The 53,651-nt window shown below is 70.9% G+C and carries 51 protein-coding genes; 23 read left to right on the top strand and 28 right to left on the bottom strand.

The genetic code is table 11. The features are described 5' to 3' along the window. The first annotated feature begins 404 nt into the window (after window positions 1-404). Window positions 405-851: an Lrp/AsnC family transcriptional regulator gene (locus tag AB0M02_RS39145; protein WP_364236729.1), complete on the top strand. Its 447-nt coding sequence runs from the start codon at window positions 405-407 to the stop codon at window positions 849-851. A 131-nt stretch (window positions 852-982) separates the two neighbouring features. Here the strand turns inward: AB0M02_RS39145 and AB0M02_RS39140 are convergent, their stop codons facing one another. Genes AB0M02_RS39140 through ppk2 form a run of 3 tightly spaced genes read right to left on the bottom strand, consistent with a single transcriptional unit; the run spans window position 983 to window position 3,001 of the window. Next, window positions 983-1,366, bottom strand: coding sequence for a TIGR03668 family PPOX class F420-dependent oxidoreductase (locus tag AB0M02_RS39140; RefSeq protein WP_364236727.1), 384 nt, complete (start codon window positions 1,364-1,366; stop codon window positions 983-985). Next, the gene (locus AB0M02_RS39135; RefSeq protein ID WP_364236724.1) at window positions 1,363-2,190 is read right to left on the bottom strand and encodes an LLM class F420-dependent oxidoreductase; all 828 of its coding nucleotides are present in this window, start codon (window positions 2,188-2,190) and stop codon (window positions 1,363-1,365) included. Before AB0M02_RS39135 ends, AB0M02_RS39140 begins: the two co-directional genes overlap by 4 nt. A 10-nt stretch (window positions 2,191-2,200) precedes the next feature. After that, the gene (gene ppk2, locus AB0M02_RS39130; protein ID WP_364236721.1) at window positions 2,201-3,001 is read right to left on the bottom strand and encodes a polyphosphate kinase 2; all 801 of its coding nucleotides are present in this window, start codon (window positions 2,999-3,001) and stop codon (window positions 2,201-2,203) included. Window positions 3,002-3,078: 77 nt separating this feature from the next. Between ppk2 and AB0M02_RS39125 the strand changes: the two genes are divergently transcribed. Both AB0M02_RS39125 and AB0M02_RS39120 read left to right on the top strand, forming a co-directional pair. Next, window positions 3,079-3,648, top strand: a complete 570-nt coding sequence (locus AB0M02_RS39125) for a hypothetical protein (protein ID WP_364236718.1) — start codon at window positions 3,079-3,081, stop codon at window positions 3,646-3,648. Between the two features lie 6 nt (window positions 3,649-3,654). Next, window positions 3,655-4,116 (top strand): nitroreductase family deazaflavin-dependent oxidoreductase, encoded by a 462-nt coding sequence (locus AB0M02_RS39120; protein ID WP_364236716.1) that lies wholly within the window; start codon window positions 3,655-3,657, stop codon window positions 4,114-4,116. Here the strand turns inward: AB0M02_RS39120 and AB0M02_RS39115 are convergent. Continuing rightward, window positions 4,100-4,237 (bottom strand): hypothetical protein, encoded by a 138-nt coding sequence (locus AB0M02_RS39115; RefSeq protein WP_364236713.1) that lies wholly within the window; start codon window positions 4,235-4,237, stop codon window positions 4,100-4,102. The genes AB0M02_RS39120 and AB0M02_RS39115 overlap by 17 nt on opposite strands. Before the next feature lie 169 nt (window positions 4,238-4,406). Between AB0M02_RS39115 and AB0M02_RS39110 the strand changes: the two genes are divergently transcribed. Next, window positions 4,407-6,227 (top strand): ABC transporter ATP-binding protein, encoded by a 1,821-nt coding sequence (locus AB0M02_RS39110; protein ID WP_364236745.1) that lies wholly within the window; start codon window positions 4,407-4,409, stop codon window positions 6,225-6,227. Here the strand turns inward: AB0M02_RS39110 and AB0M02_RS39105 are convergent. From AB0M02_RS39105 to mmsA, 6 genes are all read right to left on the bottom strand, one after another. Beyond that, the gene (locus tag AB0M02_RS39105) at window positions 6,193-7,035 is read right to left on the bottom strand and encodes an alpha/beta hydrolase (RefSeq protein WP_364236712.1); all 843 of its coding nucleotides are present in this window, start codon (window positions 7,033-7,035) and stop codon (window positions 6,193-6,195) included. The two genes, AB0M02_RS39110 and AB0M02_RS39105, sit on opposite strands and share 35 nt — an antisense overlap. Window positions 7,036-7,059: 24 nt before the next feature. Next, window positions 7,060-8,013, bottom strand: coding sequence for an endonuclease/exonuclease/phosphatase family protein (locus tag AB0M02_RS39100; RefSeq protein WP_364236709.1), 954 nt, complete (start codon window positions 8,011-8,013; stop codon window positions 7,060-7,062). A gap of 35 nt (window positions 8,014-8,048) precedes the next feature. After that, on the bottom strand, window positions 8,049-9,155 hold the full coding sequence (locus AB0M02_RS39095) for an ROK family transcriptional regulator (protein ID WP_364236708.1): 1,107 nt from the start codon (window positions 9,153-9,155) through the stop codon (window positions 8,049-8,051). Window positions 9,156-9,222: 67 nt separating this feature from the next. Continuing rightward, complete coding sequence (locus AB0M02_RS39090) at window positions 9,223-10,341, bottom strand: sugar-binding protein (protein ID WP_364236707.1); 1,119 nt, start codon at window positions 10,339-10,341, stop codon at window positions 9,223-9,225. Between the two features lie 53 nt (window positions 10,342-10,394). Continuing rightward, window positions 10,395-11,696 (bottom strand): multiple monosaccharide ABC transporter permease, encoded by a 1,302-nt coding sequence (gene mmsB / locus AB0M02_RS39085; protein WP_364236705.1) that lies wholly within the window; start codon window positions 11,694-11,696, stop codon window positions 10,395-10,397. Next, entirely contained in the window at window positions 11,693-13,240 is a 1,548-nt protein-coding gene (mmsA, locus tag AB0M02_RS39080) for a multiple monosaccharide ABC transporter ATP-binding protein (RefSeq protein ID WP_364236703.1), read from the bottom strand. The genes mmsB and mmsA overlap by 4 nt, the downstream gene beginning before the upstream one ends. Before the next feature lie 159 nt (window positions 13,241-13,399). Between mmsA and AB0M02_RS39075 the strand changes: the two genes are divergently transcribed. Together AB0M02_RS39075 and AB0M02_RS39070 are read left to right on the top strand one after the other, a co-directional pair. Then, window positions 13,400-14,632, top strand: coding sequence for an ROK family transcriptional regulator (locus tag AB0M02_RS39075; protein WP_364236701.1), 1,233 nt, complete (start codon window positions 13,400-13,402; stop codon window positions 14,630-14,632). A gap of 130 nt (window positions 14,633-14,762) precedes the next feature. Beyond that, window positions 14,763-18,740 (top strand): NACHT domain-containing protein, encoded by a 3,978-nt coding sequence (locus AB0M02_RS39070; protein ID WP_364236698.1) that lies wholly within the window; start codon window positions 14,763-14,765, stop codon window positions 18,738-18,740. A gap of 1 nt (window position 18,741) precedes the next feature. Here AB0M02_RS39070 and AB0M02_RS39065 read toward each other — a convergent pair whose 3' ends face one another. Next, window positions 18,742-19,605 carry a helix-turn-helix transcriptional regulator gene (locus tag AB0M02_RS39065; RefSeq protein ID WP_364236695.1) on the bottom strand — a complete coding sequence of 288 codons (864 nt, stop codon included), beginning with the start codon at window positions 19,603-19,605 and terminating at the stop codon, window positions 18,742-18,744. 123 nt (window positions 19,606-19,728) lie between these two features. Between AB0M02_RS39065 and AB0M02_RS39060 the strand changes: the two genes are divergently transcribed. Then, entirely contained in the window at window positions 19,729-20,751 is a 1,023-nt protein-coding gene (locus AB0M02_RS39060; RefSeq protein WP_364236693.1) for a zinc-dependent alcohol dehydrogenase family protein, read from the top strand. Here the strand turns inward: AB0M02_RS39060 and AB0M02_RS39055 are convergent. Beyond that, entirely contained in the window at window positions 20,729-22,159 is a 1,431-nt protein-coding gene (locus tag AB0M02_RS39055) for an FAD-dependent monooxygenase (RefSeq protein ID WP_364236691.1), read from the bottom strand. The two genes, AB0M02_RS39060 and AB0M02_RS39055, sit on opposite strands and share 23 nt — an antisense overlap. A gap of 64 nt (window positions 22,160-22,223) precedes the next feature. Between AB0M02_RS39055 and AB0M02_RS39050 the strand changes: the two genes are divergently transcribed. The 3 genes from AB0M02_RS39050 to AB0M02_RS39040 are packed head-to-tail and all read left to right on the top strand — an operon-like array spanning window position 22,224 to window position 26,727. Continuing rightward, window positions 22,224-24,956, top strand: a complete 2,733-nt coding sequence (locus tag AB0M02_RS39050; protein WP_364236688.1) for an AAA family ATPase — start codon at window positions 22,224-22,226, stop codon at window positions 24,954-24,956. Continuing rightward, the gene (locus tag AB0M02_RS39045; protein ID WP_364236685.1) at window positions 24,953-26,059 is read left to right on the top strand and encodes a hypothetical protein; all 1,107 of its coding nucleotides are present in this window, start codon (window positions 24,953-24,955) and stop codon (window positions 26,057-26,059) included. Before AB0M02_RS39050 ends, AB0M02_RS39045 begins: the two co-directional genes overlap by 4 nt. A 23-nt stretch (window positions 26,060-26,082) precedes the next feature. Next, window positions 26,083-26,727 carry a hypothetical protein gene (locus tag AB0M02_RS39040; protein ID WP_364236682.1) on the top strand — a complete coding sequence of 215 codons (645 nt, stop codon included), beginning with the start codon at window positions 26,083-26,085 and terminating at the stop codon, window positions 26,725-26,727. Here the strand turns inward: AB0M02_RS39040 and AB0M02_RS39035 are convergent. The 4 genes from AB0M02_RS39035 to AB0M02_RS39020 form a co-directional block, all read right to left on the bottom strand. Beyond that, on the bottom strand, window positions 26,714-27,361 hold the full coding sequence (locus tag AB0M02_RS39035; protein ID WP_364236679.1) for a response regulator transcription factor: 648 nt from the start codon (window positions 27,359-27,361) through the stop codon (window positions 26,714-26,716). The genes AB0M02_RS39040 and AB0M02_RS39035 overlap by 14 nt on opposite strands. Continuing rightward, complete coding sequence (locus AB0M02_RS39030) at window positions 27,325-29,202, bottom strand: histidine kinase (RefSeq protein ID WP_364236677.1); 1,878 nt, start codon at window positions 29,200-29,202, stop codon at window positions 27,325-27,327. Before AB0M02_RS39030 ends, AB0M02_RS39035 begins: the two co-directional genes overlap by 37 nt. A 76-nt stretch (window positions 29,203-29,278) precedes the next feature. Continuing rightward, window positions 29,279-29,935 (bottom strand): response regulator transcription factor, encoded by a 657-nt coding sequence (locus AB0M02_RS39025; RefSeq protein ID WP_364236675.1) that lies wholly within the window; start codon window positions 29,933-29,935, stop codon window positions 29,279-29,281. 40 nt (window positions 29,936-29,975) lie between these two features. Then, window positions 29,976-31,094, bottom strand: coding sequence for a sensor histidine kinase (locus AB0M02_RS39020; protein WP_364236673.1), 1,119 nt, complete (start codon window positions 31,092-31,094; stop codon window positions 29,976-29,978). Between the two features lie 107 nt (window positions 31,095-31,201). Between AB0M02_RS39020 and AB0M02_RS39015 the strand changes: the two genes are divergently transcribed. The 3 genes from AB0M02_RS39015 (at window position 31,202) to AB0M02_RS39005 (ending at window position 32,858) form a co-directional block, all read left to right on the top strand. Then, window positions 31,202-31,519 carry a DUF6223 family protein gene (locus AB0M02_RS39015; RefSeq protein ID WP_364236670.1) on the top strand — a complete coding sequence of 106 codons (318 nt, stop codon included), beginning with the start codon at window positions 31,202-31,204 and terminating at the stop codon, window positions 31,517-31,519. Between the two features lie 21 nt (window positions 31,520-31,540). Next, window positions 31,541-32,527 (top strand): magnesium transporter CorA family protein, encoded by a 987-nt coding sequence (locus tag AB0M02_RS39010; protein WP_364236667.1) that lies wholly within the window; start codon window positions 31,541-31,543, stop codon window positions 32,525-32,527. A gap of 157 nt (window positions 32,528-32,684) precedes the next feature. Further along, the gene (locus AB0M02_RS39005; protein WP_364236665.1) at window positions 32,685-32,858 is read left to right on the top strand and encodes a hypothetical protein; all 174 of its coding nucleotides are present in this window, start codon (window positions 32,685-32,687) and stop codon (window positions 32,856-32,858) included. Here the strand turns inward: AB0M02_RS39005 and AB0M02_RS39000 are convergent. From AB0M02_RS39000 to pdhA, 3 genes are read right to left on the bottom strand one after another with little or no spacing between them, the layout of a single operon-like run. After that, window positions 32,853-34,208, bottom strand: a complete 1,356-nt coding sequence (locus AB0M02_RS39000) for a dihydrolipoamide acetyltransferase family protein (RefSeq protein WP_364236662.1) — start codon at window positions 34,206-34,208, stop codon at window positions 32,853-32,855. The two genes, AB0M02_RS39005 and AB0M02_RS39000, sit on opposite strands and share 6 nt — an antisense overlap. Beyond that, window positions 34,205-35,191, bottom strand: a complete 987-nt coding sequence (locus AB0M02_RS38995; RefSeq protein WP_364236659.1) for an alpha-ketoacid dehydrogenase subunit beta — start codon at window positions 35,189-35,191, stop codon at window positions 34,205-34,207. Before AB0M02_RS38995 ends, AB0M02_RS39000 begins: the two co-directional genes overlap by 4 nt. Continuing rightward, the gene (gene pdhA, locus AB0M02_RS38990) at window positions 35,191-36,273 is read right to left on the bottom strand and encodes a pyruvate dehydrogenase (acetyl-transferring) E1 component subunit alpha (RefSeq protein WP_364236657.1); all 1,083 of its coding nucleotides are present in this window, start codon (window positions 36,271-36,273) and stop codon (window positions 35,191-35,193) included. Before pdhA ends, AB0M02_RS38995 begins: the two co-directional genes overlap by 1 nt. A 140-nt stretch (window positions 36,274-36,413) precedes the next feature. Here pdhA and AB0M02_RS38985 point away from each other — a divergent pair, with 140 nt between their 5' ends. After that, entirely contained in the window at window positions 36,414-36,863 is a 450-nt protein-coding gene (locus AB0M02_RS38985) for an Lrp/AsnC family transcriptional regulator (RefSeq protein WP_364236654.1), read from the top strand. A 4-nt stretch (window positions 36,864-36,867) separates the two neighbouring features. Next, the gene (locus tag AB0M02_RS38980) at window positions 36,868-37,188 is read left to right on the top strand and encodes a hypothetical protein (RefSeq protein ID WP_364236652.1); all 321 of its coding nucleotides are present in this window, start codon (window positions 36,868-36,870) and stop codon (window positions 37,186-37,188) included. 15 nt (window positions 37,189-37,203) lie between these two features. Here the strand turns inward: AB0M02_RS38980 and AB0M02_RS38975 are convergent, their stop codons facing one another. Together AB0M02_RS38975 and AB0M02_RS38970 are read right to left on the bottom strand one after the other, a co-directional pair. Further along, window positions 37,204-38,343, bottom strand: coding sequence for a site-2 protease family protein (locus AB0M02_RS38975; RefSeq protein ID WP_364236743.1), 1,140 nt, complete (start codon window positions 38,341-38,343; stop codon window positions 37,204-37,206). A 16-nt stretch (window positions 38,344-38,359) separates the two neighbouring features. Next, window positions 38,360-38,968 carry a helix-turn-helix domain-containing protein gene (locus AB0M02_RS38970; RefSeq protein ID WP_364236651.1) on the bottom strand — a complete coding sequence of 203 codons (609 nt, stop codon included), beginning with the start codon at window positions 38,966-38,968 and terminating at the stop codon, window positions 38,360-38,362. Between the two features lie 38 nt (window positions 38,969-39,006). Between AB0M02_RS38970 and AB0M02_RS38965 the strand changes: the two genes are divergently transcribed. From AB0M02_RS38965 to AB0M02_RS38945, 5 genes are all read left to right on the top strand, one after another. Continuing rightward, the gene (locus AB0M02_RS38965) at window positions 39,007-39,636 is read left to right on the top strand and encodes a hypothetical protein (RefSeq protein ID WP_364236649.1); all 630 of its coding nucleotides are present in this window, start codon (window positions 39,007-39,009) and stop codon (window positions 39,634-39,636) included. Next, window positions 39,633-40,508 carry an endonuclease/exonuclease/phosphatase family protein gene (locus AB0M02_RS38960; protein WP_364236647.1) on the top strand — a complete coding sequence of 292 codons (876 nt, stop codon included), beginning with the start codon at window positions 39,633-39,635 and terminating at the stop codon, window positions 40,506-40,508. Before AB0M02_RS38965 ends, AB0M02_RS38960 begins: the two co-directional genes overlap by 4 nt. A 33-nt stretch (window positions 40,509-40,541) precedes the next feature. Continuing rightward, a complete protein-coding gene (locus tag AB0M02_RS38955) occupies window positions 40,542-40,931 on the top strand; it encodes a hypothetical protein (RefSeq protein WP_364236644.1) in 390 nt (129 codons plus the stop codon). Between the two features lie 41 nt (window positions 40,932-40,972). Beyond that, window positions 40,973-41,254, top strand: a complete 282-nt coding sequence (locus AB0M02_RS38950) for a hypothetical protein (protein WP_364236642.1) — start codon at window positions 40,973-40,975, stop codon at window positions 41,252-41,254. 65 nt (window positions 41,255-41,319) lie between these two features. Then, a complete protein-coding gene (locus AB0M02_RS38945; RefSeq protein ID WP_364236640.1) occupies window positions 41,320-42,180 on the top strand; it encodes a helix-turn-helix transcriptional regulator in 861 nt (286 codons plus the stop codon). Here AB0M02_RS38945 and AB0M02_RS38940 read toward each other — a convergent pair. The 4 genes from AB0M02_RS38940 to AB0M02_RS38925 all read right to left on the bottom strand — a co-directional run bounded on the left by AB0M02_RS38940 (window position 42,169) and on the right by AB0M02_RS38925 (window position 45,375). Then, on the bottom strand, window positions 42,169-42,882 hold the full coding sequence (locus tag AB0M02_RS38940) for a DUF6069 family protein (protein WP_364236637.1): 714 nt from the start codon (window positions 42,880-42,882) through the stop codon (window positions 42,169-42,171). The two genes, AB0M02_RS38945 and AB0M02_RS38940, sit on opposite strands and share 12 nt — an antisense overlap. Before the next feature lie 5 nt (window positions 42,883-42,887). After that, window positions 42,888-43,847, bottom strand: coding sequence for an RNA polymerase subunit sigma-70 (locus AB0M02_RS38935; RefSeq protein ID WP_364236635.1), 960 nt, complete (start codon window positions 43,845-43,847; stop codon window positions 42,888-42,890). Window positions 43,848-43,912: 65 nt separating this feature from the next. Beyond that, a complete protein-coding gene (locus tag AB0M02_RS38930) occupies window positions 43,913-45,025 on the bottom strand; it encodes a GGDEF domain-containing protein (protein WP_364236632.1) in 1,113 nt (370 codons plus the stop codon). A 56-nt stretch (window positions 45,026-45,081) separates the two neighbouring features. Further along, on the bottom strand, window positions 45,082-45,375 hold the full coding sequence (locus AB0M02_RS38925) for a hypothetical protein (protein WP_364236630.1): 294 nt from the start codon (window positions 45,373-45,375) through the stop codon (window positions 45,082-45,084). A 129-nt stretch (window positions 45,376-45,504) separates the two neighbouring features. On the opposite strand from AB0M02_RS38925, the gene AB0M02_RS38920 reads away from it, so the two are divergent. After that, a complete protein-coding gene (locus AB0M02_RS38920; RefSeq protein WP_364236627.1) occupies window positions 45,505-46,149 on the top strand; it encodes a sensor domain-containing protein in 645 nt (214 codons plus the stop codon). 11 nt (window positions 46,150-46,160) lie between these two features. Here the strand turns inward: AB0M02_RS38920 and AB0M02_RS38915 are convergent, their stop codons facing one another. From AB0M02_RS38915 to AB0M02_RS38905, 3 genes are all read right to left on the bottom strand, one after another. Beyond that, window positions 46,161-46,382, bottom strand: coding sequence for a hypothetical protein (locus AB0M02_RS38915; RefSeq protein WP_364236624.1), 222 nt, complete (start codon window positions 46,380-46,382; stop codon window positions 46,161-46,163). A 66-nt stretch (window positions 46,383-46,448) separates the two neighbouring features. Continuing rightward, entirely contained in the window at window positions 46,449-47,105 is a 657-nt protein-coding gene (locus AB0M02_RS38910) for a pentapeptide repeat-containing protein (protein ID WP_364236622.1), read from the bottom strand. Between the two features lie 9 nt (window positions 47,106-47,114). Beyond that, window positions 47,115-50,666, bottom strand: a complete 3,552-nt coding sequence (locus tag AB0M02_RS38905) for a PAS domain S-box protein (protein ID WP_364236619.1) — start codon at window positions 50,664-50,666, stop codon at window positions 47,115-47,117. Window positions 50,667-50,728: 62 nt separating this feature from the next. Here AB0M02_RS38905 and AB0M02_RS38900 point away from each other — a divergent pair, with 62 nt between their 5' ends. Then, window positions 50,729-51,457, top strand: coding sequence for a HAMP domain-containing sensor histidine kinase (locus AB0M02_RS38900; RefSeq protein ID WP_364236616.1), 729 nt, complete (start codon window positions 50,729-50,731; stop codon window positions 51,455-51,457). Then, on the top strand, window positions 51,435-53,420 hold the full coding sequence (locus AB0M02_RS38895) for a response regulator (RefSeq protein WP_364236614.1): 1,986 nt from the start codon (window positions 51,435-51,437) through the stop codon (window positions 53,418-53,420). The genes AB0M02_RS38900 and AB0M02_RS38895 overlap by 23 nt, the downstream gene beginning before the upstream one ends. Window positions 53,421-53,651: the final 231 nt, after the last annotated feature.

Below are 53,651 nucleotides of genomic sequence, written 5' to 3'. Positions count from 1 at the left end.
GCCGCTCCGGTTTCCGTGCCGCTCCGGTTTCCGTGCCGCTCCGGTTTCCGTGCCGCTCCGGTTTCCGTGCCGCTCCGGTTTCCGTGCCGCTCCGGTTTCCGTGCCGCTCCGGTTCCCGCGCCGCTCCGGTTCCCGCGCCGTCCCGCGATCTTGGGCGTCGCGCCCGGCGTGGGGCTGCGCTAACGCCCGCGTGCCCGCGCCTTCCCGCGCTGTCCCGCGATCTTGGGCGTCACGCCCGGCGTGGGGCGGCGCTAATGCCCGCGTTCCCGCGCGGCCCCGCGATCTTGGGTGTTGCGACCGGGCGTGGGCGGCTTGGGGGTTCACGATCGCTTGCGGGGTGTGGGCTGCGGGGGCTGGTGACGCCGCCGCGAGGGGGAAGGGTGTGGGGAAGTAATGTGACGCGCGTGGAAGAGATCGACCGGGCGATTGTTTCGGCGCTTACCGGGGATGGGCGGTTGTCGTACACCGATCTCGCTGATCGGGTCGGGTTGAGTGTTTCCGCTGTTCATCAGCGGGTTCGGCGGCTTGAGCAGCGTGGGGTCATCGCGGGGTACACGGCTAAGGTGTCCTACGAGGCGTTGGATCTGCCGTTGACTGCGTTTGTGGCGATTCGGCCGTTTGATCCGTCGCAGCCTGATGACGCGCCGGACCGGTTGGCTCATCTTGCCGAGATCGACTCGTGCTACTCGGTGGCGGGCGAGGACTTCTACATGCTTCTCGTGCGGGTGAAGAGCCCGGCTGACCTGGAACGTCTTCTCCAAGACATCCGCACGGCAGCGAACGTCACGACTCGCACGACGGTCGTCCTCTCCACGCCGTATGAGAACCGCCCGCCTCGCATCGCCGACTGACCGCTTCGTCCCGTCGCGCGTCCATCATCCCGTCGCGCCCAGAACGTCACGTTGCGCGCAGGTCATCCCGTCAGGGGCTGATCGTGCTGATCATCCCGTACCGCTGGTCACGTTCTTTTTGTCGGAAACCCTCATGACGCTGACCACGCGGTCCACTTCGCGACCCGGATGCGCAGGAACGGGCCCGGGGGCGGCGCCGTCTCATACTGCGGATACCGCGCGACCAACTCCGGCGAAGGCGCATCCGTCACCGAGGCCACCCCGTCCGCCCGGACCCACCACAGCGACGACCAGTCCTCGTCGTAACAGTCGGCGAGCACGCTCACGCGCGGCTCATGCGCGATGTTCACCAGACGTTGAAGGCCGCGATGACGCTTCGGCTTCCCGTCCACAGCCGTGACGATCACGTCGTCCACCAGTGCGAACACGATCGGCACCAGATGCGGCGCGCCCGACGGTGTCACCGTGGCGAGGTGGGCCACCCGGGACGCCGCGAAGCGTTCACGGGGAGTCATCGGCCGAGGAACGCGCCGATGGCCTGCTCCCACCGGGTGAGCTTCGCCTCGATCACGCTCCACGGGCCCGACGGCACCCACGCCGACGCCCGGTGCACGCCCGCGGACGCGAGTCGTTCCAGCACCGCCGGGTCCGACGGCGCGCTCAGCACCTGCACCTGGATGTCCCGGGTGGCGCGCGAGCGCAGGGAAGCGATCCGTGGGAACACCGATTCGCTGTAGTTCGGGAACCAGCCGTCCCCGTAGGCCAGCACCCGGTCCAGCACCGTCGGCCCGTCCCCGCCCACCAGCACCGGCGGCCACGGCTTCTGGGCCGGCTTGGGCCACGACCAGATCCGCTCGAACTTCACGAACTCCGAGTCGAACGACGCCTCATCCTGGGTCCACACGGCCTGCATGGCGCGCACCCGGTCACCCATGAGGCGCATCCGGGTACGCGGATCCGTACCGTGATTCGCCATCTCCTCCCGGTTCCACCCCGCGCCGATCCCGAACTCGAACCGCCCGCCGCTGAGGTGGTCGACCGACGCGACCTCCTTGGCCGTGATGATCGGATCCCTTTCGGTCACCAAACAGATGCCGCTGCCGACGCGGAGTCGGGTCGTGGACGCCGCCGCGTCGGTCAGCGCGACGAACAGGTCGTAGGTGTGCCAGTACTTGCGGGGCAGTTCGCCACCACCGGCGTACGGCGTCTCGCGCGCCGCCGGTATGTGCGTGTGCTCGGCGAAGAACAGCGCGTCCTGCCCGCGCTCCTCGATCCTGCGGGCGAGTGAACCCGGCCGCATCGCGTCATGGGTGGGGAAGTAGCCGACTCCGAACTCCACCCGGGGGAGTCTATTCGCCGTACGGCGTAGGGATGAGCCGCAACGGCAGGCCCGGTTCCGAGTAGCCGTTCGCACCCTGGCGTTTCGGCAGCTTGATATCGCGGTGGGGGAGTTTCTCGTACGGGACCTGGCTCAGCAGATGCGTGATGATGTTGAGACGGGCGCGCTTCTTGTCGTCCGAGTGCGCCACGTACCAGGGCGCCCACGCCGTGTCCGTGGTGGCCATCATGGCGTCGCGGGCCCGCGAGTAGTCGTACCAGCGGCTGTACGACTTCAGGTCCATGTCCGTCAGCTTCCAGATCTTGCGCGGGTCCTGGATGCGGCTCTGGAGGCGACGGGTCTGCTCGTCCGGGCTGACCTCCAGCCAGTACTTCAGCAGCAGGATGCCGGAATCGGTCATCGCCTTCTCCCACGACGGGACGATCTGCAGGAAGCGGTCGGACTCCTCCGGCGAGCAGAAGCCCATGACGCGCTCGACGCCGGCCCGGTTGTACCAGGACCGGTCGAAGATGACGACCTCACCGGCGGCCGGGAAGTGAGCCATGTAGCGCTGCGCGTACATCTGGCTCTTCTCCCTCTCCGTAGGAGTGGGCAAGGCGACCACCCGGAACACCCTCGGGCTGACCCGCTCGGTGATCCGCTTGATCGTGCCGCCCTTGCCGGCGGTGTCGCGGCCCTCGAAAACCACGCAGATCTTGGCGCCGGAGGCCTTGACCCACTCCTGCATGGCGACGAGCTCGCCATGCAGAACCCGCATCTCGTTCTCGTATTCGACACGGCCCAGCTTCTTGTGCTTCTTCTCCTTCGCCATGGCCGAGAGTGTGTGCGGGTCGCCGGACAAGCGCGTCATCCGCGCGGGATGAACGCCGCACTGCCATGCTGTCCGGGATGAATGCCGACGACGTGCAAGCCGCGAGGAACGCGATGCTGGCGACGCTCACCCCGGTTGCCGCGGCACCCGGCTGGGAGGGCGACGCCGGTGGTCTGGCTTGGAGCTGCAAGGAGACCTTGGCGCACATCGCGCACGATCTTTTTGCGTACGCGGGACAGCTCACGACCTCCGCCGAGGACGCCTACCTCCCGGTCGACCTGGTCGCCCGGCCCGAGGCGACACCGGCGCAGCTGATCGGCATCACCGCCGGCTGCGCCGACCTGCTCGCCACCGTCCTGCGCACCACCGACTCCACCGCGCGCGCCTGGCACTGGGGCCCGACCGACCCGTCGGGTTTCGCCGCGCTCGGCGTCAACGAGATCCTGCTGCACACCTGGGACATCGCCACCGGTCTCGGGGTCGGCTTCACGATGCCCGCGCCGCTCTGCGCGGCCGTCCTCGCCCGGCTGTTCCCGAACTCGCCCGGCGGCGACCCCGCGGAGGCGCTGCTCTGGTGCACCGGCCGGATCGCCCTGCCGCATCGCCCCCGTCTCGAGTCGTGGACGTTGCGGGCAGCCGTAAGCTGATCTTCCATGTGGAGGAAACTGTGGCGGACCGTCGGCGCGTGGCCGGGCTTCACCCCGATCGCGCGCAGCCTGGTCACCGTCGACCGGTGGCTCGGCCGGGTGACGCGCGGGCGGGTCGTCGCGCTGGGCATGGCGCCGTCGCTGATCCTCACCACGACCGGGCGCAAGTCCGGGTTGCCGCGCAGCCAGCCGCTGCAGTACGTGCGGGACGGGGACGACTTCGTGATCATCGCCTCGAACTGGGGCGGGGAGAAGCATCCGGCTTGGTCGTACAACCTGCGGTCGAACCCGGACGCGCGGATCACGCTCGGCGGGCGTGAGATCCCGGTGACCGCCCGCGAGGCACAGGGCGACGATCGCGACCGGTTGTGGCAGCTCGTCGTCGACCAGTGGCCGGGCTATGCCGCGTACCGTGTCCGCGCCTCGCACCGTGAGATCCGGCTCTTCCGTCTCACACCCGCTGGCTGACCTGGATCTCGAACCGCCCCGTCGCCGAGGCGAACGCCAGCGCGGCGACCAGCAGTGCCAGCCCGATGATCAGCAGAACGATGAGGAACCCGCAGCCGCCGAGAGGCGACCGCCCGCTCACCGCTGACCCTCCTCGATCGTCATGCGTCCAAGGTTGGCACCGATTCGACCGATATGCAGCCCCGGTCGCCTGGTACGGCTGAAGCGTGACGTCAAGCGAAACCGAGGTTCGCCAGATCTCCACTCCGGACGATCTTCCCGAATTCCGTGAGAGCTGGTGGGAGACGGGCATGCGCGCCCGGGTCCGCACCGGCATCGTCGGCGTGTTCACCGAGCTGCCCAGCCTGATCCGCAAGGCGGTACGGGTGGCCTGGCGCGCCGACCCGATGCGTACCACGCTCGTCGGGGTGACCACTGTGGGCGCCGGCGCGCTCGCTGCCTTCGGGCTGCTGGCCACCCAGCAGATCCTGATCGAGCTGTTCGCCGGCGGTCCCACGGCCGACCGGGTCCGCGCGGCCCTGCCCGCCCTGATCTGGCTGGCCCTGGCGACCGCGATCCGGGGCGCCCTCGGCATGGTCGTCGGGTACGCGCTGAACGGCCTGACCCCGCGCGTGCATCTGGCCGTCGAGCGGGAACTGTTCGAGCACACCACCTCGGTCGAACTGCGCGCCTTCGACGACGACAAGTTCGCCGAGGGCATGGAACGCGCGACCCGGGGCGCCGAGGCAGCGATCGACCTGGTGCAGACCACGATGAACCTGTTCGCCGGTGTCGTCAGCCTGCTCGCCGTCACGTTCGCCGTGGTGACCATCAACCCGCTGCTGCTGCTCGCGCTCCTGGTCGCCACCGTCCCGACCGGCTTCGCCGCGCTGCGTGCCGGGCACGTCAAGTTCCAGAGCTATCTCGCCAGCTCGACCCGCCGCCGGCGGCAGTGGGTGCTGCAGCGACTGATGGCCGAGCGCACCTCCGCCGCCGAGCTCCGCTCGTACGGGCTGCGGGGTTTCCTCCTTCGGCTCTACGACCAGGTGATGGGCGTGCAGATCCGGGAGGAGCTGCGGGTCGCCCAGAAGGTCACCGCCACCACGAGCATCGGCGCCGCGGTCGGCGGCGTCGCGCTGGCCGGCGTCTACACCCTGCTCGGCCTGCTCCTGCTCGACGGCCAGATCCCGATCGCCGCCGCGGCCACCTGCGTGATCGCGCTGCAGGCCGCCCAGCGGGCGCTCGCGCTGGTCACGTTCCAGGTCGACCACGTGTACGCCTCGGGTCAGTTCTTCAACGAGTACGTCCGGTTCCTCGTCACCGCCGGCCAATACCTGCCTTCTCCCCGGTCCGGCCGCCCGGCACCCGCCACACTGGACTCGCTCACGGTCGAGGGCGTCACCCTGCAATACCCCGACCGGGACCGGCCCGCCGTCGACGACGTCACGCTCACGATCCGGGCCGGCGAGACGATCGCCCTGGTCGGCGAGAACGGCTCCGGCAAGTCCACCCTGGCCGCGATGATCGCCGCACTGCGGAGTCCCAGCGCGGGCCGGCTGATCTGGAACGGCCGCCCCTATGAGGAGTGGGATGTGGACGCGCTTCGTCACCAGATCGCGGTCGCGCTGCAGGATCACCACAAGTGGCCGTTCAGCGCGGCCACCAACATCGCGATGGGCGACATCGACGAGCCCGCCGACCCGGACCGGATCGAGACGGCCGCGCGCCTGGCCGCCGCCCACGACATGATCGGCGACCTGCCGCACGGCTACGAGACGCTGCTGGACCGTACGTTCAAACAGGGCCAGGATCTGTCCGGCGGCCAGTGGCAGCGCATCGGGGCGGCCCGCGCCTTCCTGCGTGACGCACCGCTGCTCATCATGGACGAACCGTCGTCGGCGCTGGACCCGCGGGCGGAGGACGCGCTGTTCCAGGCGTTGCGCGGGCGTCAGGGGAGGCGCACCACGATCCTGATCACGCATCGGCTGGCCAACATCACGCACGCCAACCGGATCTTCGTGCTGGAGCAGGGCAGTCTCATCGAGTCGGGGACCCACCGGGAGCTGATGGCGCTGGGCGGGGTGTACTCCCAGCTGTTCACCCTGCAGGCGTCGGGCTATCGGGACGCCTGATCAGGTCGGCGAGGAGTTCGGGCAGGCCGGGGGAGAAGTAGACGTGGCCCATGCCCGGGACGACGTGCAGCCGGGCGTCCGGGATGGCCGCCACCAGGGCCTCAGCCTTGGCCACGGTGAAGATCGGGTCCTGGTCGCCGTGCACGACCAGCGTCGGGGCGGTGATCGCCGACAGGGGAGCGAGCAGGTTCGGGTCCTCGCGCCAGGCGGCCGGGCCGTGATGGGCGGCGGCGGCCGGGTCGAGCGCTCGCGCCCAGCAGCGTTCGAGCACCGCCCGGGCGGCCGGTTCGTCGAAGGGGCGCACGTCGCCGTTCATGACCCGGAAGAGCGCGATGTCGGACTCCACACCGTGCGGTGTGCCGGCCGCGCCGGCCAGGTGCTGCAGGAATCGGGGCGACGGCGGGCCGGGGTCCTCGCCCATGGGAGTTGTGGAGAGCAGGGTCAGCGAGCTCACGCGTGCCGGCCGGTGCACGCCCAGCCACTGTGCGAGCACCCCGCCCAGCGACGCTCCGACGATGTGAGCGGACGGCAGCCGATAGGCATCCAGAATCGCCACGACATCTTCCGACATTTCCGAAATGTCGTAGGGATTGGTGTCGAAGTCGACGGTGCTCGACAGGCCGGTGTCACGGTGGTCGAACCGGATCACCTGGGCGCCGCTCGCGACGAGACGGCCGACCAGCGCGTCCGGCCAGCAGTACCCCTGTGCCGCCTGCCCCGCGATCAGCAGGACGGCCGGATGATCGGGGTCGCCGATCCGTTCCGTCCACAGGCGCAGGCTGCCGGAGGTCACGAACGTCTCGGTCATGATCCCTGACAGTAGGCGACCCGATCACGGCAGGTGGATGCGGGCCTGAATCGGGAGGTGGTCGCTGGGCCACTGGCCGCCGTGACGGTAGATGTTCATCAGCGCGCCCGACGTGGTGACGCCCGGGGAGGTGAGGATCCAGTCGACGCGCTTGCCGCCGGGGACCAGGGGGCGGTAGTTGTGGATCGTGGCGTAGTCCGGACCGCGGCGCGGCGCGCTGGTCCACGTGTCCGTCAGGCGCGCGTTGTCGAGCAGGAACCGGTAGACCTGGCTGCCGGAACCCGCCGGGCTGTTGAAGTCGCCGGTCAGCACGATCGGCAGCGTCTCGAACCTCGCCAGTCTCGCCGTGATCAGTCGGGCCGCCTGCCTGCGCGCGTACTCGCTCTCGTTGTCCAGGTGGGTGTTGACCGCGTAGAACCGCCGGCCAGTCGCCAGGTCCGAGAACAACACCCAGGTCACCATGCGTACGCGAAACGATCCCCAGCTGATCGATCCGGGAACCTCCGGCGTCTCTGACAACCAGAAATTTCCCGACTTCTCCGGTCGGAGCCGTGTCCGGTCGAAGAAGACTGCCATGTGCTCGCCGTGGTCGGCTCCCTCGCGGCCGAGCCCGATACGGTCGTAGTCCGAGCCGAGATCGTTCTCGATGTCGTCGAGCTGAGGTGCGAGGCCCTCCTGGGTGCCGATGAGATCCGGCCTCTCCGCCGCCAGCAACTCACGCAGCACCGGGCGCCGCTGCACCCACGAGTTGGGCGGGCTGCTACCGGCGTAGCGCAGGTTGAACGTCATCACGTCCAGATCCCCGGCCACCGCCGCCCCGGCAAGCCGATCCATCACGGACAGTGGTGTTGCGGAGGGTGACGGGCTGACCGCGATTGCCGGTGCCGGACGCGAACCGGGCTGCCGGACGACCGCGCCACCGACAGTCATCACGGAGACAACGACGAGTGCCGCGAGGACCAATCGGCGAATCGGCACGCCCCGACGATAACAAAGTGGCTGGTCACGAAGATTCAGACGCCGTTCAGAGGGTCGTTCAGCAGGCTCTCGAAGGCCAGCTCCGCTGCCCCGATCAGCGGCGCGTCCTCGCCGAGCAGGGGCACTCCCAGCCGCACCCCCTCGCGGAACGCCGGCAGGACCATCCCGGACACCCGCGCCCGCACCTCGTCGGCCGCCGCGAGGTAGACCTCCCGCAGGACGCCACCGAACAGGACGACCTCCGGGTCCAGGATGTTGACCAGGTTGGCGACGCCGTGGCCCAGCCAGCGCGCGACATCGCGTACGCTCGCTCTTGAAGCGTCATCGCCTGCTCGCGCCGCCGCAAGCACCGTGAGTGCGTCTCCGCTCGCGGACCGGCGCAGCAGGGCCGGCTCGCCCGCCTCGGTCTCCCAGCAGCCGCGTGAGCCGCAGCGGCAGCGATGCCCGACCGGATCGACCACCATGTGACCGACCTGGCCGCCGAAGCCGCCGTGGCCGGTGACCGCCTGGCCGCCGGTGAGAATGCCCGCGCTGATCCCCGCGTCGCCGTGCAGGTAAACGATGTTCGAGAGGCCGCGTGCCGCGCCGCGGGCGTGTTCCGCGCGGGCGGCGAGGTCGGCCGGTGTGCCGATCAGGAGGGGACGGTCGTGGGGGAGCGCCGCGGCGAGTTCGGTGGCGGAGGGCCCGTCGGCGCTGACCGCGACGGCGTATCCGAGGAGGGCGCCGCCCGGCGGCGCCTGCGCCTGCAGACGGCCGAGGAGGCGAGCCAGGATGGCGACGGTCTCGGTGCGGCCGGTTCCGGGGGAGAGGCGGGCGGTGAAACTGTCGAGGATCCGGCCGCCGAGACCCACGCATGCGGCGCGGAGGTGGTCACGCTGCACAGTCAATGCGTACGCATAACAGCTGGCGGAGTTCGTGCGCACCACCGGTGACGGCCGTCCGGCCCGCCCGCTTGCCGGTGGGATCTCCTCGCGGACCAGGCCCGCGGCGGCGAGTTCGGTGGCGAGTGCCCGGATGGTGCTGCGGTTGAGGCCGAGGCCCGCAGTCAGTTCGGCGCGGGAGGTGGCGCCGCGAAGGTGTACGTAGCGTAGAAGTGCGCCAAGGTTCTGCCGGCGAATGGTCTCCTGCGGGGAGATTGCCACGCCATGGTCCTCCGAGAAGCCGCGGCGAGCGGGTGCCCGAGTCGCGGGCACCCGCTCGCCGCCTGGATCACTTGGTGAGCGGGGCCAGCTTCGGGTCGTTCGCGTACGCCTCGGCCGCGTTGGCCTTGGTCACGATGACCGGCTCCAGCAGGTAGGCCGGGACGACCTTGACACCGTTGTTGTACGACTTGGTGTCGTTGACCTGCGGGTCGCTGCCGCCCTGGAGCGTCTTGACCATGTTGATGGTCTCGGCGACCAGCTTGCGCGTGTCCTTGTTGATGGTGGAGTACTGCTCACCGGCAACGATGGACTTGACCGACTCGACCTCGGAGTCCTGGCCGGTGACGACCGGGACGGGCTTGCCGGCACCCTTGATCGAGGTGATGATCGCGCGGGCCAGGGTGTCGTTCGGCGACAGGACGCCGTCCGGAACCTTGTCACCGGTGTAGGTGGAGTTCAGCAGCGAGTCCATCCGGCTCTGCGCGTTCTCCGCCTTCCAGCCCTGGGTGGCGGTCTGCTTGATGTCGGTCTGCTTCGAGCCGACGACGACCTCGCCCTTGTCGATCAGCGGCTTGAGGACGTCCATCGCGCCGTTGAAGAACACGCCCGAGTTGTTGTCGTCCGGCGAGCCGGAGAACAGCTCGATGGTCCACGGGCCGGTGGCCTTCTTGGCCTTCATGCCGTCCAGCAGGGCCTGGCCCTGCAGCTGGCCGACCTTGAAGTTGTCGAACGCGATGTAGTAGTCCACGTCCGGGGTGTTGGTGATCAGCCGGTCGTACGCGATGACGACGGCGCCGGACTCCTTGGCCTGCTTCACCTGGGTGGAGAGCTGGGCGGCGTCGGTCGCGCCGATCACGATGACCTTGGCACCCTTGGTCACCATGGCGGTGATCTGGGCCTGCTGGTCGGCGACCGTGGTGGAGGCGCCCGCGTACTGCACGTCCGACTGGAAGCCGGCGTCCTTGAGCCCGTTGGTGAACAGGTCACCGGCGAGAACCCAGTTCTCCGAGGTCTTGGACGGCAGCGCGACGCCGATCAGGGCGTCCTTCGCGAAGCCCTTGGCACCGGCCTCGGTGCCGGCCTCGGTGCCGGAACCCTCACGCTCGGAGCCGCCGCAGGCGGCGACGCTGAGCGCGAGGAACGCCGCTGCGCTGACCGCGAGGCCCTTGGTAACGAAACTGCGCATGGTGAATAGCACCCTTCTTCTTTGTCTGGGTGTGGTGTGCGAGGGGATATCGGTCAGCGCGAGGCCGGAGTCTTCTCCTGCTCCGTGCCGGCCGGTGCGGTGACGGCGGGGTCGGCCGCCGCTTCCCGCTGGAAGGGGCGCATCAGCGATCCGATGATCGAGAAGCGTCCCTGCTTCTTGTTGTAGACATCGAGGGCGACCGCTCCGAGCAGGAATAGGCCCTTGATGATCTGAACCATGTCGGACCCGGTGCCGGTCAGCTGCAGGCCGTTGTTGAGCACGGCCATGACCAGACCACCGACGATGGCGCCACTGATGGTGCCGAGACCACCGGAGACCGCCGCGCCGCCGATGAAGACGGCCGCGATCGCGTCGAGTTCCCAGCTGAGGCCGTCCTGCGGGCCGGAGGCCGCGGACCGCGCCACGAAGATCATGCCGGCCAGCGCGGAGAGCACCGACATGTTCATCATGACCAGGAAGTTGACCCGGCGGAGCTTGACGCCGGAGAGTTCCGCGGCGCGTGAGTTGCCGCCGACCGCGTAGATGTGCCGGCCGCCGGCGGTATTGCGGGTGTAGAACGAGTAAGCCACGACCAGGACGGCCAGGATGATGCCGGAGATCGGGAAGCTGGTGCCGACCCGGCCGCCGGCGAACCGCAGCGTGGCGAAGACGATCACGCCGACCATCACGGCCATGCGCAGCAGCGCGATCCACAGCGGTGCCGGCTCGGCGCCCTCCATCTGCGTCCGGACCTGGCGGGCCCGCAGCTCGCGCCAGATCACGGCGAGGCTGACGACCAGGCCGAGCAGCAGCGTCGCGTTGTTGTAACCGGTGTTCGGCCCGAACTCGGGCAGGTAACCGGCGCCGATCTCGCGGAAGCCCTCCGGCACCGGGACCGTGTCGGCGTTGCCGATGTACTGGTTGCCGCCGCGGAACAGCAGCATGCCGGCGAGCGTCACGATGAACGCCGGGATGCCGATGTACGCCACCCAGAAGCCCTGCCAGGCGCCGATCGCCGCGCCCACGGCCAGGCCGATCAGGATGCCCAGCGGCCACGGCACGCCGTGTTCGCTGATCGCCTTGGCCACCACGATGCCGACGAACGCGGCGACCGAGCCGACCGAGAGGTCGATGTGGCCGGCCACGATCACCATCAGCATGCCGATGGACAGGATCGAGATGTATGCGTACTGCTGGGTCAGGGCGATCAGGTTGCCGGACGTGAGCGTGAGCCCGTCCGTCCTGATCTGGAAGAACACGATGATCGCCACGAGTGTGAAGATCATCCCGAACTGGCGTGCGTTGGAGGTGGACCCTCCGAACAGGTTCTTCTGGAGGTCTCTGAATCGGCTCATCGCACCGGCGTCTTCTTGGTCGAGGTCATCTGCTTCATGAGGAGTTCCGGGTCGGCGTCGGCACGGGCGATCTCGCCGGTGATGGCGCCTTCGAACACGGTGTAGATGCGGTCGCAGAGGCCGATCAGCTCGGGCAGCTCCGAGGAGATGACGATGACGCCCTTCCCCTCGTCGGCCAGCTTCTGGATGATCCCGTAGATCTCGAACTTGGCGCCCACGTCGATGCCCCGGGTGGGCTCGTCGAGGATCAGCAGATCCGGGTCGGTGAACATCCACTTGGCCAGCACGACCTTCTGCTGGTTGCCGCCGGAGAGCTTGGTGACGCCCTCGTCCACGGTGGGCGTCTTGATCCGCAGGCTCTTCCGGTAGGCCTCCGCCTCGTGGTACTCGGCGGCCTCGTCGACCACACCGCGACGGGTGATCTTGGAGAGCTTCGCCGCGACCACCGAGGTCTTGATGTCGTCGAGCAGGTTCAGGCCGATCGCCTTGCGGTCCTCGCTGACGTACGCCAGGCCGTGCCGGATGGCGTCCGCGACCGACTTGAGCTCGATCTCCCGGCCGTCCTTGAAGATCTTCCCGTCCAGGTAGACCCCGTAGGACCGGCCGAACAGGCTCATCGCCAGCTCGGTGCGCCCGGCGCCCATCAGGCCCGCGAACCCGACGATCTCGCCGCGCCGCACGGTGAAGCTGGAGTTCTTGCAGACCAGGCGCTCCGCCGAGATCGGGTGGCGCACCGTCCAGTCCCGTACCTCGAAGAAGACCTCACCGATGTTCGGCGTGTGGTCCGGGAACCGGCTCTCCAGATCCCGGCCGACCATGCCGCGCACGATGCGGTCCTCGTCGGCGCCCTCGGCCCGCACGTCGATCGTCTCGATCGACCTGCCGTCACGCAGAATGGTGATCGAGTCGGCGATGGCCTCGATCTCGTTCAGCTTGTGCGAGATCATGATCGATGTGATCCCGCGTTCCTTGAACCCGCGCAGCAGGTCGAGCAGGTGCCGCGAGTCCGTCTCGTTGAGCGCGGCCGTCGGCTCGTCCAGGATCAGCAGCTTGACGTCCTTGGCGAACGCCTTGGCGATCTCGACGAGCTGCTGCTTGCCGACGCCGATGTCCTTGATCAGGGTGTCCGGGTCCTCGCTGAGCCCGACCATCGCCATCAACTCGAGGGCCCGGTGGTTCGCGGCCTTCCAGTCGATGCTCCCGCGCCGGCGCGGCTCGTTGCCGAGGAAGATGTTCTCCGTGATCGACATGCCCGGGATGAGGGCCAGCTCCTGATGGATGATCACGATGCCGGCGTTCTCGCTGGCACGGATGTCCGAGAACCTGGCCTCGGCACCCTGGTAGACGATCGAGCCGGTGTACGTCCCAAACGGGTACACACCACTCAGGACCTTCATCAGCGTCGACTTGCCGGCGCCGTTCTCGCCGCAGATCGCGTGGATCTCGCCGGGCCGCACCCTGAGGTTGACGTCGGAGAGCGCCCGGACGCCGGGGAACTCCTTGGTGATTGCTCGCATCTCGAGCAGGGGTGAAGCTCCGTCCATGCCCATCTCCGTCTGGCTCTCCAACTGGCTCTCCAGCTGGCTTCCCAACTGGAAGGAGACTTTGTAACTCTTGCGTTTCTGGACTGTAAATCCAATTGTTTTAATAAGTCAACGGGACCTTAGGCCTCGGTATGGTCACAGCTCGATGGAGGTTCAGCGGTGGGGCGAACAGGTACGAACCTGCCCAAGGTCGGCCAGTACAACCGGGCGGTGGTGCTCGACCAGATCCAGCTGGCCGACGGCATCAGCCGTGTCGAGATCGCCGCGCACACCGGCCTCACCCCGCAGACCGTCTCCGGCATCGTCCGGCGGCTGATCGTCGAGGGCATCGTCCGCGAGGACGGCCTGCAGACCTCCAACGGCGGCCGGTCCCGGACGTTACTGCGCGTGAACGCCGACGCGGGCTACGCGGTCGGCGTCCACTTCGACCCCGCCGAGCTGTCCTGCGTGGTGGTCGACCTGCTCGGGCGCCCGCTGGTGACCATGCAGCGGCCCACCCCGCCCGGTGCTGGGCCACAGAGAGTGACTGCTGCGGTGGCTGAACTCGTGGACGAGGTTCTGCTGACCTCGGGCGTCGAGCGCGGCCGCGTGCACGGCCTCGGCCTCGCCGCACCCGGGCCGATCGACCAGGCTCCCGGCGAGATCGTCGGCCCTCCGCAACTCTCCGGATGGGAACGTGTACCGATCAAACAAATGGTCGCCGCCGCCACCGGCCTCCCGGTCACCCTCGACAACGACGCCACCGCGGCCGCCATCGGCGAACGCTGGGCCGGCGCGGGCCGCGGCGTGGCTGATTTCGCCTACTTCTTCTTCGGTGCGGGCATCGGTGGTGGCCTCGTCCTGGGCCACCAGATACACCGAGGCGGCTCGATGAACGCCGCCGAGTTCGGCCACACGTCGGTGCGCCCGGACGGCCCGCCCTGCTACTGCGGCAACACCGGCTGCCTGGAGAGCCTGATCAGCCCGGCCGCGCTCGTCGCCGAGGCCCGCCGCCGGCTGGCTGCCGGCGAGGGTGCGGACTCCGACCTGGCCCGGCTGGATCCCGCTTCGACCGATTTCGATTCCGTACGCCTGGCGGCCGCCTCCGGTGATCCCCTCGCGGTCGAGGTCGTCGACACCGCGGCGGCCTGGCTGGCCACCGCCGTCGTCACGGTCGCGAACATCCTCGACATCGACCTCGTGGTCCTGGGCGGCCACGGCCTGCGCCACATCGAGGACCGGTACCGCCGCGCCGTCGAGGAGGCCCTGGCCACCCGCACCATGGCCCGCCGCATCCGAACCGTCCGCGTCGAGCTGTCCCCTTTGGGCCCCGACGCGGCAGTTGTCGGCGCCGCCGCGCTGGTCCTGCACGCCACGTACTCGCCCCAGGTATCGGAGCTGCTCTCTCTGTAGGCAATTTGTTTAGTGGTTCACCAAATCCCGGATCCGGCCTCTCAGCCCCCTGCCCGGACGGCCGAGAGGAACCCTGCCCGATCGGATGCATCTTCACCGCCGTCGATCTCGGTGCCATAGCGTGGCCTCCATGAAGCGGCGCTCGTTGCGCGTCTGGGCCATGGTCGCGTTCCTGATCTGCACCGTGGCCAGCGGCGCCTGGGTCCTTTTCGAGGTCCTGCGCGGCGAGGTGGACTGGGGCGAGGTGGCCGCACTGGTGGTGGCCGCGTCCGCGCTCGCCTTCCAGGTCGTCTCGGTGTTCCAGGACGCCGCCGCCAACCAGCCCTCCTTCGACGACCAGGTCGAGGAACTGGCGTCGGCGGTCGGCCGCGAGTGGTACGACGAGGCCGAGGCACGCCGCCTCCGTGGACCCCAGGTGCTCTCGCTGAGCTGGGAGGAGACCGCGCGGCCGGTGGGCGGGCCGCCCCGCCCGGCCGAGATCGGCGAGGAGGGCCTGAAGCAGCGTCCCGCGCTGCGCGGCCGTCTGGAGGGCGACTTCGACGCGGTCGTGGACGACCTGGCCGCCCGCTTCCGCCGCCTCGACGACAGCAGCATCGTCGTGCTCGGCCAGCCGGGCGCCGGCAAAAGCGTGCTCGCCCTGCTGCTGACACTGGCCCTGATCCGCAGCCGCGATCCGGGCGATCCGGTCCCCGTGCTGGTGCCGGCGTCGTCCTGGGACCCGCTCTCCGAGGAGTTCGTTCCCTGGCTCACCAGGACCCTCGCGGAGGCCTACTACAACGGCGACGAGACCATCACCAGCCAGCTGCTGAACCGGCACGTCGAACGGGTCCAGCAGCGCAAACCCCAGATCCTCATGCCCATCATCGACGGCCTCGACGAGATCGCCGAGTCGGGCCGCAGGCAGGCCGCGACCTACCTCAACCGAGCCGTCCGCGACGGCTGGCAGGTCGTCGTCACCTGCCGCGCCGTCGAGTACCAGGAAATGATCACCGGCGGCGCCCCGAAACTCACCGCCGTCCCGGTCGTCGAGGTCCGCCCGGTCACCCCGGCCGACGTCCGCGCCTACCTGGGCAAGCTGCCCTGGCCGGACGGCACCTCCTGGAGCCGCGTCCTCGACGAGATGGACAAGCGCCCCGAGGGCCCGGTCGCGGCGGCCCTGTCCACCCCGCTCATGGTCTCCTTCGCCAGGCTCGTCTACCAGCGCCTGGGCGGCGACCCGTCCGAGCTGCTGGGCGCGAACGGCGCGCTGCCCCGGTTCGAGGTCGAGGACCGCCTGACGTCCCGGGTGGTGGAGGCCGCTTACACCGCCGAGCCGCTGGTGGGTGAGGCGGACGCGGAGGGCCGGCGATGGCCGCGCGCCGACGCCCGGCGATGGCTGACGTTCATCGCCCACTACCTGCACCGCACCGGTCAGCGAGACGTCGTCTGGTGGCGCCTCAGCGCCCACCTGCTGCCGGCCTGGTTCGGCCCGATGATCGGCCTGGTCATCGGCGCACCGTTCATGGTGGCCGTCGCGGTCGTCGCCGCCGGCTCCGGCACGCTCGTCAGTGGCCTGACGGTCGGTGCGATCACCGGTAGCGTCGTGGCCCTCTCCGTCATGGTCCTCTGGTTCGTGTCGGCCGACCGGCCGCCCGGCAGGCTCTCCTTCGCGCTCGCCGGCTCCTGGGGCCGGCTGCGGCGCGGATTCCTGCTCGGCTTCAGCATCGCGGCGGTGTTCGCCGCGGTCGCCCTGGCGCTGATCGCCGTGGTCGTCCAGTCGGCCGAGTCATGGGCGTTGTGGGTAGCCGTCGATTACGTCAGCGCGGCATCCGCGGCGCTGGCCTGCGCAGTCGTCCTGGGTCTGGCCCTCGCCGCCCACGAGTGGGTGAACGCGCCACCGGCCAAGGCCGCGCAGACGAGCCTCGACGAGTCGATCCGGCACGACCGCGTCTCCGCACTCGTGGGCGGTCTGCTCGTCGGCCTGATCGTGGCGGTGACGACGGCACCGGCGATCGTCCTGGGAGCCGCTGCGGGCGATCTGCTGTTCGGGCTCTACACCGGCTGGTCAGGGTGGCCGGGAAGCCCCGAGTTCGCCGATCTCGGTGCGTCCCGGATGAACATGATCGCGGGCTGGGCAGCCGGCAGCCCGGTGATAGTCGCGGTGGCCTCCGCCCTCATCGGTCTGGGCGTCGGCACCCTCATCCTGCTGTCGCGGGCCTGGCCGCGATACGAGATCGCCCGGCTGTGGGCGCGAACGCGGCGCCGGCTGCCGTGGCGGGTCGCGGCGTTCCTCTCCGACGCCCGGCGACGGGAGGTGCTCCGGCGCGTGTCGGGCGGATACCAGTTTCGGCACATCCGTTTGCACGACCAGCTCGTCAGCCCGGCCGCGACCGTTCCGGCTGACACCGGCAACCCGGCCGTCACCCGGTCGTTCCTGAGCAGCCATCCACGCGCGCCATGGGTGGCAGGTGCCGCCGCGATGGTGCTGGTGGCCGCCGTGCCGATCGTGGTGCTACCCGACGACGACGCGGCGATTGTCCTGCGTGCTGCGGGGACGAGGCGAATCACGATCATGAGCATCGATCCGGACGAGCGATGGATCGCGGGGGTCGGCGGCGACAATCTGCGTGTCTGGGATCTCGACAAGCGTGAGCTGGTTCTCGACGATCGTTTCCCGGTCCAGCTCGACAAGCAGGGCACCTCGTTCGAATACGTCGTGCAGAACCAGCCTCCGTTCGACCCCAGCGGCCGGTTCTATGCGCTGACCGGAAATCCTCGGGGTGACACCTCGGGGAAGAACGTTGCCTGGATCTGGGACCTGGAGACCGGCACACGCGTTGTCGACGGTCACGTCGGCGGTGCGAAGTTCATCGGAGCAGGCCGCGTCCTGCTGCACCATTACGATTCGTCGAGTGTGGTGGAAGGCCCGCAACCGCTGGAGCTCTGGAATCTCACGGAACGGCGCCGACTGTGGCGGATCGACGACACTCAAACGATGCCGATCGCTGTCAGCAACGAACTTTTCGTCGGGGAGGTCGAAGGGAGACTCTCCGCGTGGCAGGCCAAGACCGGAGCCGAGATTCCGCCAGACCCGCCGATCACCGGCACCCTGGAGGATGTCAAGATTTCCCCGGGCGGGGCCCTGGTCGGCGTCGGTGTGGGCAGCGCGGTGCGGGTCTGGGAGCCCGCGAGCGGTCGCACTCTGGCCACCGCTGCACCCGTGGAGGGGACGAACTGGACCTTCGGTCGTGCGGGCACGCGAGTGATCGCCTCCAGCGGAGGCAGAAGCAGCACTTCGCTCGATGACAACAAGATTCGTATCTGGGAGGCCCGAACCGGCCGACTGGAGCAGGCGATACCGGCGCCGCCCGATCTCATCAGCGGAACAGGCCTGGCTGCCCGGTCGGGGCCCACCGAGACACGCGAGTCCGTCAGCGTCCAGAGCTTCGGTGATTACATCGCGGCGCTGTCGGAATCCGGGTCGGCGGGACCCGAAAACCGCCTCCACATCTGGGACGTCCGGAACGGGAAAAACGTTGTTGATGTTCCAGTCAGTGGGGTACAGATTTCTGCCAGCGGTAGTTGGTTGGTCTACTCCAGCGGCACCACGGCTGTCGTCAGGAATATCGCCGGCATGCGGGACAGGCCGACAGAATCCTATCTGAGCAGCGCCTTCTTCAATCCGGACGAGAGTCTCATGCTCGTTTACGAGGGTGACGCCGGAATGGCCATCTGGAATGTGGCGAACGCTGAGAGGTCGGCTTACGTGCGGACCAACTCTCAGCAGGTGTTCGAGAACCTCTCGTGGTTGACGGGAGGCGGCCTGTTGGCGGCTGATGACGTTTCCGTCAGCTACTACGATCGCGAGGGGAAACGGCGCTTCGTTGTCGAACACGGCTTTGCCGACGAGCCGGGTTACGACCTCCGGTTCGCCGCGTCGGATGACCTCATCGCTGTGCCGGGCGCCATTGAGAAGATCGAACTGCACAATGCCGGGAACGGGCATCTCCGTAGGACGCTCTCCGGCCACGTCGGCGTTGTGCAGGAACTTCAGTTCATCGATGAGGGGCGCTCGCTGGTGACCCGGGGATTCGACGGGACCATTCGCATCTGGGACATCGAGCGGTAGCTCAGCGGCTCTCGGCCTCCTGCGGTGACGCCGCCCAGGACGCCAGCAGGGCCAGGGCCGTCGCGGTAGGGGAGGACGGCTCGGCGGAGTAGATGGTCAGCGTCAGGTCCGGGTCGTTGCGGAGGTCGAGGCTTTCGTAGGCCAGGGTGAGGTCGCCGACCACCCGGTGGCGGAAGTGCTTGACCCCGGTTCCATGAGTGCGGACGTTGTGGGCGCCCCACCGCAGCCGGAACTCGTCGCTGCGGGTGGACAGCTCGCCCACCAGATCCTGCAGGCCCTTGTCGTGGGGGTCCTTGCCCGCCGCCGTGCGCAGGTTTGCCACGCACATGTCGGCGGCCAGGTCCCAGTCCGGGTAGAAGTCGTGGGCGGCGCTGTCCAGGAAGGTGAAGCGGGGGAAGTTCGGCTGGGTGGAACCTCGGTAGAGGTCGCTGTGCATGGCTCGGCCAAGGTGGTTGGTGGCGAGCAGGTCGATGCGGTTGTTGCACAGGATGGCGGGGGACGTGATCGCGTCCAGGGACCACCGCAGGCTGGGGCGCAGGGTCCACGGCTTGGCGCGGCGGCGCGGGCGGGCCAGGCTGCCGCTGCCGTTGGCCTCCTGGGCGAGGCGCAGCAGGTGGGCGCGTTCGGCGTCGTCGAGGCGGAGGGCGCGGGCCAGGGCGTCAAGGACGCCTGACGAGACGCCGGCCAGGGAGCCGCGTTCGAGCTTCGCGTAATACTCCACGCTCATCCCGGCCAGGGAGGCCACCTCGCTGCGCCGCAAGCCTGGCACGCGGCGCTGGCCGGCGGCGGGGAGGCCGGCCTGTGCCGGTGTGATCTTCGCGCGCCGGGTGGTGAGGAAGTCGCGTACTTCTGCCCGGTTGTCCACGGGAAAACGGTACGGCGGCAGACGGCGGGCAGGGAGGTACTGCCGGTACACCCCTTGACAGGGACTTCTTCGGGCGCGGCCGGGTACGCAGGCTGGAACCATCCGACGAAGGAGTGTTCGAAAATGCGTGTCGCTGTCATGACCGCCCCGGGTGAGGTCCGTGTCGAGGACCGCGCCGACCCGGTGATCCAGGAGCCGGCGGATGCGATCGTCCGGCTGTCGGCGACCTGCATCTGCGGGTCCGACCTGTGGCCCTACCGCGGCATCGAGGCCCTGAGCGGGCCGCGCCGGATGGGTCACGAGTACGTGGGCGTCGTCGAGGAGGTCGGGTCCGCGGTCCGCACGATCCGGCCGGGCCAGTTCGTGGTCGGCTCGTTCTTCGCGTCCGACAACACCTGCGAGATCTGCCGCGCGGGGTATCAGACGCACTGTGTGCACCGGCAGCCCGGCGCCCCGGACGGCGCGCAGGCCGAGCGGGTCCGGATCCCGCTCGCCGACGGCACGCTGGTCGCCACGCCGGAGGTGCCCTCGGACGACCTGATCCCGAGCTTCCTGGCCGCCTCCGACGTGCTCGGCACCGGCTGGTTCGCCGCGGTGGCCGCCGAGGCCGGGCCGGGCAGGACCGTGGCTGTCGTGGGTGACGGCGCGGTCGGCCTGCTCGGTGTGCTGGCCGCCCGGGAGCTCGGCGCCGAGCGGATCATCGCGATGAGCCGGCACACCGACCGGCAGAAGCTGGCCCTGGAGTTCGGCGCTACCGACGTCGTCACCGAGCGCGGCGACGAGGGCGTGGACCGGATCAGGGAGCTGACCGGCGGGCTCGGCGCCCACTCGGTGATCGAGGCGGTCGGCACCCAGGAGTCGATGATGCAGGCCATCCGGTCGACCCGTGCCGGTGGGCACGTCGGCTACGTCGGCGTCGCCCACGGTGTGTCGCTGCCGGGCATGGAGTTGTTCTTCTCCGGGGTGCACCTGCACGGCGGGCCGGCCCCGGTACGCCGGTTCCTGCCCGACCTGATGGACCGGATCGCGTCCGGCCGCATCAACCCGGGCAGGGTGTTCGATCTGACGCTGCCGCTGGACCGGGCCGCCGAGGGCTACCGGGCGATGGACGAGCGCCGGGCGATCAAGGTGTTGTTGCAGCCCTGACGCCGGGGCACCAGGACGCGATGGCGGCCGCCGTATCGGCGGCGGTCAGCATCGTGCCGCTGGCCCAGGCGACGTATCCGTCCGGGCGGATTAGGACCATGGCGGCGCCGGGCAGCGTGGGGCGAAGGACCACGTTGACCGACGGGAGGGCCAGTTCCAGCGGTGAGCGGACCGCCAGGACGAAACGGCCGTCGCGGAGATGGGTGTAGAGGCGCTCGACGTCCGGCATCCGCCGGCCGGTGAGCCGGTGGCCGCCGCGAGCCGGATACGCGATCCCGATCCCGCTCATCCGCGCCGCCATCGCCAGCCGGGTCCGGTGGAACCGCAGGATCGACCGGATGACGAAGGCCTGCAGCACGTTGCGGACCCGGGACTGCCCGAGGACGAGGCGGTTGAACGTGTCGGAGAGGCGCAGCACCTGCTCGCCGACCGGGTGTCGTTCGGACTCGTAGCTGTCGAGCAGCCACGGCGCGGCCGTACCCTGCACGGCGGCGGCCAGTTTCCAGCCCAGGTTCATCGCGTCCTGGATGCCGGTGTTCATGCCCTGGCCGCCGAGCGGCGAGTGCACGTGGGCCGCGTCCCCGGCCAGGAACACCCGGCCGGCCCGGTAGTGCGCCGCCTGGCGCCGCTCGCTCAGGAACCGGGTGCTCCACCGGGGCTGTCCCATCCCGAGGTCCGACCCGGCGATGCGCTGGAAGGCGTCGCGCATCTCGTCGTACGTCACCGGCTCGGAGAGCGGCACCCGGTCCCGTCGCCGGTCCCAGGCGATGATCCGGAACCACCCGTCGCCGAACGGCACCGAGATGACCGCGCCCTCGGTGCTGGTCCGCGCGAACATGGCCTCCGGCGGCGGCTCGGAGAGGCGCGCGTCGGCCAGCATGATGTGGGTCTCGTATTGCTTGCCGGCGAAGTCCACGCCGATCAGCCTGCGGACCGTGCTGTGTGCGCCGTCGCAACCCACCACATAGCGGGCGCGCTCGACACCGCCGCCGGCAAGATCAAGGGAAACGCCGTCCGGGTCCTGGCGCAGGCCGGTCACCACGGCGCCTCGGACGATCTCGACACCGAGCTGGATAGCCCGTGCTTCCAGGACCTTCTCCGTGGCGCTCTGCGGCGCAATGAAGATCATCGGGTAGCGCGTGTCCAGAATGTCCAGGTCCAGCGAGGCGCCCGGCACGGGCGCCACGCTGTCCACCCGGACCCCGTGCAGCAGGACCTCGTCGGCGAGGCCGCGGGCGTCGAGCAGTTCGAGCGTACGGGCATGCACCGCGAACGCCCGGGTGATGTTGGATTCCTCGGCGCGCCGCTCCAGGAGGCGGCAGCGGACGCCGGCGAGGGCGAGTTCACAGGCGAGGGCCAGACCGGTCGGGCCGGCGCCCACCACGATGACATCAGCGGAATTCGTCATGCCCACAGCCTCGGAGGGAATCGACGTACTCGAATCGGTGATGTCACCGGTTACGATGCGGGGCATGCTGCACGGTCGGCAGCGCGAGTGCACGCTCATCGAGGAACTGCTGGCCGCGGCCGGTGAGCGGCGCAGTGGCGTGCTGGTGGTCCGCGGCGAGGCCGGCATCGGCAAGTCCGCCCTGCTCGGGTATGCGGCCGAGCGCGCCGGCGACATGCGGGTCCTGCGCGGCACCGGCGTCGAGTCCGAGTCGGAGTTCCCGTTCGCCGCGGTGCACCAGCTGCTGCGCCCGGTCGCCGGCCTGTTCGACGCGATCCCCGAGCGGCTCGGCGCGGCCCTGCGCGGCGCGTTCGGGCTGGGCCCGGCCGGCGGCGAGGACAGCTCCCAAGGCGGGGACCGCTTCCTCATCTCGCTCGCCGTGCTCAGCGTCCTGGCCGAGGCAGCGGAGGAGGGTCCGCTGCTCTGCCTGATCGACGACGCGCACTGGCTGGACGGCGCCTCCGCGGGCGCGCTGAGCTTCGCGGCCCGCAGGCTGGACGCCGAGGGCGTGGTGATGCTGTTCGCAACCCGGGAGGAGGTGCCAGGACTCCCGGACCTCACACTCTCCGGGCTGGACCCGCCGGCCGCCGGCGCGCTGCTCGCCGAACGGTGTCACGTCGACCTGCCGGCCGCGGTCCGCGACAGCCTGGTCGCGAGCACCGCCGGCAACCCCCTCGGCCTGCTCGAGCTGCCCGGCTCCCTGTCGGCGGACCAGCTCGCCGGCCGGGAACCCCTGCCCGAGCGGCTCCCCGTCGGCGCCGAGGTCGAGCAGGTGTTCCTGGAGCGCGTACGCCGCCAGGACCAGCCCACCCAGACCCTGCTGCTGCTCGCCGCCGCCGAGGACAGCGGTGAGCTCGATGTGCTGCTGCGAGCGGCGCGGTCCCTGGGCGTGGACGAGAGCGCGCTGGACATCGCCGAGAAGGCCGGCCTGATCCGGATCACCGGGCGCACCGTGGCGTTCTGCCACCCGCTGGTGCGTACCGCGGTCTATCGCGGCGCCACGTTCTGGCAGCGGCGCGACGCCCGCAACGCCCTGGCCGAGGCCCTGGACGGCGACGCGGACCGGCGTGCCTGGCACCTGGCCGCGGCGGCGCTCGGGCCGGACGAGACGGTCGCCGCGGAGCTGCACCGGTCGGCCGAGCGCGCCCGGCAGCGCGGTGGTCACGCGGCCGCCGCCAGCGCCTACGAGCGGTCGGCCGTGCTCACCGCCGAGGCGGGCCGGCGCGGGGAGCGGTTCACCGACGCGGCGGAGGCGGCCTGGCAGGCGGGGCTGCCGGGCCGGGCGGCCACCCTGCTGGACCGGGCCGCGACGCTGGTGGCGACACCACCGGCCAGGGGGCGCCTGGAGCATCTGCGCGGGTCGATCGAGGGCAGCAGCGGCGAGCTGACCTCGGCGTTCGCCATCCTGGTCGGCGCGGCCGAGCCGCTCGCCCGGCTGGACCCGGTCCGGGCCGCGCGGATGCTCACCGAGGCCGGGCAGGCCGCCTGGCTCGCCGGTGACGTGGCGGGTCTGCATGAGGTGGCCCGGCGCCTGGCCGATCTGCCGGTGCCGGACGCGGCGGTGCCGCTCAGCGCCCAGCTCGTTCTCGGCCTGGACAGCCTGCTCAGCGGGGATCTCACGACCGCGGTCCCGCACCTTCGTGACGCCGCCGCCCGGGCCGCGCACGGTGCGGATCCGCGGGCGATGATGCTGAGCGCGGCGGGCGCGACGTTCCTCGGTGACGACGCCGTCGCGATCGGGTTGTTCACCACGGCGATCGCCGGTGCGCGCTCGGCCGGTGCCGTCGCGATGATCCCGCCCCTGCTGGCGCCGCTCTCGTCGCTGCAGGCTTGGACCGGGCGGTACAGCGCGGCGTCGGCGAGCGCGGCGGAGGGGCTGCGGGTCGCGGTGGAGACCGGGCAGGAGCACCCGGCGGCCCATCTGCGCAGCGTTTGCGCCTGGGTCGCGGCGGTGCAGGGCCAGGAAGAGCAATGCCTTGCGTACGCGGAAAAAGCACACGCCCACGCGATGAGCCACCGCATCGGCCCCGCCGCCGGCATCGCCTCCTGGGCACTGGCCCTGCTCGACCTCGGCGCCGGCCGTCCGGAGAGCGCCGCCGACCGCCTCGAGGCACTGGCCACCGCGGGACCCGGCGAGTCCCACCCGGTGGTGCGGGTCTTCTCCGCCGCCGACCTGGTCGAGGCCGCTGTCCGCACCGGCCGCCGGGACACGGCGGAGCGCGCCCGGGACCGCCTGCGGTCCTGGACCGAGGCGACCGGCTCCGCCTGGGGCCGGGCACTGCTGCACCGGTGCCACGGCCTGCTCGCCGACCCGTCCGGCGCCGACCGGCACTTCACCGCCGCCCTGGCCGCCCACCGGCTCGGCGGCCGCCCGTTCGACACCGCCCGCACCGCCCTGCTGTACGGCGAGATCCTGCGCCGCCGCCGCAGGCGCAACGACGCCCGCGTCCACCTGCGCGCCGCGCACGAGACCTTCGACCGGCTCGGCGTGCCCGGCTGGGCCGAGCTGGCCCGCACCGAGTTGCGCGCCACCGGCGAGACCGCCCGCAGACGGGATCCCGGCACCCTGCGGCAGCTCACCCCGCAGGAGGTGCTGATCGTCCAGATCGTCGGGGAGGGCGCCACGAACCGGGAGGTGGCCGCCCAGCTGTTCCTGAGCCCGCGCACCGTCGACTACCACCTGCGCAAGGTCTTCACGAAGCTCGACGTCTCCTCCCGCGCGGACCTGATCCGCCTGGTCGCGCAGTCGGACCGGTGACCTCACTGATGCGAACGGCGGCGTGCGCGGTCCTGAGCGCCGCCGTCCTGCTGCTGTCCGCGTGCACCGGGCCGCCGGCGGCCGGGGACGCGACCGTCGAGGATCTGGGCCGGCCCCTGTCGACGGCGGACACGGAGGCGAACCCGATCTCCCGCGACGCCGGTCTCAGCGCGGCGTGGAGCGACTCGGAGAGCCTCTGGCTGTTCGGTGACACCTCGCAGCGCAACGGCCCGGCGTTCCTCCCCGGGACGACAGCGGTGCTCACCGCGTACACCTCAGGGGTGGTGCCGACCGAAATGCGCGAGGTGCCGACGCCGCCCGCCCCGCACCTGGCCGGGCTGACCAGCCCGCAGCCTTTTCTGCCGACGCCGCGCGGTCTCCGGATCGATGAGCAGCGAAGCTGCGACGGCGTCAGCCCCTATCCGGCGGCCTGGCCGACCGGTCTGGCCAGGATCCCCGGCACGAGGTCAATGCTGATTGTGTACGCGGAAGTCTGCGTGAAGTCCGAAACTGATCTGCCGGCTCAGCGGCTCACGCTGGCCGTCTACGACCCCGCGACCAACGTGTTCACACGCACCGACACACCGTTCGCGGCTCTGTCCCTGCCGATCGCGCAGCGGCTCGGCTCGCCGGTGTTCGGCGCCGACGGCCTGCTCTACCTGTTCACGCACGACGTGGAGACCGGGCGGATCATGCTCGCGCGGACCGGCGGTGATCCGCAGGCGTGGGCCGATCCGCGCAGTTACCGCTGGTGGGACCGGGGCTGGACAGCCGACTGGGAGCGGGCCGCCTCGATCGTGACGGTGCCGTTCGTGAACTCCCTGCACGTCGCGGACTACCCCGGCCGCGGCCTCGGGATGATCGTGCAGACCGAGTTCGGCAGTGGGCGCTTCCAGATCTTCACGGCCGGCGCGCCGGTGGGACCGTGGCGGCCCGGCCCGGCCGGCCGCGTGCCCGGCGAGTGCGGCGGCTCCGGCTACGGCTGCCGCGCGTTCAACGGGCACGCCGAGCTGAGCACTCGCGATCGTTTCGTACTCTCCTGGTACAGCCCTGGCGACCTGGGTGGTTTCGGTCATGTCCGGCTCGGGGAGGTTGCCTGGTAGTGATCCGGAACGAAGGAGATCCCATGATCCGCCGTGCCGCGCCCGCCCTCCTGCTGTTCGCCCTGCTGGCCGGCTGTTCCTCCGCCGCCTCGCCGGTCGCGGACGTCGTCTCGACGGCACCCTTCACGCGCGCTGCTGGAATCCCCGCTTCCGCGCTGCTGCAGCCGGACGACGTCTACGGCGCCGACGGGGAGTCGCTGCCGAAGGGCGACTTCGCGTTCGTGCGACCGCTGCGCCCCTGCGACGAGGCGTATCCGAGCGACAGCACCCGCGTCGAGGCCGTTGCCAAGAAGTGGGTGGTCGACACCGGCGAGGGCGGCGGCACCGTCCCGACCGTGGTGACCGAGTTCCTCGGGCTGCACGAGCCGGGCGGCGCCGAGAAACAGTTCGGCGAGATCGTCGCGGCGCTGGAGAAGTGCGCGTCCAAGGGCGAACGCAAGTGGACGGTGCTCACCGCGTCCCCCGAGTCCGTTCTCGTGCGGATCGACACGAAGGAGAGCTACGCCGACGAGGCTCCGTCGACGGTCAGCCGCTACGCCGCGATGGCCCGTGTGGACGACGCGATCGTGGTGGTCACGGATCTGGGCTGGGAGAACCTGGGTGGCGACGAGAAGCTCGTCAAGGAGCTGATCGCCAAGGCGGTGCAGCGGGCCGTCACGATTCCCTGAGCCAGGCCAGGACGGCCATCACCCGGCGGTTGTCGTCGTCGGACGGCGGCAGGTCGAGCTTGGTGAAGATGTTCGCGATGTGCTTGCCGACGGCGCTCTCGCTCAGGTACAGCTTCTGGCCGATGGCGCTGTTCGAACGGCCCTGGGCCATCAGCTCCAGGACCTCGCGCTCGCGCGGCGTGAGCCGGGACAGCGGTGAGGCGGCACCTCCGGAGGTGATCAGCTTGGCGATCACCTCCGGATCCATGACGGTGCCGCCGGCCGCCACCCGGCGGACCGCGTCGACGAACTGGTCGCTGTTGAGGACCCGCTCCTTGAGCAGGTAACCGACCGCCCCGGTGCCGTCGGCGAGCAGCTCGCGGGCGTAGAGCTGCTCGACGTACTGGGAGAGGACGAGCACGGGCAGGCCGGGGATCTCGCCGCGGGCGGACAGCGCTGCCTGCAGGCCCTCGTCGGTGAAGGTGGGCGGGAGGCGTACGTCGACGATCGCCACGTCCGGCCGGTGCCGGGTCAGGGCACTGCGCAGCGACGGGCCGTCGGCGACCGCCTCGGCGATCGTGAAGCCGTGGCCCTCGAGGAGCAGGACCAGGCCGTCCCTCAGGAGGTGGAGGTCTTCGGCGAGGACAACGCGCACGGAACCTCCATGGTGAGGACGGTGGGGCCACCGGCCGGGCTGTGCAGACTCAGGGTTCCGTCGAAGGTACCGAGCCGGCGGCGGACGCCCCGCAGGCCGGTGCCGTTCGCCTCGTCGGCGCCGCCCGGGCCGTCGTCGGTGACGACCAGCCGTAGCACACCGTCGCGGTGGGACAGCTCGATGGACACCCGGGAGGCGACCCGCGCGGCGTTGGCCAGGGCCTCGCAGGCGGCGAAGTAGACGGCCGACTCGACCGGCGGCTCCGGGCGGGCGGGCAGGTCGGCGTCGACGGTCACCGGGAGCGGGGTGTCCAGGGCCACCGCGCGGACGGCGTCGGCCAGCCCGCGTTCGGCCAGCACCGGCGGATGGATGCCGCGGACCAGGTCGCGCAGCTCACCGAGAGCCGTGGCGGAGGACTCCTGTGCCTGGGTGAGCAGCCGCCGGGCGCGTACCGGATCGGTCTCCATGAGACGCGACACCGCGTCCAGGCCCAGGCCGACCGCGATCAGCCGGGCCTGGGCGCCGTCGTGCAGGTCGCGTTCGATGCGGCGCAACTCGGCCGCCTGGACGTCGACCGCGTCCGCCCGGGAGGTGCTGAGCTCGGCGACCCGGGTGGCCAGCACGCTCGCGCTGGTCGGGCCGAGCAGCGCCCGGTCCCACCGGTTGCGCAGCCACAGCAGCGGCAGGGCCAGCGCCAGCGCCACCACGGTCATGCCGAGACCGGCGGCCATGCTGATCCAGCCCGACGTGTCCGGGGAGATCGCGTACCAGAGGTAGAACGGGGTGACCCAGTGCCCGGTCGCCAGCCCGACCGGCACCGCCCAGATCACCCAGGTCAGCGGCTGCCAGACCAGGCCGTAGAAGCCGACGGCCATCAGCAGCGCGGGCAGGAACGAGAGCGGGGCGAGCAGCGCCGCACCCACCGACCACACCTGGTCGCGCCAGGTGGCCGGGTCGCGCCCGACCCAGCCGTACTTCTGCACGCTGATCGCGTCGGTGCGGCTCGCGTACAGGGTGCGCCCGACCCGGTAGAACCCGTCGTCACCGATCCGCGGCGGCGCCGGGTACGGCCGGTACGGGCTGGGGATGCCGGCGACCCGCCGGTACGCCCCGACGATCGGCCGGGTCAGCCGCAGGACGTGCGGGAACAGGCCGAACCAGGTGAGCACCAGGACGACCATGTTCAGGGCGGTTCCGGCCAGCGCGGCGAGCGAGATCCCGGCCAGCCCGGCGCCGCGCCAGACGGCGGAGTTGGCCCGGCCGAGCGCCCGGACCGGCGCGGACCGCGTCCAACGTGACCAGTCACCGGTCCGCAGCATCACCGTGGTCCACATCCCGTGGAGGCGCAGACCGGCCGGCGCCAGCAGGAACGCCAGCGCGGCGGCCGCGAGGGACACCCCGGGATACGACGGGAGCAGCGCGGCGGCGGCGATCAGCAGCGCCGGCGGCACCAGGGCCGGAAAGGAGCTGGTGACCGGGGCCAGCAGCAGCCACCGCCACTCCCGGCCGATCTCCGGGTCCTCGCCGTAGTGCTCGGCCCTGAGCATCCAGGCCGGAACCCGCGGCGAGCGGTACAGGGTGTTGTCGTGGACGTACCAGCCGTCGGGGCGGGGCAGCGGTTTCGGCGGCGGCAGGCGGATCAGGTCCGGCAGGTCGGCGCCGCCCCACGTGCGGGCGAGCCGGCGGCCCCGCGCGGTGAGGCGGTGCATGCCGGCCATCGCGGCGGGGAACGGCACCACCAGGCTCACGGCGGCCAGGAACACCAGACCGTACGCGAATCCGGCCACCGCCAGCACGGCGAGCGCGGCGCAACGGACGAGGGCGAGAGCGTGTCGTTTCACGAATTCAGTCTTCGGAAAGCCCGTCGCCACCACATGGGGGCAGGCTACCGAGCGGGGGTGGGGCTGGATACACCATTCACGGTGTGACGAGGCCGGTCCGGTAGGCGATCACCACGAGCTGTGCGCGGTCGCGGGCGCCGAGCTTGCCCATGGCGTGGCTGACGTGGGTGCGGGCGGTGGCCGGGCTGACGTACAGCGCCGCGCCGATCTCGTCGTTGCGCAGGCCCTGCCCGACCAGCGCCACCACCTCCCGCTCCCGGTCGGTGAGCACGGCGAGCTGATCCGCACCGGCCCGTCCGGCGCTGCGCCGCGCGGTGAACTGCCCGATCAGCCGTCGCGTGATCCGTGGTGCGAGCAGCGCGTCCCCGGCGGCGACCACGCGGATGCCGTGCAGCAGTTCGGCCGGGCCGGCGTCCTTGAGCAGGAAGCCGCTGGCGCCGGCTTCAAGACCTTCGAAGACGTACGCGTCCGTGTCGTACGTCGTCAGGATGAGCACCCGCACGTCGCACAGCCCGGTCGTCGCGGCGATCTGCCGGGTCGCCTCGATCCCGTCCATCCCCGGCATCCGGATGTCCATGAGCACGACGTGGGGGCGGGCCGCGCGGGCGAGTGCCACCGCTTCGCTGCCCGTGGTCGCCTCACCGACCACCGTGATGTCGTCCTCGGTGTCGAGCAGCAGCCGGAAGCCGGAGCGGACGAGGCGCTCGTCGTCCGCGAGCACCACTTTGATCATGTCGGTTCGCCCGTCGGGATCGAGGCGGTCACGGCTTTGATCATGTTGTTTCACCCGTCGGGATCGAGGCGGTCACGGCGAATCCGCCGCCTTTCACCGGGCCGGCCTCGAAGTCGCCGCCCAGCAGCCGGCACCGCTCCCGCATCCCGGTCAGGCCGCGTCCCGGGTCGGTGCGCGCCTCCCCGGCCGGCCGGCCCGCGCGCGGTCCCTCGTCGGCCACCCGCACCCGGACGGCCTCGTCCCCGCACTCCACGTCGATGGTGACGCGCGTCGGCCCGGCGTGCCGGATCACGTTGGTGATCGACTCCTGCAGGATCCGGTAGACGGCGAGGCCGACCGCGCCCGGCATCGTCGGCGGTTCGCCCGCCCGGTAGTCGACGTCGAGTCCGGCCGCACGCGCCTTCGCGGTGAGCTCGCCGATCTGGCCGAGCCCCGGCAGCGGCGCCCGCCCGTCGTCACCGTCCTGCAGCACACCCAGCACGGCCCGCATCTCGCGCAGCGCCCGCGAGCTCGTCTGCTCGATCACCTCCAGGGCCTCCCGCGCCTGCTCGGGCCGCTTGTCCAGCACGTGCGCGGTGACACCGGACTGCACGTTGATGATGGCGATGGCGTGCGCGACCGTGTCGTGCACCTCCCGCGCGATCCGGAGTCGCTCCTCGTCGACGCGGGCGCGGGTCTCCTGTTCGGCCCGTGCCACGGCGTCGGCGGCTATGACGCGCCGGGAGCGTACGCTCTCGCCCAGCGCCGCACTCATCACCGACGCGCCGATCCGGAAGAACACCCACCCGATCGCCGCCCGCGGCTCGATCCCGATCGCCGACACCAGCCACGCGATCGTCAGGATCGTGATCCCGCCACCCGCGATCCACAGCGACCGGCGCCCGTCACCCTGCGCGGTGAGCGTGTAGATCGCCACGAACAGCGCCAGCCACCCCGGCCCGTCCGGGAGATCGAGCGCGTAATAGATCAGGCTGCAGCACGCGGTCACCGCGAACACGGCGACCGGCCACCGCCGCCGCACGACCAGGGCGAGCCCGCTCACGATCAGCAGCGCGTAGCCCAGCGTCCCGGGATCCGGCCCCGACTCCGCGGCCGTCTTCGCCACCGTGCCCTGGACCTGCATCACGGTGATGAGGAGCGCGAGCAGCAGGTCCTGCATGTGCTGAATCCTAGGTCCCGGCGCCGCGCCGCACATACGTCCGTCGGCGTAGTCGTGGCCGCTTCCGGGCCGAAGACACCGCCCGCGCACCGGCTGAGGATTCCCACATGCCTGTTCATCTAGCCGCCGGTTACGAACTCGGCCACGGTCGTCTCGTACCCACCCTGGCCGCGATCATCGCCCTGGTCAGCGTCGTGGCCGCGATCCGCGCCCTGGTCCGCCCGCATCGGCCGACCGCCCTGGTCGCCCTGATCACAGCGCTCGCCGCCATAGTCGTCGGAGCCGTGCACGGCGGTAACGCCGCCGGCGGCCTCGGCACCGGAAACGGCCTGGCCGGCGCCGTCGTCGCCGTGGCGCTCGGCGCGATCGGCCTGCTCCTCGCCGGGCTGGCTCTCCTGCGCTCCACCCGAAAACCGGTCGCCTGATGCCTGACGGAAAATGCGGCTATGGAGATTCGGCTCATCACCCCTGCCGGGGAAGTCCGGGCGGAGCAGGTGTCGCGCCTGCCGGACCTGCTCGCGGGTGGTGAGGGCGTCGTCTGGGTGGACATCCCGGTCTGCGACCAGCCGGCCATGCGGGTGCTGACCGAGGTGTTCGGCTTCCACCCGCACGCCGTGCGCGACAGCGCCCAGCGCAACCGCGTCCCGAAGGTCCACGTCTACGCCGACCACGCGTTCGTGGTGCTGCACTCGCCGGAACTCGGCGCGGCCGGCCACGTCCACTATGTCGAACTGGACCAGTTCATCGGCCCGGGATACCTGGTCACGGTGCACGGCCCGCTCAACCCGGCGGTCGACACCAAGGTGTCACTGCAGGAGACGGGCGCGGTCCTGCGCCGCATCGAGGCGGGCCGGTTCAAGCCGCAGTCGTCGCACGAGCTTTCGTACGCTGTGGTGGGCGCGCTGACCCGCCGCCTGGAGGAGTTCATCGAGCGGCAGACGCAGTCCGTGTGGCTCCTGGAGCAGCGGGTGACCAGCGGCCACCTGGGCGACCCGGAGCAGTTCCTGGACCAGATGTTCCGCGCCCGCCACGGCCTGATCGCGGCCCGCACGATGGGCGCCCTGGGCCGCGAGATCTACGGCCGGCTGGCGGTGATCGGCCGCGGCGTGCCACCGTCGGCCCGCCCGATGCTGGAGGACACGGTCGACCAGTTCTCCCGGATCTACGCACTGGCGGACAGCCAGAAGGACTACCTCCAGGGCGTGATCGAGTTCTACCGAACCCGCAGCGACACGAAGATGACGGTCGCGGCGGAGCGGCTCGCGGTGATCGCGGTGGTCACGCTGCCGATCACCGCCCTCTCCTCCATCCTGGGCATGAACATCATCGTCAACGACCAGACGGACTTCCCCTTGCTCGCGGTGGTCCTGACCGCCATGTCCATCATGTCAGCGACCCTGCTGGCCTGGGCCAAACGCCAGGGCTGGTGGTGACCCACGTTCGGTCGCGGGTGAAACGGGGCGGAAACGTTCGTGGCCCGGCGCCGCGGGTGCTCGCCGCAACGCGGAACCTCACTGCGGCTCTGTCCACAGTGAATTTCCGCGCAAACGTGTGTCGGGGTTTGAGGTCTGCGCGGGTGGGTTGCCTGCGATGCGGCGACGGCGGCGGGCCGCCTGGGCGGCTGTCGGCGCGGCGAGGGCGGCCACGGCGGCGGGAGACGGCCGGTCACCGTGGCTCGACCCCGGCGCGCGGACCGATGAGCGGATCGCCCCACTGTCCGGGCTGGCGACCGAGACCAATCTTGTCAGTCAGGACAATTCATAGGCGGGCCAGTGCCGACATCGGGTCCTCAATGGCGTCGGCGACCGCGCGGATGAAGCCGGCGGCGGTGCCGCCGTCGCAGACGCGGTGGTCGAAGACGAAGGAGAGTTGGGTCATCTTGCGTACGGCGAGCGCGCCGTCCACCACCCACGGGCGATCGATGATCCGGCCCAGGCCGAGCATCGCCACCTGCGGATGGTTGATGATGGCCGCGCTGCCGTCCACCCGGAACGCGCCGTAGTTGTTCAGCGTGAACGTGCCCGCCGTCAACTCGGCCGGGGTCGACTCGTTGCGGCGGGCCCGCGCGGTCACGTCGCGGATCGCCGCGTCGAGGTCGGTTGCGGTCATCGACTCGGCGTTCATGACGGCCGGGACGACCAGGCCGCGGTCCGTCTGGACGGCCAGTCCTAGGTTGATCGCGTTCAGCTGGACGATCTCCTGCCGCTCGGTGTCGAGCCGGGCGTTGAGTACCGGGTAGGCGCGCAGACCGGCCACCACGAACCGTGCGATGTAGGCCAGCAGGCCCGGTGAACCGGCCTGGCCGCGTGTGCGTTCCCGCAGCTCCCACAGGGCGGTGGCGTCGATGTCCACCCACACGGTCGCTTCGGGGATCTCGGCGCGGCTGCGGGTGAGCACCGCCGATACGGCCTTGCGGAACCCGGACAGCGGGATCCGGGTTTCCCCGTCGGGCAAATCGGTCGAAACGGGAGGGACGGGCTGGGCGGCGGTCGGCGTCACGACATCGCGCCGAGTGATGACACCGCCGGGCCCGGTCCCGCGCAGCGTAGACAGATCAATCCCGGTCTCCCGGGCCAACTTGCGCACCAACGGCGAGATCACCCGCGGCACGGCGGCGGCGGGGGCAGGGACGGCGAGGGCGGCAGTAGGGACGGCGGGGGCGGCAGGGACGGCGAGGGCGGCAGTAGGGACGGCGGGGGCGGCAGGGACGGCAGGGACGGCAGTAGGGGCGGCGGGGGCGGCGGCAGGGGTGGCCGCACGGCGAGGGCGACGCCGGCGCGCCGAGGTCGCCGACGCACCTGACGTCCCGTAGCCGACCAGGACGTTTCCCGATCCGGCCCGTTCCTCCTCGCGATAGGTCTCGGCGGCGGGGGAGGCCGGCGCCACCGTCAGCAACGGCGACCCCACCTCCAGGACCACACCCTCCGCGGCATGCCGGACAGCCACCCGTCCCGCATGTGGCGACGGCACCTCGACCACCGCCTTGGCCGTCTCCACCTCGACGACGGGCTGATCGATCTCGATCACGTCGCCGTCGGACACCAGCCAGCGGACGATCTCCGCCTCGGTCAGGCCCTCGCCGAGGTCGGGCAGTGTGAAGACCTGGGTGCTCACGAGTCCTCCCACTGCAGGTCGTCGACGGTGTCGAGGATCCGGTCCACAGAGGGCAGCTGGAAATGTTCCAGCTTCGGCGGCGGGTAGGGAATGTCGAAACCGGTCACCCGGCGCACGGGGGCGTGCAGGTGGTGGAAGCACCTCTCCATCACCCGCGCGGCGATCTCCGAGGAGACGCTGGCGAATCCGGCGGCCTCCGCGATCACCACGGCCCGCCCGGTCGAGCGCACCGCCTCGCACACGGTCTCGTCGTCGAAGGGCACGATCGAGCGCACGTCGACGACCTGCAGGCTGCGGCCCTCCTGCGCGGCGGCCTCGGCGGCCTCCAGCGCCACGGGTACCGCCGGGCCGTAGGCGATCAGGGTGGCGTCGGTGCCGGGTCTGCGGATCGCCGCGCGCCCGATCGGTGCGACAGAAGAGTCAAGATCAGCTTCGGTACGGGAGAAGTACAGCTTTTTTGGTTCGAGGAACACCACCGGATCCGGTGAGGCGATCGCCTGCCGCAACAGTCCATAGGCGTCCGCGGGGCAGGACGGTGCCAGGACGTGCAATCCGGGAGTGTGCGCGTAATACGCCTCGGAGGAATCGCAGTGGTGCTCCACGCCGCCGATGCCACCGGCGTAGGGAACCCGGATCACGAGTGGCACCTCGGCCCGGCCCCGGGTCCGGTTGCGCATCTTCGCCGCGTGGCTCACCAGCTGTTCGAAAGCCGGATAGGCGAACGCGTCGAACTGCATCTCGACGACCGGCCGCATCCCGTTCATCGCCATGCCGATCGCCATGCCGAGAATGCCGGACTCGGCGAGCGGGGTGTCGAAACAGCGGTCCTCACCGAACTCCGCGGAGAGCCCGTCGGTGATCCGGAAGACGCCGCCGAGAGGGCCGACGTCCTCGCCGAACACGACGACCGACTTGTCCGCGGCCATCGAGTCGCGCAGGGCCCGGTTCAGAGCGGTCGCCATCGTCAGTTTCTCGGTAGCCATCAGCGCACCTCCTCACGGGTCAGTTCGTCGGCGACGAGAGCCTGCTGCTCACGCAGTTGCGGCGTCGGCTCGGCGTAGACGTAGGCGAACAGGTCCCGATAGTCAGCGACCACATCGGTGTTGAGGCCGGCGCGCATGTGTTCCGCCATTTCGGCCGCGCTCGCCGCGTACCCCGCTGCTTTTTGATCGTCGAGAAGCCCGCGCCCTCGCAGATAGGTCTCCACGCGCGTGATCGGGTCACGCGCGATCCAGGGAGCCACCTCGTCGGCGTCGCGGTAACGGCTCGCGTCGTCCGCATTGGTGTGCGCCTGCACCCGATAGGTGTGCGCCTCCACCAGCTGCGGCCCCTCCCCGGAACGGGCCTTCTCCACGGCCGCGCCGAGAACGGTGAGAAGCGCGGCGATGTCATTTCCGTCGACGCGTTCGCCGGGAATCCCGTACCCGATTCCCTTGTGCGCCAGAGAGGGCGCCGCGGTCTGCCGGGAGAGGGGCACGGAGATGGCGTATTCGTTGTTCTGCACGAAGAAGACGACCGGTGTGCGGAAGACGGCCGCGAAATTGAGCGCCTCGTGGAAATCGCCCTCGCTGGTCGCGCCGTCGCCGCAGATCGCCATGACCACGGCGTCCTCACCGCGCAGCCGGCCCGCGTGCGCGACGCCGACCGCGTGCAGCAGATGCGTCGCGAGGGGCGTGGCCTGCGGCGCAACCCGCGTCGCCACCGGGTCGTAACCGCTGTGCCAGTCGCCCTTGAGCAGGGTGAGCGCCTGCACCGGATCGACGCCGCGGGCCGCGATGGCGGCGGTGTCACGATATGTCGGGAAAAGCCAGTCGCCGGGGGAGAGGACGTGCGCGGCGGCTACCTGGCACGCCTCCTGACCGTGTGAGGACGGGTAGACGGCGAGCCGTCCCTGGCGGACCAGGGCATAGGCCTGATCGTTGAGGCGGCGGGCGGCGACCAGGGCGGCGTACGCGCGGATCAGCGCGTCGTCGGTCGGGAGGTCGACGCCGACGGGGTTGCCGTCCGGGTCGAGGAGCATCACGGGCTCTCCGGACGGCAGCAGGTGAGCTGCGTCACGTGTCATGTAGGGATTCTTGTTCCCTGGCCAATTGAACGCCATTGTCAGCGCAAAGCCGAGAAGATGGCAGTCGGTGGCGGGCTGGAGGCGGCCGATCGTCCAAGGTTGGGCTTTGCCGGCCCTCGCCGGAAAGACAGGTGGCAACGGTGCTCGACGAGACCGACAAGCGCATTATCACCGCTCTCGCCCGGGATGCCCGGATGTCGATGCGGACCCTCGCCGAGACCCTGCACATCTCACGGGCCAACGCCTACTCGCGCGTCGCCCGGCTGCAGGAGACCGGCGTGATCCGCGGCTACCACGCCGACATCGACCCGGTGGCGGCCGGGCTGACCACCGCGGCGTACGTGACGCTCAACCTCCAGCAGGCGAACTGGCGCGAGGTCCTGGAACGGCTGGAGGCGCTGCCCGGCGTCGTGCACATCGGCCTGGTCGGCGGCGACTTCGACGTCATCATGCTGGTCCGCGTCGCCGACAACACCGAACTGCGCCACCTCGTGCTGGACGAGATCCAGGGCATGCCCGGCGTGACCAGCACCCGGACGCTGCTGCTCTTCGAGGAGATGGAGCCGAGGGGAATCCACAACGGCGGATGAGGTTTTGCCGGACATTGTGCTCACCGAGAGCTACGACTACGTGGCCCGGCCCGGCGATGCGGGAGCTGAGTACTTCTATTACGTCAAGACGCCGTTGTCCTCGCTGCCGGCCCTGGTCGAGCACTTCGAAACCACACCGGGTGAGGGCAACCTCGAAACCCGCCTGGTCGCCGGCCTCCGCAACCTCGTCAAGACCGGGGAGCTGCACGCCGCCCTGGACAAGGAGAAGGCACGCGACATCGTCGCGGCTCACTTCCGGCAGGCCGGCGTCCCGGCCGAGAGCAAGTTCTCCTACTGGGTCAACTCGGACTGGGGCGACGACTGACCGTCATCCGGCCGATCAGGACAGGCGGATGGGGTTCACCACGTCGGCGGTGATGGTCAGGAGCATGACGGCTCCGCCGAGCAGGACCAGCGCCATGGTGATCGGTATCAGTCTGGTGAAGTCGACCGGGCCGGCGGCCGGGCGCCCCCGCAACCGACGCACGACGTCGCGGATCCGTTCGTACCAGATGATGGCGATGTGGCCGCCGTCCAGCGGCAGCAGCGGCAGCAGGTTGAAGACGGCCATGAAGAGGTTGAGGCTGGCCAGCAGCAGGAGGAAGACCTCCCAGAGGCCGCGCTCGACCGCCTCACCGCCGAGGCGGCTCGCGCCGACCATGCTGATCGGGGTGTCGGGGGAGCGTTCCGCGCCGCCGATCGCGGCGACCACGGCGGGGAGACGTTGGGGGAATGCCGCCAGCTGTTTCACGGTACGCGTGACAAGCTCGCCGGTGAACGAACCGGTCGCCCCCACGGCGTCCAGCGGGCCGTACTTCAGGTAGGCGGGAGGCTGCTGAGCCGTCACGCCGATCCTGCCGACCGACCCGACGCGGGCCACGTCGACCGTGAGCGTCAGGGGCCGGCCGTCACGGGAGACGGTCAGCGGGGTCGGGCCGGTGGCGGACTGGACCGCGGTCAGCACGTCGCTCCAGAGTGGGGTGGGTGTGCCGCCGACGGACAGGATGCGGTCGCCGGGGCGCAGTCCGGCGGCAGCGGCCGGGCACGTGGTGCCCTGGACGCAGTTGGTGGCCGCGACCACCGGTTCGCCGACCGGGTTGAGGTTGGGCAGGCCGGTGGTGACCGCCATCGCGTACAGGATGGCGACCGCCAGGAACACGTGGGTGACCGCGCCGGAGGCCATCACGGCGGTGCGTTTCCAGGCGGCGAAACGGTACATCGCGCGCGGCCGCTCGTCGGGTGTCAGGTCGTCGAGGGCGGTCATGCCGGCGATGTCGCAGAAGCCGCCGATCGGCAGGGCCTTCAACCCGTACTCCGTGTGGCCGCGCCGGAACGAGAAGAGCGTGGGCCCGCGGCCGACGAAGTAGCGGCGCACCCGCATCCCGAAGGCGCGGGCGCTCAGCAGGTGCCCGGCCTCGTGCAGGGCGAGCGAGAGGCAGAGGGCGAGCACGAACAGGGCGACCCCGGTGACGTAAGCCAGCACGCGGTGAGACTACTCACGCGAGCAGTTCCCGGGCCAGCGCCTCGGCCCACCACTGCTCGACCCGGTCGGGGGACCAGCCGCGCTCGGCGGTCAGCACCAGGTAGAGGTCGATGCCGCAGATCGCGGCGTAGACGTCGGTGGCGGTGGCGACGTCGAGACCCTCCCGGAGCACGCCGGGCGGCCACGACGAGAACACCTGGACCCGCGTCTCGTCGCCCTGCCGGCGGCCCGCGCGGTAGGCGGCGGCCAGCTCCGGTTCGGTGCGGCCCGCCTCGCGGACCAGGACGATGACGTCGCCGGCGTGCTCGAACAGCCGGCGGTCGTATCCGGCCATGACGGCGAGTTGCCGTGCCGGATCGCCCTCGGCCGCCTCCAGACCGGCGAGCGACCGGGCCGGGTCGGCGGCCGTGTCGGCGGCCTCGGCCAGAGCACGCGTGAGGCCGATCTTGTTGCCGTACGCGGAGTACACCGTCGGGACCGACACTCCTGCCTCGCGCGCGACCTCTCGTACCGTAGTCGCCGCCCAGCCCTGAGCGACGAAGAGCCGGCGCGCCGCCGCGGCGATCTCCCCCCGGGTTTCCGCAGCCTGCGCCGCACGGCGCAGCGAGTCGTACTTCCGCATGCCTGGTCCTTTGGTTTAACGCTGCTTATATTGAATACATGGTACGCCAACCACTTGCCGGCCTGGCCGGAGTCGGCTTCGCCGTCGTGATCGTCGCCATCAACGCCGTGCTGGTGCCCGCCGGGTTCCCGCTCACCGGCGCACCGCGGGCCGAGGTCGCGGAGTTCTTCGCCGGCCATGCCGACCTCGTGCGGGCCGCCTCCGCCGCCGCGCCCGCCGCCTGGTTCCTGTCCACAATGTTCGCCGCCGGTGCGCTCGCCGCGCTCTGGGGGACCGGCCCGATGTGGGCGCTCGCCGGTTTCGCCGGGGTGATGCTGCAGAACCTCACGTTCACCGGCGTGACGGCCACCCGGCTGGCGCTGACCAGCGTGCCGGAGCCGGGCCTGTGGGCGCTGCACGACGCTCTGTTCGTCTTCAACGGCGCGTTCCTCGCCCTCGCCATGGTCGGCCTGTCGATCAGCGGGCTGCGCGCCGGGCTGATCCGCCGGTGGCACGCCGCGATCGGGCTGGTCGCGGCGGCCCTGCAGTTCGCCTCGGCGACGCTGAGCCCGCTGGTCATCGGCGATCCGGGCCCGGTGGGGCTGCTCGGTCTGGCCGGCTGGCTGATCTGGGTGGTGTGGATCGCCGCCTATGGAATCGCGCTGAGGGGGAATACTGGGTCGGCGTGAGACGTCTCGTCGCCGCCGCGCTGGTCCTGCTCGTCGCCGGGTGCACGCCGGGCCCGCCCGAGCCGGCGCCCGGCACCGAGACGCTGACCGTCTGGCAGTGGAACGTTGCCGGCTGGGTGCTGAACGGCGGGTCGGCCACGAACGGCATGGTCCAGGCGGCGGTCACCTCGATCCTGAGCCACGACGCCGACCTCGTGGCGTTCAACGAGATCTGCTGGGACCAGTTCGTGGCGGTGCGGGACCGGCTCCACGAGGTGGGCTGGCCGGCGGACTCCGGCCGGTTCGGGGACGCGTGGAGCGACCACTGCGCGGGCAAGCCGTTCGGCAACGCGCTGCTCAGCCGCCGCCCGCTCGGCGCGACGGACCGGATCTCCCTCGCGGTGGAACCGGCTGACGAGGGCGAGGTCCGCAACCTGGTCTGCTCGGTCGTGGCGGGCACGCGGCTGCGGTTCTGCGTCACGCACCTGTCGCCGCACGGTGTGGTGGCCACCCAGTCCGAGCAGGTGCGCACGCACGTGGAGGCCTATCCGGAGACGGTGGTCGTCGCCGGCGACCTGAACAGCCAGCCCGACGTGTCGCGGCTCGACACGTGGTACTCCTCCTCGGCGAACACCTCGATCAATCCGGATAACTCCGGCAGGTTCCGCGAGCTTGGTGACACGGGATCGGTCTGTCCGGGCTACGGACCGGCAACCACCTACCGTACGGAGGACGGACCCTGCGGCACCGGGCTCCGCATCGACCTGATCTTCGTGCCGGAGGACCGGGTGGCCGGGCGCTACTCGGCGGCGTCCGAGCCGATCACCACGGCGTGCGGCGGGCCGTGCTCCGACCACCGGATCACGTACGGCCGGGTGACGCTGCGGCCTTGACCCTCGATGAGGTCGAGGCACCAGGCTGACCGCATGATCGAGAACTTGAGGACCGTCCTGCACGCGTCCTGGGGCGCCGACACCTGCGACCCGCACGACCTGCCGGACTGGACAGCCGAGAACCCGGCGCGCGGCCAGTGCGGGGTGACCGCCCTCGTGGTGCAGGACCTGGTCGGCGGCGAGCTGATCCTGGGCGAGGTGTTCGCGGACGGCGCGAAGACGGGCCACCACTACTGGAACCGGCTTCCGGGCGGGCGTGAGGTCGACTTCACCGCTTCGCAGTTCCGCCCCGGCGAGGTGGTCACCGGGGGAGTGGTGCAGCCGCGTCCGCCGACAGCGCCGGTCCGGTGCCGCGCCCAGTACGAGATCCTCAGCCGCCGCGTCCGAGCGATGTGGAATGTGACCCAGGTTGCCGATACATGAACGTAACGCGCTCGGCCGTTCACCTTTGGTAGCGTTCCGGGATGGCCGCCGACCGTGGTAACGCTCCCATGACGGGCGGGGTGGACGTCTCCGCCCACGTGCTCGACCTTCTCGACCAGCACATTCTCACGATGCAGCGGCTTCGGGCGCGGATGCGGATGCGGACGACGACCACGCCCGGCGCGCGGTACGCGCTGGCGCTCGACAGCCTGCGCGCCGCCCGCGACTTCGGCGCCCGGCTCGGCGCGGTGCTGCTGACCCGGCCGGTCCGGCACCGGGCCTCCGTCACCGTGCGCCGGGGAGGCCGGGCCGGCGGCAGGTGATCCGGGCGACAGGGGTACCGGCAGGGACTCCTGGCCGCCCGGCCGCGCGTCGTATCTTTGGCGCCATGGGACAGCTCAACCAGGCGGAGATGCGCGGGCAGATCCGCGACTTCCTGTCGACCCGGCGTGCGCGGCTCACCCCCGAGCAGGCCGGGATTCCGGTCTTCGGCGGCAACCGGCGGGTCAAGGGCCTGCGCCGCGAGGAGGTCGCCATCCTCGCCGGGATCAGCGTGGAGTACTACATCCGGCTGGAGCGCGGCGACGCCCGCGGGGTGTCGGAGAGCGTCCTCGACGGCATCAACCACGCGCTGCAGCTCAGCGATGCCGAGCGGGCCCACCTGCTCGACCTCGTCCGCGGGTGCGACGCCGCCCGCCCGCTCGGGCTCGCGCGCAACACGGTGCGCCCGCCCATCCAGCGCATCCTCGACTCGATGGCGACCGCACCGGCGGCCGTCCTGAACGGCCGTCTCGACATCCTCGCTACGAACGCGCTGGGCCGGGCCCTCCACGAGCCGATGTATGCCGAGCCGGACAGCCCGGTCAACATCGCCCGCTTCACGTTCCTCGACCCGGCGTCCCGCACGTTCTGGCGCGACTGGGACCGGATCGCCGACGACGAGGCCGACGTGCTGCGCGCCGAGGCCGGCCGCTACCCGTGTGACCCTGACCTGTTCGCGCTGATCGGCGAGCTGTCCACCCGCAGCGAGGAGTTCCGGGTGCGGTGGGCGCGTCATGACGTGCGTGAGCACACGACCGGTGTGAAGCGCGTCCACCACCCGATCGTCGGCGACCTCGACCTGCCGTACGAATGCACGCCCCTGGCCGGCGACCCCGGCCAGGTGCTGCAGGTGTACACGCCCGAGCACGACACCCCGGCGGCGGACGCGCTCACACTTCTCGCGAACTGGGCCGGCTCACCCGCCTAGGGCCCGCGTCAGCGCCGGGATCATCACGGCCGCGGCGACGAGGTGAAGCAGGATCAGGGCGACGACCGTGGCGGCGTTCGCTCCGGAGATGAGGGGCGGGACCAGGGAGACAGCGGTCAGCGTCACGGCCGTCCACCGGAACCGCTCGGCGGGGCGGGCGCTCCAGCGCTGCAGGGCCACGGCGATGACGACGCCGACGACCGAGAAGAAGGCGGTGACGACGGCGAAACCGGGCAGCGGGATCGTCTCGCCGCCGTCGGGGATCTCGAAGTCGGCGCCGGCGGCCCTGGCGAGCGCGGCGGCGAGGGTGGTGGCCACCGCCGCCACGAGCGCGGCGGCGAGCCCGATTCCGGCGAGCCGTGCGGTCCGGCGCGGTGCCGTCGCGGTGTGGTCGGTGCTGCTGTTCATGTCTGTTCCACTCACGAGTTCTGTTCCTCTCACGGGCTCTGTTCCTCTCACGAGCGATGAAGGGGCCGACGGGAGCGCGATGCGCACGGTTGCTGTGCGGCGGCCGGGGTTGTGCAGGGCCCGGACGCCGGTGCCGCGCAGCCAGAACCCGGCGTCGCGTCGCAGGACGGGGCCAGGCCGGCCGTCGCGCAGCTCCAGCTGCACGCGGCCACGGGTGACCACCGCGAACGCGCGGTGCCACTCGGCCGGATCCACCGCGACGCGCTCGCCACCACGAAGTGCGAGCGTTCGCACCGGTGCTACTCCGTGCCGTCGGCCGGCAGGCGCTCGGGCAGACCGAACCGGGGGAACCGGTCCGCGTGGAACGTGACGATCTCGGCGATCGCCCCGCCGGTGACGCGCAGGACGTCGATCGTCAGCGGGAGGTACGCGCCCTCCTGCTCGCGCCAGTGGTAGAACGCGACGGCGGGCTGCCGGTTCGCGGAGGTGAGCACGGCGCGCAGGCCGGTCATGGTGTCGAAGCCGTTCTCGATCCAGTCGTTCACGACCGTGTCGCGGCCCACGTACAGGCCGGGGGTGGGCGGCATCGAGCAGCGGACGTCGTCGCGCAGCAGGGCGGCGACCGCGCCCACGTCGGTGGCGACGCTGGCCTCGGTGAAGCGGCGGACCAGTTCGCGCGTACCGGCGTCGTCGCCGCCGGTCCAGTCCTGCCGGTCGGCGGGCAGGTGCTCGCGCATGCCGGCGCGGGCCCGCTGCAGCGCGCTGTTCACCGAGTTGACCGAGTCACCGAGGAGCTCCGCGACGTCCTTCGCCGGCCAGCCGAGCACGTCCCGCAGGATCAGCACGGCCCGCGGGCGCGGTGCGAGGTGCTGGACCGCGACCAGGTACGCCAACTCGATCGTCTCCCGCGCGACGGCCACCGTCTCCGGCTCGTCCGCGTCGCCCGCGGGCAGTTCGTCGAGCAACCGGTCCGGGTACGGCTGCAACCACCGCACCTCGCCGCCGGTCGCGGGTTCCGGGCGGCGCTTGGCGAGCAGGTCCAGGCAGGCGTTGGTGGCGATCCGGTACAGCCAGGCCCGGAACGTCGACCGTCCCTCGAACGTCTCCCGCCGCCGCCAGGCACGCAGGAACGTCTCCTGCACGGTGTCCTCGGCGTCCTCGAACGACCCGAGCATCCGGTAGCAGTGCACGTGCAGCTCCCGCCGGTGCCGCTCGGCCAGCCCTTCGAAGCCCTCGCTCGGCCGCGTGTCCGTACTCATGCCGTCATCCTTCCGCCTCACCGTTGTTCCGTCGTAGGTGTGACGGCGGCGGGCGGCAGAACTCATCACCGAGCGGCGACGTTCACGCGATTTCGTCCGGCGCGCTTGGCCTCGTACAGTGCCTGATCGGCCCGGCGGACCAGGGTGGCCGGGCTCTCCGAGCCGTCCCAGGCCGCGATGCCGGCGGAGAACGTCCGCCCGTACGGTGTCCGTGCTCGGAGATCCGAGACAAGTGCCTCGGTCTCGGCGGGGGAGAGCCCGCTGATCAGGACCGTGAACTCCTCGCCGCCGTAGCGCGCGATCAGGTCGTGCGGGCGCAGGGCGGCGCGCCATGCCGCGGCCGCGTCCCGCAGGAGCGCGTCGCCGGCGGGGTGGCCGTACGTGTCGTTGTACTCCTTGAAATAGTCGATATCGATCATCGCAACCGACAGCGGCACGCCCGGCCGGGCGTGCCGGACCGCCTCGGCCAGCGAGCGGTCCCACGCCCGCCGGTTGGGCACGCCGGTCAGCGCGTCGTGGTTGGCCGCGCTGCTGAGGCGGTCGATGCCGACGGAGACGCGGCGCCGCATCAGGCGGCTGACCTTCGCCACCAGCAGCAGGGCGACCACGAGCAGGCCGCCGATCGTGAGGAGGCTGAGCCGCGACCACCGGCGGGAGTCGGCGTGGTAGTCGCGCGCCACAGTGACGTCCTGCGCGCGCCAGAACTCGACGTCGGCCTTCAGCGCGTCCCAGAGTTCCTCGCCGCGGCCCGCGTTGAAGATGTCGGCGTCGGCCTGCCCGTCACTGACGAGAGGCGCCGTGACCTGAAGATACGCGGTCCAGGTCGACTCGAACCGGGCCAGCGCGGCGTCGTCCGCGGCGCGCAGCGGCAGCGCCCGATACGCGGTGAAGTACGCCCGCATCTCGGCCTGCTCGGCGGACATCGAGGCGACCGTCTCCGTCCGTTCCGGATCGCCCGGATCCAGGGCGAGGTACTCCCACTGTTCCTTGCGGTACTTGTTCATCAGGCCGTCGATCCGACCGATGAGGTGTGCGCCGGGGACGCCGACCTCGGCGACGTAGTCGATCCGCTGCGTCGCCGCCCAGAGCTGCCACGCCGACACGCCGGTGGGGACCAGCATCAGAATCACCAGGAGCGCGAGGCTGAGACGGTACGCCCGCGCCAGGGTCGAATGCATGAACCACCAGATCGGCAGTCACCGCCGGAAGTGCGGACTTCCGGCGGTGACGTCGGTCATGTTCCCGGCACGAGGTGCATGGTCTTGCCGATGGGATCGATCTCGAAGGTCAGCAGCCCGAGTTTGACCACGGGCAGTTCGTTGACGATTCCGGCGGCCTCGCCGAGGGAGTCGGCCACGAGAAAGAAGACGACGCCGGGCGGGTCGCCTTCCTTGAGGGCATACTCGGTCACCACGCGGTGACGGATGAGATCCCAGGCGGTCGTGGAGAAGTGGTTCTCGTCGAAGAAGCGCACCAGCTGTTCCCGGGTCACGCCGTCGGCGGCCCGGGAGTTCGCGAGAAATCGCATACGGACATTGGAAACGTCGCCGGCTGTACCCGCATCATCCCGGCGGGGTGACGGGTAGTGCTAGCACTACCCCCGACAAGGTGGCTAAGGGGATCGGCGGGGGCGCCTCCGGTCCCTAGCGTCTAGGGCATGACCACGACTCAGCTCGATGTGGCGCTCACCCCCGCACCGGCCGTGCGCATGCTGTCGCGACTGGGTGCTGACACCCGCTACGTTCTCACCGGGTTCCCGGCCGGCCTGGGCGCGCTGATCGTCTGCGCGACCGGCGCGGCGGTGGGGATCGGCCTGGCGGCGGTCGGGATCGGGGTGCCGATCTTCTTCGCCGCGATGATGGCGGCACGGGGCTTCGCCGCCGCGGAACGGGAGCGGACCGGCCTGCCGGAGCACAGCTACCGGTCCACGGCCTCGCCGTCGCTCTGGCGCCGCCTGGCCGAGGTGCTCCTGGACCCGCAGTCCTGGCGTGACCTCGCGCACGCCTCGCTGCGCTTCATCCCCAGCACGATCGGGTTCGCACTGGTGGTGGCGTGGTGGGCCGGTGTCGCCGGCGGTCTCGGCTGGTCGCTGTACGGCTGGGCGCTCCCCGGCGACAACCTGCCCGAACTGCTCGGCTTCAACGACTCGTACTCCACCGGCGTGATCTTCTACCTGGTCGTCGGCGCCGCGTTCGCGGTCACCCTGCCCGGGGTCGTCCGGGCCGCCGCCGAGCTGGAGATCCGTTTCGCGCGCGCCCTGCTAACGCGAAGGCGCCCTCCGCGGGTCGCGGAGGGCGCCTGAGACCGCCGGTGTCAGACCTGCTGCGTCTCCGTCGTGGACGGGTGCAGCTCGGCCGTCGTCTTGGAGACGAAACGTCCGGTGCTCGTGCTCCGGTCCACCTCGTGCGTCTTGTCGCGGTCGTCGCCGCCGACATGTTCGGTCGCGGTCCCGCGGGGGTCGCGGTCCGCGGTGCTCTCCTTGACGAATCGGCCGCTGCGGGCGCTGCGATTCACGTCGTGGCCGTTGTCAGCCATCGTCCAGGACCTCCTCGATTTCGTCGTCCCCCGTTGTCTGCCCTTTGCGGACGGGGCGAAACAAATTCATCGGTCGCGGACGACGACTCCCAGCGTGTGTGCCATCGCGGCGGCGGATTCGGCCAGCTGGACGCTGGTGATGAGCGCGCCGCGCAGCGCGTCCCAGCCCTCGGCGATCTCCAGCTCGCGGGCGCCGCGCAGGTCGAGCTTCTTGACGGTCGCCTTGCCGAACCGGGCCCGCCGGATCGCCGAGCCCGGGAACGTGACGCCGGCCAGGGTGGCGTCGCCGAAGTCCACCTCCGACAGGTCGCAGTCGCGGAACTCGACGTCCTGGAGCCGGGCGCCGCGCAGGTTCAGGCTGTCGATCTTGCAACCGTGGATCGTCACCCGGCGCCACTTCGAGCTGTACGCCTGCACGCCCGCCAGGACGCCGTCGAGGATCTGCACATCGATCAGGTCGGACTCGGCCCAGCTGCCGCCGATCCAGCGGGACCGCGCGATCCAGACGTCGTCGAGGCGGGCCCGGTCGAAGTTTCCGCCGGTGAAGGTCACCACGGTCATCGCGCTCTCCGCGAACCGGGCGCCGCCGGCGTTCGCCCCGTCGAACTCGACGTCGTCGAAATGGATCTCGGTGTAGTCCTCACCCCGATCCAGCTCTCCGGCCTCCCAGGGCTGTAGATAACGGGCATAGGGGAGCGACGCGAGGTCCGGTACGACGGGCACAGAGGCAAACTACCCGCTGATCCAGTGATCGAGGGTGGCGCGCAGCTTCTCGGTGTCGATCGGCTTGGCGAGGAAGTCGTCCATCCCGGCCTGCAGAGCGCGCCGGCGGTCCTCGGCGAGCACACCGGCGGTCATCGCGATGATCGGCGTGTGCTGGTTGGGCTGCTCGCTGTGGCGCAGCTGCTCGGTCGCCTGGTAACCGTCCAGCTTGGGCATCTGGCAGTCCATCAGGATGGCCTGGTACTCGTGGCTGCGGGCGAGTTCGACCGCCTCGGCGCCGTTGGACGCGATGTCGGTCTCGTACCCGAGGGTGGCGAGCGTGTCGACGGCGACCATCTGGTTGATCTCGTTGTCCTCGGCGAGCAGGATCCGGCCGCGGCCACCGCGCGCGTCGGCCGGCGGGCCGGAGACCTGGCCGGGCGTGCGCACCGGCCCGGCCGTGAAGTGCGCCAGCAGATGGTTGTAGAGCGTCGACGGCCCGACCGGCTTGGCGAGCACGTCCACGCCCGGCCGGTCGGCCTGCGACGTCTCGGCGGACGGGTCGCGGCTGAGCAGCACACACAGCGGGTCCGGGCTGATCTCGACGTCCGCGTTGATGTCCGCGCTGAGCGACACGGCGTCCAGGTTCGGCGGGCGGTGGTCGAGGACGGCCACGTCGTACGGCTCGCCGCGCTGTGCCGCGGTGCGCAGCCGGACCAGCGCCTCGCCGGCGGTGGACGTGGTGGCGACCTGCATCCCCCATGTGTGAACGTGTTCGGTCAGGAACCGGCGGCTGGTCGGGTTGGCGTCGACGATCAGCAGCCGGTGTGCGGTGAGCCCGTCCCGGTCCGGCCGGGTCTCGCCGGTCATGTGCTGCCCGGCGGCGGTGAGGGGCACCGTGAAGGAGAACCGGCTGCCGTGACCGGGCTCGCTGTCGACCTCCAGCTGGCCGCCCATCAGCCCCACCAGCTGATGGCTGATGGTCAGCCCGAGGCCGGTGCCGCCGAACTGCCGGCTGGTGGTGCTGTCGGCCTGCGTGAACGGCTCGAACAGCCGGGCCAGTTGGGCGGGCTCGATGCCGATGCCGGTGTCGGCGACGCTGAACGCGAACCGGCGGCGCCCGTCGCCGGCGGCGCCCTGCGGGTCGACCCGGATGACGACCTCGCCCCGGTGGGTGAACTTGACCGCGTTGCCGACCAGGTTGAGCAGGATCTGGCGAAGCCGGCCCTCGTCGCCGCGGACGGTCGAGGGCATGTCGGCGGGGTAGTACGCGAGCACCTCGAGGGACTTCTCGCGGGCCGCGGCGGCGCCGGCGTTGGCGACCTGCTCGATCAGCCCGCCGATGTCGAACTCGTCCTCGATCAGCGTGATCTTCCCGGCCTCGATCTTCGAGAAGTCGAGGATGTCGTTGATGATCGCGAGCAGGGCGCGTGCCGACGCGCGGATCGACTCGCCGTACCGCCGCTGCAGCGGCTGGAGCTGGGTGTCGAGCAGCAGTTTGGTGAGGCCGATGACGCCGTTCATCGGGGTACGGATCTCGTGGCTGACCATCGCGACGAACTGGGACTTGGCGTGCGCGGCGGCGAGCGCCTGGTCGCGGGCCGTGGCCAGGGCCTGCTCGGTGCGGCGCCGTTCGGAGACGTCGCGGATCGCGGCCGACACCAGCATGCCCTCGTCGGTCTCCAGGGGCGCGAGGCTGACCTCGACCGGGAACTCGCTGCCGTCGCGGCGCACCGCGCACAGCTCGCGGCCGTGGCCCATGCTGCGCGGTGCGGGATCCTCCAGGTATCTGCGCAGGCCGTTGGCGTGGCCGTTGCGCAGCAGGGTCTCCACCGGGCGCCCGATCAGGTCGTCGCTCGGATAGCCGAACAGGTGCTCGGTCTGGTGGTTGATCAGCTGGATGGCGCCGGTGGCATCGAAGATCACCATGGCGTCCGGCGCGCTGAGGACGAGCTGCTGGAAGCGCTTCTCGGCGAGTTTGGCCTCGGTGACGTCGCGGGCGACCGCGTAGATGCCCCGGCCGCCGTCCGCCGGGGTGGCGTTCCAGCTCAGCCAGCGGTAGGTGCCGTCACGGCGGCGGTACCGGTTCTCGAAGGAGATCGTGGGCTGCAGCCCCTCGGTGATCGTCCGGCTCTGGCGGAGTGTGCGGTCGATGTCGTCCGGGTGCACGAAGGCGATGAACGGCCGGTCGAGCAGCTCCTCGACGGCGTACCCGAACGTCTGGGTCCAGGCCGGGTTGACCCGGGTGAAATAGCCGTCCGGCGAGGCGATGCAGAGCAGGTCCTGCGAGAGCGTGAAGAAGTGGTCCAGCTCGTCGGACATCCGGCGGCGCTCGGCCTGTTCCCGGTCACGGTCGGTGAGGTCGCGATAGGTGACGATGATCATGCTGACCCGGCCGTCGGCGTGCACCGGGCAGACGGTGGCGAGCACCGGGAGCAGCTCACCGTCGCGGTGCCGCACCTCCGTCGAGAAATCATGGCCACGGGAGGCGTTCAGCAAGGCGTCCAGGTCATGGCCACGGTCCGCCTCCGCCTCCGGCGGCCACCAAGGGTACGGGGGACGGAGCCCGACCACCTCGTCCACGGGGTAGCCGGTGATCTCCGCCCAGCGCTGGTTCGCGCGCAGCACCGTTCCGTCCGGCGCCAGGGCCAGGACTCCCTCGATCAGCGCCGTCAGCACGGTGTCGTTGAAGTCGCGCTGCCCGCGCAGTTCGGCGATCACCCTCTGCCGGCGGGCGTCCGCGTCGTTGAGCATGTACCCGGAACGCACCAGCACCACATAGAGCATGAGCAGCAGGACGCTGACGACGATGTTCGCGGGCATGCTCTCGATGCCGCCCCGCGTCCGGACCAGCAGCGCGAGAGAGAGACCGATCAGGATCACCACGCCGGCGACCGCGGGCGCGAGACGGCGTACCGTGCGCCCGCCGAGCAGGCGGCTGCCGAACACCTGCACCGCCAGGCCGTTCGGCCGGGCCGCGGTGACACCGGCGGCGAGCAGGAGCAGGCACAGTTGGGTCGGTGGCGGGGTCATCCTGGATTGGATCTCCCAGTACAGCGACGGGAGCCCGAACAGCGACGCCATCGTGCCCACCCCGATGACCAGCGCCGCCGCGGCGGCCAGCAACTGGGACGTCAGATGGCCCCGTCTGGCGTTGAGATCCAGCGTCAGCAGGCTCAGCGAGATCAGCAGGAACGCGATCGGCGAGCGCATCGGCCGGGGCCCGATCCGGGGCGGCCCGATGTCTCCCAGCTGGGCGAAGGGATTCGCCGTGTCGAACAGGCCGGCCGACACCGCGACCAGGGCAATGCCGATCATCACCAGCGCGGCCGCGCAGCCGGCCCAGCGCCGCCATCCGGCGACCGGATCCGATCCCAGGAAACCGAGCGTCACAGCGCCGGCGCACGTCAGAACCGCGCCGGTCGGCGACATCTCCGACCCGTCGACGATCAGGCCGGCCGGGATCCGGCCGCCGGAGAGATGCCCCGTCAACGTCAGCATGCCGAGGAGGCCGGCCGCCACCAGCGATGTTCTCCAGATCAGCACGCGGTACCGGCCGGTCCTCCCCAAAGAAACCGTCACGGTACTAGCGTCACGAATAAAATGCGAAAAGTACGGTTATTTGCTGAAGTCTCGGAGAAGACGTGACCGTTGTGCCGCTCCCTTCGCTCGATGAGCCGTTCGCCGGCGCCCTCTCCCGGCTCGGGCACGAGCTGCGTGGCCCGCTGTCCGGCATCGCCGGGCTCACCGGTCTGATGACGCGTAAGTTGTCGCAGGGTCAGGCCGATCCGGAACAGCAGGCGCGCCAGCTGCAGATGATCAACACGAGCGCGACCGACCTGATGCTCACCGTCGAGCGGGTCGTCGCCCTGGCCCGGGCCGCCACCTCCGCGCCCGGGCGCTGCGACGAGCCGATCGACCTGACGGACCTCGCTCGCCGCGCGGTGACCGCGACCCGCGACCTCGCCGGCGCCCGCGGCCGTGACGTCCTCATCGACACCCCGGCGGAGCCGGTCCTCGTGCTCGCCCATCGTGACGACGCGCTGCAGGCCCTCACCGAGCTGCTCGACAACGCGCTCCGCTACACCGATCACCCCGACGTCCGGCTCGCCGTCCGGCCCGCGACCGTCGAGGTCAGCGACCGGGGTCCGGGCCTGAGCGCGGAGGACCAGCGCGTCGCGTTCCTGCCGTTCGAGCGCGGGTCCGCTGCGGGCGAGAGCGGTGCCGGAGCGGGCCTCGGCCTCTGCCTGGCCCAGCGGCTCGTCCACCGCTTCGGCGGCGCCCTGACGATGCGGACCTCACCGGACGGCACCACCTGCACGATCGCCTTCCCACCGTACGGAGAAGCCGATGGCCACGGTCCTGGTCGTTGACGACCGCGCCACGAACCGCGAGGTCGCCCGCCTCACCCTCGACGACGGCGGCCACGAGGTGATCGAGGCCACCGCCGGCCGCGAGGCTCTCGACCTGGCCCGCCGCCTGCATCCCGACGTGGTCCTGGCCGATGTCGTGATGCCCGGCATGGACGGGTACGAGTTCGTCTCCCGGCTGCGCGCCGACGCGCAGACCGCCGACATCCCGGTGCTGCTCTACACCGCCAACTACCGGCCCGACGAGGTGGAGTCGCTCGCCGAGGCGTACGGGGTGACCCGCGTCGTCTCCAAGTCGGCCGACCCGCACGATCTGCTCGACGCCGTGGAGCACGCGTTGCTGGCCGAACCGGTCGCCGCCCGGGACCTGCCCGCCGACGTCGGCGCCGAGCACCTGCGCACGGTCAACGCCAAGCTCGTCGAGAAGGTCCTCGCCCTCGACGAGAGCGAGGCGCGTTTCCAGGCACTCGCCGACGTGTCGCCGGTCGGCATCGTCTCCGGCGGGACGGACCTGGAGGCCACGTACATCAACCCGCGCCTGGCCGACATCACCGGGCTGGCGGCCGACCGGCTGCTCGGGCAGGGATGGATGTGCAGCCTCGGCACCGAACCCCGGGAACAGCTGCGCCGCGACGGCGTGCCGGACGGGCAGGCGGTGTATTACGGCGAGATCGGACCGCGATGGCTGCAGACCGTCGTCCGGCCGATCGTCGACGACGAGGGCCGGACCGCCGGGTTCGTCGCCACCGTCGACGACGTCACCGCCCTGGTCCACGCCGAGCAGCACCGGCACGCCGAGGAGCGGCGCCGCATCGCCGAGCGCTTCGACAGTCTCGCCCGGCTCTCCGGCGCGATCGCGCACGACTTCAACAACATGCTCAACGTCATCCTGTCCTTCGGCGAGTTCACCACCGAGGCGCTGCGCGACGCCGTCGGCCACCCGCTGACCGGCGACGTGGCCGAACCCATGCTGGACGACCTCGACCGGATCTCGCATGCCGGCCGGCGCGCCGCGCACCTGGCGCACCAGCTGCTCACGTTCGGCGGCCGCGAGGTCGTCAAACCCGCCGTGCTCGACCTGCACGCCGTCCTCGACGAGGTGATCGGCATGATCCGCGGCACCGCCGGCGACCGGATCACCATCACCGCGGTCCTGGCGCCGGGCGTCGGCAACGTCGTCGCCGACGGTACCCAGCTGATCCAGGTGCTGCTCAACCTCGCCGACAACGCCCGCGAAGCCATGCCCGGCGGCGGGACACTCACGTTCACCGCCGACGCCACCGCGGTCACGCCCGGCCCGGCGACCGGCAAGCAGGCTCTCGAGCCGGGCGACTACGTGCGCATCTCGGTGCGCGACACCGGCCAGGGCATGACGCCCGAGGTGCTCGACCGGGCGATGGAGCCGTTCTTCACGACCAAGCCCAAGGGGCACGGCACGGGGCTGGGGCTGGCCACGGCGTACGGGCTGGTCCGCCAGGCCGGCGGTGACCTGGTCCTGGAGTCCGGGCCGGGCCGGGGCACCACCGTGCACCTCTACCTTCCCGCCACCGACGAACCGGTCGCCGGCCCGCCCGCGCCCACCGCCACGGCCGGCGGCGGAGGGCAGACCGTCCTGCTCGCCGACGACGAGGACGGGGTACGCGAGGCCGCCCGCCGCATCCTCACCAGGGCTGGGTACACGGTGCTCACCGCCACCGACGGCCGGCACGCCCTCGGCATCGCCCGCGAACACCCCGGCCCGATCCACGTCGTCCTCTCCGACGTGGTCATGCCCCGGATGAACGGCCCGGAGCTGGCCGGTGCGCTGCGGCAGGTCCGCCCCGGCACCCGCGTCCTCTACATGTCCGGTTACGCCGACCCGCTGATGACCGAACAGGGCCTGCTCGACCCCTCGGTGACCGTCGTGGGCAAGCCCTTCACCGCCGAACAACTACTAACCGCCATCCACACCGTCCTACCAAAATAACCCCACCCTTCCGTGTGGAGTTCGGCCCCGCTCCGCACCCCAACTCCACACGCATCGTCGTGTCACCTTGTGTGTGGAGTTCGGCCTCGCTGCGCACCCCAACTCCACACGGGTCGTCGTGTCGCGTTGGGTGTGGAGTTCGGCCTCGCTGCGCACCCCAACTTCACACGCATCGTCGTGTCGCGTTGTGTGTGGGGTTCGGCCCCGCTGCGCACCTCAACTCCACACGCG

The sequence above is a fragment of the Actinoplanes sp. NPDC051861 genome (assembly GCF_040681145.1).
Classification (GTDB): domain Bacteria; phylum Actinomycetota; class Actinomycetes; order Mycobacteriales; family Micromonosporaceae; genus Actinoplanes.
The sequence above is the reverse complement of the archived record's forward strand: the minus strand, read 5'-3'. Positions and strand labels throughout refer to the sequence as shown.

Coding starts and splice junctions, on each gene's coding strand:
- AB0M02_RS39140 (WP_364236727.1), bottom strand. CDS start 1,366: ATGACTCCCCGTGAACGCTTCGCGGCGTCCCGGGTGGCCCACCTCGCC.
- ppk2 (WP_364236721.1), bottom strand. CDS start 3,001: ATGGCGAAGGAGAAGAAGCACAAGAAGCTGGGCCGTGTCGAATACGAG.
- AB0M02_RS39125 (WP_364236718.1), top strand. CDS start 3,079: ATGAATGCCGACGACGTGCAAGCCGCGAGGAACGCGATGCTGGCGACG.
- AB0M02_RS39120 (WP_364236716.1), top strand. CDS start 3,655: ATGTGGAGGAAACTGTGGCGGACCGTCGGCGCGTGGCCGGGCTTCACC.
- AB0M02_RS39110 (WP_364236745.1), top strand. CDS start 4,407: ATGCGCGCCCGGGTCCGCACCGGCATCGTCGGCGTGTTCACCGAGCTG.
- AB0M02_RS39105 (WP_364236712.1), bottom strand. CDS start 7,035: ATGACCGAGACGTTCGTGACCTCCGGCAGCCTGCGCCTGTGGACGGAA.
- AB0M02_RS39090 (WP_364236707.1), bottom strand. CDS start 10,341: ATGCGCAGTTTCGTTACCAAGGGCCTCGCGGTCAGCGCAGCGGCGTTC.
- mmsB (WP_364236705.1), bottom strand. CDS start 11,696: ATGAGCCGATTCAGAGACCTCCAGAAGAACCTGTTCGGAGGGTCCACC.
- mmsA (WP_364236703.1), bottom strand. CDS start 13,240: ATGGACGGAGCTTCACCCCTGCTCGAGATGCGAGCAATCACCAAGGAG.
- AB0M02_RS39070 (WP_364236698.1), top strand. CDS start 14,763: ATGAAGCGGCGCTCGTTGCGCGTCTGGGCCATGGTCGCGTTCCTGATC.
- AB0M02_RS39060 (WP_364236693.1), top strand. CDS start 19,729: ATGCGTGTCGCTGTCATGACCGCCCCGGGTGAGGTCCGTGTCGAGGAC.
- AB0M02_RS39055 (WP_364236691.1), bottom strand. CDS start 22,159: ATGACGAATTCCGCTGATGTCATCGTGGTGGGCGCCGGCCCGACCGGT.
- AB0M02_RS39050 (WP_364236688.1), top strand. CDS start 22,224: ATGCTGCACGGTCGGCAGCGCGAGTGCACGCTCATCGAGGAACTGCTG.
- AB0M02_RS39040 (WP_364236682.1), top strand. CDS start 26,083: ATGATCCGCCGTGCCGCGCCCGCCCTCCTGCTGTTCGCCCTGCTGGCC.
- AB0M02_RS39025 (WP_364236675.1), bottom strand. CDS start 29,935: ATGATCAAAGTGGTGCTCGCGGACGACGAGCGCCTCGTCCGCTCCGGC.
- AB0M02_RS39020 (WP_364236673.1), bottom strand. CDS start 31,094: ATGCAGGACCTGCTGCTCGCGCTCCTCATCACCGTGATGCAGGTCCAG.
- AB0M02_RS39015 (WP_364236670.1), top strand. CDS start 31,202: ATGCCTGTTCATCTAGCCGCCGGTTACGAACTCGGCCACGGTCGTCTC.
- AB0M02_RS39010 (WP_364236667.1), top strand. CDS start 31,541: ATGGAGATTCGGCTCATCACCCCTGCCGGGGAAGTCCGGGCGGAGCAG.
- AB0M02_RS39005 (WP_364236665.1), top strand. CDS start 32,685: ATGCGGCGACGGCGGCGGGCCGCCTGGGCGGCTGTCGGCGCGGCGAGG.
- AB0M02_RS38995 (WP_364236659.1), bottom strand. CDS start 35,191: ATGGCTACCGAGAAACTGACGATGGCGACCGCTCTGAACCGGGCCCTG.
- pdhA (WP_364236657.1), bottom strand. CDS start 36,273: ATGACACGTGACGCAGCTCACCTGCTGCCGTCCGGAGAGCCCGTGATG.
- AB0M02_RS38970 (WP_364236651.1), bottom strand. CDS start 38,968: ATGCGGAAGTACGACTCGCTGCGCCGTGCGGCGCAGGCTGCGGAAACC.
- AB0M02_RS38965 (WP_364236649.1), top strand. CDS start 39,007: ATGGTACGCCAACCACTTGCCGGCCTGGCCGGAGTCGGCTTCGCCGTC.
- AB0M02_RS38955 (WP_364236644.1), top strand. CDS start 40,542: ATGATCGAGAACTTGAGGACCGTCCTGCACGCGTCCTGGGGCGCCGAC.
- AB0M02_RS38950 (WP_364236642.1), top strand. CDS start 40,973: ATGGCCGCCGACCGTGGTAACGCTCCCATGACGGGCGGGGTGGACGTC.
- AB0M02_RS38945 (WP_364236640.1), top strand. CDS start 41,320: ATGGGACAGCTCAACCAGGCGGAGATGCGCGGGCAGATCCGCGACTTC.
- AB0M02_RS38935 (WP_364236635.1), bottom strand. CDS start 43,847: ATGAGTACGGACACGCGGCCGAGCGAGGGCTTCGAAGGGCTGGCCGAG.
- AB0M02_RS38930 (WP_364236632.1), bottom strand. CDS start 45,025: ATGCATTCGACCCTGGCGCGGGCGTACCGTCTCAGCCTCGCGCTCCTG.
- AB0M02_RS38925 (WP_364236630.1), bottom strand. CDS start 45,375: ATGCGATTTCTCGCGAACTCCCGGGCCGCCGACGGCGTGACCCGGGAA.
- AB0M02_RS38920 (WP_364236627.1), top strand. CDS start 45,505: ATGACCACGACTCAGCTCGATGTGGCGCTCACCCCCGCACCGGCCGTG.
- AB0M02_RS38915 (WP_364236624.1), bottom strand. CDS start 46,382: ATGGCTGACAACGGCCACGACGTGAATCGCAGCGCCCGCAGCGGCCGA.
- AB0M02_RS38895 (WP_364236614.1), top strand. CDS start 51,435: ATGGCCACGGTCCTGGTCGTTGACGACCGCGCCACGAACCGCGAGGTC.